General features: G+C 50.7%; 54 protein-coding genes (1 of these 54 running past the window's edge). 19 read left to right on the forward strand and 35 right to left on the reverse strand.

Annotation, left to right across the window (positions count from 1 at the left end; genetic code table 11):
- From Q7T66_RS15465 to Q7T66_RS15480, 4 genes are all read right to left on the reverse strand, one after another.
- The coding region (locus Q7T66_RS15465; RefSeq protein ID WP_304934000.1) for a retention module-containing protein at positions 1-922 on the reverse strand (922 nt) is incomplete at its 3' end.
- Between the two features lie 117 nt (positions 923-1,039).
- Positions 1,040-1,666: a response regulator transcription factor gene (locus Q7T66_RS15470; RefSeq protein WP_304934001.1), complete on the reverse strand. Its 627-nt coding sequence runs from the start codon at positions 1,664-1,666 to the stop codon at positions 1,040-1,042.
- A gap of 14 nt (positions 1,667-1,680) precedes the next feature.
- On the reverse strand, positions 1,681-3,120 hold the full coding sequence (locus Q7T66_RS15475; protein ID WP_304934002.1) for an HlyD family type I secretion periplasmic adaptor subunit: 1,440 nt from the start codon (positions 3,118-3,120) through the stop codon (positions 1,681-1,683).
- On the reverse strand, positions 3,117-5,258 hold the full coding sequence (locus Q7T66_RS15480) for a type I secretion system permease/ATPase (RefSeq protein ID WP_304934058.1): 2,142 nt from the start codon (positions 5,256-5,258) through the stop codon (positions 3,117-3,119). Before Q7T66_RS15480 ends, Q7T66_RS15475 begins: the two co-directional genes overlap by 4 nt.
- Before the next feature lie 406 nt (positions 5,259-5,664).
- Here Q7T66_RS15480 and glpD point away from each other — a divergent pair, with 406 nt between their 5' ends.
- Positions 5,665-7,248 (forward strand): glycerol-3-phosphate dehydrogenase, encoded by a 1,584-nt coding sequence (glpD, locus tag Q7T66_RS15485; RefSeq protein ID WP_304934003.1) that lies wholly within the window; start codon positions 5,665-5,667, stop codon positions 7,246-7,248.
- Positions 7,249-7,308: 60 nt separating this feature from the next.
- Here glpD and Q7T66_RS15490 read toward each other — a convergent pair whose 3' ends face one another.
- Positions 7,309-7,767, reverse strand: a complete 459-nt coding sequence (locus tag Q7T66_RS15490) for an Hsp20 family protein (RefSeq protein ID WP_304934004.1) — start codon at positions 7,765-7,767, stop codon at positions 7,309-7,311.
- A 336-nt stretch (positions 7,768-8,103) separates the two neighbouring features.
- Here Q7T66_RS15490 and Q7T66_RS15495 point away from each other — a divergent pair, with 336 nt between their 5' ends.
- The 5 genes from Q7T66_RS15495 (at position 8,104) to Q7T66_RS15515 (ending at position 12,699) form a co-directional block, all read left to right on the forward strand.
- Complete coding sequence (locus tag Q7T66_RS15495; protein ID WP_304934005.1) at positions 8,104-8,742, forward strand: PepSY-associated TM helix domain-containing protein; 639 nt, start codon at positions 8,104-8,106, stop codon at positions 8,740-8,742.
- A gap of 44 nt (positions 8,743-8,786) precedes the next feature.
- The gene (locus Q7T66_RS15500; RefSeq protein WP_304934006.1) at positions 8,787-9,299 is read left to right on the forward strand and encodes a DUF2271 domain-containing protein; all 513 of its coding nucleotides are present in this window, start codon (positions 8,787-8,789) and stop codon (positions 9,297-9,299) included.
- A 22-nt stretch (positions 9,300-9,321) separates the two neighbouring features.
- Positions 9,322-10,197, forward strand: coding sequence for a DUF4198 domain-containing protein (locus Q7T66_RS15505; RefSeq protein WP_304934007.1), 876 nt, complete (start codon positions 9,322-9,324; stop codon positions 10,195-10,197).
- Between the two features lie 97 nt (positions 10,198-10,294).
- Positions 10,295-11,326, forward strand: a complete 1,032-nt coding sequence (locus Q7T66_RS15510) for an FAD:protein FMN transferase (RefSeq protein WP_304934008.1) — start codon at positions 10,295-10,297, stop codon at positions 11,324-11,326.
- Positions 11,323-12,699 (forward strand): sulfite reductase subunit alpha, encoded by a 1,377-nt coding sequence (locus tag Q7T66_RS15515; protein WP_304934009.1) that lies wholly within the window; start codon positions 11,323-11,325, stop codon positions 12,697-12,699. Before Q7T66_RS15510 ends, Q7T66_RS15515 begins: the two co-directional genes overlap by 4 nt.
- Positions 12,700-12,719: 20 nt before the next feature.
- Here the strand turns inward: Q7T66_RS15515 and Q7T66_RS15520 are convergent, their stop codons facing one another.
- Together Q7T66_RS15520 and Q7T66_RS15525 are read right to left on the reverse strand one after the other, a co-directional pair.
- On the reverse strand, positions 12,720-13,400 hold the full coding sequence (locus Q7T66_RS15520; RefSeq protein WP_304934010.1) for a Fe2+-dependent dioxygenase: 681 nt from the start codon (positions 13,398-13,400) through the stop codon (positions 12,720-12,722).
- Between the two features lie 80 nt (positions 13,401-13,480).
- Complete coding sequence (locus Q7T66_RS15525) at positions 13,481-15,682, reverse strand: catecholate siderophore receptor Fiu (RefSeq protein WP_304934011.1); 2,202 nt, start codon at positions 15,680-15,682, stop codon at positions 13,481-13,483.
- Between the two features lie 409 nt (positions 15,683-16,091).
- On the opposite strand from Q7T66_RS15525, the gene Q7T66_RS15530 reads away from it, so the two are divergent.
- Positions 16,092-18,314, forward strand: coding sequence for a response regulator (locus Q7T66_RS15530; RefSeq protein WP_304934012.1), 2,223 nt, complete (start codon positions 16,092-16,094; stop codon positions 18,312-18,314).
- Positions 18,315-18,330: 16 nt separating this feature from the next.
- Here the strand turns inward: Q7T66_RS15530 and Q7T66_RS15535 are convergent, their stop codons facing one another.
- From Q7T66_RS15535 to Q7T66_RS15640, 22 genes are all read right to left on the reverse strand, one after another.
- Complete coding sequence (locus Q7T66_RS15535) at positions 18,331-19,446, reverse strand: PepSY domain-containing protein (protein ID WP_304934013.1); 1,116 nt, start codon at positions 19,444-19,446, stop codon at positions 18,331-18,333.
- A gap of 82 nt (positions 19,447-19,528) precedes the next feature.
- Positions 19,529-21,643 (reverse strand): TonB-dependent siderophore receptor, encoded by a 2,115-nt coding sequence (locus Q7T66_RS15540; RefSeq protein ID WP_304934014.1) that lies wholly within the window; start codon positions 21,641-21,643, stop codon positions 19,529-19,531.
- Between the two features lie 200 nt (positions 21,644-21,843).
- Positions 21,844-22,653 carry a PPK2 family polyphosphate kinase gene (locus tag Q7T66_RS15545; protein ID WP_304934015.1) on the reverse strand — a complete coding sequence of 270 codons (810 nt, stop codon included), beginning with the start codon at positions 22,651-22,653 and terminating at the stop codon, positions 21,844-21,846.
- Between the two features lie 2 nt (positions 22,654-22,655).
- Complete coding sequence (locus Q7T66_RS15550) at positions 22,656-23,108, reverse strand: CoA-binding protein (RefSeq protein WP_304934016.1); 453 nt, start codon at positions 23,106-23,108, stop codon at positions 22,656-22,658.
- Between the two features lie 66 nt (positions 23,109-23,174).
- A complete protein-coding gene (locus tag Q7T66_RS15555; protein ID WP_304934017.1) occupies positions 23,175-23,597 on the reverse strand; it encodes a F0F1 ATP synthase subunit epsilon in 423 nt (140 codons plus the stop codon).
- Positions 23,598-23,703: 106 nt separating this feature from the next.
- Positions 23,704-25,104, reverse strand: coding sequence for a F0F1 ATP synthase subunit beta (atpD, locus tag Q7T66_RS15560; protein WP_304934018.1), 1,401 nt, complete (start codon positions 25,102-25,104; stop codon positions 23,704-23,706).
- A gap of 70 nt (positions 25,105-25,174) precedes the next feature.
- Positions 25,175-26,044, reverse strand: a complete 870-nt coding sequence (gene atpG / locus Q7T66_RS15565) for a F0F1 ATP synthase subunit gamma (RefSeq protein WP_304934019.1) — start codon at positions 26,042-26,044, stop codon at positions 25,175-25,177.
- A gap of 27 nt (positions 26,045-26,071) precedes the next feature.
- A complete protein-coding gene (atpA, locus tag Q7T66_RS15570) occupies positions 26,072-27,607 on the reverse strand; it encodes a F0F1 ATP synthase subunit alpha (protein ID WP_304934020.1) in 1,536 nt (511 codons plus the stop codon).
- A 50-nt stretch (positions 27,608-27,657) separates the two neighbouring features.
- The gene (locus Q7T66_RS15575; RefSeq protein ID WP_304934021.1) at positions 27,658-28,191 is read right to left on the reverse strand and encodes a F0F1 ATP synthase subunit delta; all 534 of its coding nucleotides are present in this window, start codon (positions 28,189-28,191) and stop codon (positions 27,658-27,660) included.
- A gap of 2 nt (positions 28,192-28,193) precedes the next feature.
- A complete protein-coding gene (locus tag Q7T66_RS15580; protein ID WP_304934022.1) occupies positions 28,194-28,664 on the reverse strand; it encodes a F0F1 ATP synthase subunit B in 471 nt (156 codons plus the stop codon).
- 65 nt (positions 28,665-28,729) lie between these two features.
- Complete coding sequence (gene atpE, locus Q7T66_RS15585) at positions 28,730-28,975, reverse strand: F0F1 ATP synthase subunit C (protein ID WP_011872763.1); 246 nt, start codon at positions 28,973-28,975, stop codon at positions 28,730-28,732.
- A gap of 93 nt (positions 28,976-29,068) precedes the next feature.
- Positions 29,069-29,914 carry a F0F1 ATP synthase subunit A gene (gene atpB, locus Q7T66_RS15590; protein ID WP_304934023.1) on the reverse strand — a complete coding sequence of 282 codons (846 nt, stop codon included), beginning with the start codon at positions 29,912-29,914 and terminating at the stop codon, positions 29,069-29,071.
- Between the two features lies 1 nt (position 29,915).
- Entirely contained in the window at positions 29,916-30,254 is a 339-nt protein-coding gene (locus Q7T66_RS15595) for an ATP synthase subunit I (RefSeq protein WP_304934024.1), read from the reverse strand.
- A gap of 198 nt (positions 30,255-30,452) precedes the next feature.
- On the reverse strand, positions 30,453-31,055 hold the full coding sequence (locus tag Q7T66_RS15600; protein WP_304934025.1) for an alpha/beta hydrolase: 603 nt from the start codon (positions 31,053-31,055) through the stop codon (positions 30,453-30,455).
- A gap of 36 nt (positions 31,056-31,091) precedes the next feature.
- Positions 31,092-31,991, reverse strand: a complete 900-nt coding sequence (locus tag Q7T66_RS15605; protein WP_304934026.1) for a ParB/RepB/Spo0J family partition protein — start codon at positions 31,989-31,991, stop codon at positions 31,092-31,094.
- Between the two features lie 102 nt (positions 31,992-32,093).
- Positions 32,094-32,864 (reverse strand): ParA family protein, encoded by a 771-nt coding sequence (locus Q7T66_RS15610; RefSeq protein ID WP_304934027.1) that lies wholly within the window; start codon positions 32,862-32,864, stop codon positions 32,094-32,096.
- Between the two features lie 112 nt (positions 32,865-32,976).
- Entirely contained in the window at positions 32,977-33,525 is a 549-nt protein-coding gene (locus tag Q7T66_RS15615) for a lipocalin family protein (RefSeq protein WP_304934028.1), read from the reverse strand.
- Positions 33,522-34,184, reverse strand: a complete 663-nt coding sequence (gene rsmG, locus Q7T66_RS15620; RefSeq protein ID WP_304934029.1) for a 16S rRNA (guanine(527)-N(7))-methyltransferase RsmG — start codon at positions 34,182-34,184, stop codon at positions 33,522-33,524. Before rsmG ends, Q7T66_RS15615 begins: the two co-directional genes overlap by 4 nt.
- Positions 34,181-36,118 carry a tRNA uridine-5-carboxymethylaminomethyl(34) synthesis enzyme MnmG gene (gene mnmG, locus Q7T66_RS15625; protein WP_304934030.1) on the reverse strand — a complete coding sequence of 646 codons (1,938 nt, stop codon included), beginning with the start codon at positions 36,116-36,118 and terminating at the stop codon, positions 34,181-34,183. Before mnmG ends, rsmG begins: the two co-directional genes overlap by 4 nt.
- Before the next feature lie 131 nt (positions 36,119-36,249).
- Entirely contained in the window at positions 36,250-37,011 is a 762-nt protein-coding gene (locus tag Q7T66_RS15630) for a TSUP family transporter (RefSeq protein ID WP_304934031.1), read from the reverse strand.
- A gap of 92 nt (positions 37,012-37,103) precedes the next feature.
- Entirely contained in the window at positions 37,104-38,714 is a 1,611-nt protein-coding gene (locus Q7T66_RS15635; protein ID WP_304934032.1) for a GMC family oxidoreductase, read from the reverse strand.
- 111 nt (positions 38,715-38,825) lie between these two features.
- Positions 38,826-40,346, reverse strand: a complete 1,521-nt coding sequence (locus Q7T66_RS15640; protein WP_304934033.1) for a CoA-acylating methylmalonate-semialdehyde dehydrogenase — start codon at positions 40,344-40,346, stop codon at positions 38,826-38,828.
- A 418-nt stretch (positions 40,347-40,764) separates the two neighbouring features.
- Between Q7T66_RS15640 and Q7T66_RS15645 the strand changes: the two genes are divergently transcribed.
- Complete coding sequence (locus Q7T66_RS15645; protein WP_304934034.1) at positions 40,765-41,556, forward strand: 5'-methylthioadenosine/adenosylhomocysteine nucleosidase; 792 nt, start codon at positions 40,765-40,767, stop codon at positions 41,554-41,556.
- 286 nt (positions 41,557-41,842) lie between these two features.
- Here the strand turns inward: Q7T66_RS15645 and Q7T66_RS15650 are convergent, their stop codons facing one another.
- Entirely contained in the window at positions 41,843-43,870 is a 2,028-nt protein-coding gene (locus tag Q7T66_RS15650; protein WP_304934035.1) for an AsmA family protein, read from the reverse strand.
- 204 nt (positions 43,871-44,074) lie between these two features.
- Positions 44,075-45,037 (reverse strand): LysR family transcriptional regulator, encoded by a 963-nt coding sequence (locus Q7T66_RS15655; protein WP_304934036.1) that lies wholly within the window; start codon positions 45,035-45,037, stop codon positions 44,075-44,077.
- 151 nt (positions 45,038-45,188) lie between these two features.
- Here Q7T66_RS15655 and Q7T66_RS15660 point away from each other — a divergent pair, with 151 nt between their 5' ends.
- From Q7T66_RS15660 to Q7T66_RS15670, 3 genes are all read left to right on the forward strand, one after another.
- Positions 45,189-45,425 carry a hypothetical protein gene (locus Q7T66_RS15660; RefSeq protein WP_304934037.1) on the forward strand — a complete coding sequence of 79 codons (237 nt, stop codon included), beginning with the start codon at positions 45,189-45,191 and terminating at the stop codon, positions 45,423-45,425.
- Between the two features lie 55 nt (positions 45,426-45,480).
- Positions 45,481-45,678: a hypothetical protein gene (locus tag Q7T66_RS15665; protein ID WP_304934038.1), complete on the forward strand. Its 198-nt coding sequence runs from the start codon at positions 45,481-45,483 to the stop codon at positions 45,676-45,678.
- A gap of 286 nt (positions 45,679-45,964) precedes the next feature.
- Positions 45,965-46,147 carry a hypothetical protein gene (locus Q7T66_RS15670; protein WP_112990429.1) on the forward strand — a complete coding sequence of 61 codons (183 nt, stop codon included), beginning with the start codon at positions 45,965-45,967 and terminating at the stop codon, positions 46,145-46,147.
- Positions 46,148-46,331: 184 nt separating this feature from the next.
- Here the strand turns inward: Q7T66_RS15670 and Q7T66_RS15675 are convergent, their stop codons facing one another.
- Complete coding sequence (locus tag Q7T66_RS15675; RefSeq protein WP_304934039.1) at positions 46,332-46,541, reverse strand: hypothetical protein; 210 nt, start codon at positions 46,539-46,541, stop codon at positions 46,332-46,334.
- Between the two features lie 219 nt (positions 46,542-46,760).
- On the opposite strand from Q7T66_RS15675, the gene Q7T66_RS15680 reads away from it, so the two are divergent.
- Complete coding sequence (locus Q7T66_RS15680; protein ID WP_304934040.1) at positions 46,761-46,961, forward strand: hypothetical protein; 201 nt, start codon at positions 46,761-46,763, stop codon at positions 46,959-46,961.
- A gap of 155 nt (positions 46,962-47,116) precedes the next feature.
- On the opposite strand, the gene Q7T66_RS15685 is transcribed toward Q7T66_RS15680, so the two are convergent.
- Positions 47,117-48,319 (reverse strand): NAD-dependent formate dehydrogenase, encoded by a 1,203-nt coding sequence (locus Q7T66_RS15685; protein WP_304934041.1) that lies wholly within the window; start codon positions 48,317-48,319, stop codon positions 47,117-47,119.
- Positions 48,320-48,456: 137 nt separating this feature from the next.
- On the reverse strand, positions 48,457-49,395 hold the full coding sequence (locus Q7T66_RS15690; RefSeq protein WP_304934042.1) for a LysR family transcriptional regulator: 939 nt from the start codon (positions 49,393-49,395) through the stop codon (positions 48,457-48,459).
- A gap of 281 nt (positions 49,396-49,676) precedes the next feature.
- On the opposite strand from Q7T66_RS15690, the gene Q7T66_RS15695 reads away from it, so the two are divergent.
- The 4 genes from Q7T66_RS15695 to modC are packed head-to-tail and all read left to right on the forward strand — an operon-like array spanning position 49,677 to position 53,050.
- A complete protein-coding gene (locus tag Q7T66_RS15695) occupies positions 49,677-50,471 on the forward strand; it encodes a TOBE domain-containing protein (RefSeq protein ID WP_304934043.1) in 795 nt (264 codons plus the stop codon).
- Between the two features lie 51 nt (positions 50,472-50,522).
- On the forward strand, positions 50,523-51,278 hold the full coding sequence (gene modA / locus Q7T66_RS15700) for a molybdate ABC transporter substrate-binding protein (RefSeq protein WP_304934044.1): 756 nt from the start codon (positions 50,523-50,525) through the stop codon (positions 51,276-51,278).
- A gap of 12 nt (positions 51,279-51,290) precedes the next feature.
- Entirely contained in the window at positions 51,291-51,965 is a 675-nt protein-coding gene (gene modB / locus Q7T66_RS15705) for a molybdate ABC transporter permease subunit (RefSeq protein WP_304934045.1), read from the forward strand.
- Positions 51,962-53,050, forward strand: coding sequence for a molybdenum ABC transporter ATP-binding protein (modC, locus tag Q7T66_RS15710; RefSeq protein ID WP_304934046.1), 1,089 nt, complete (start codon positions 51,962-51,964; stop codon positions 53,048-53,050). The genes modB and modC overlap by 4 nt, the downstream gene beginning before the upstream one ends.
- Before the next feature lie 46 nt (positions 53,051-53,096).
- Here modC and Q7T66_RS15715 read toward each other — a convergent pair whose 3' ends face one another.
- Positions 53,097-54,218, reverse strand: coding sequence for a substrate-binding domain-containing protein (locus tag Q7T66_RS15715; RefSeq protein WP_304934047.1), 1,122 nt, complete (start codon positions 54,216-54,218; stop codon positions 53,097-53,099).
- Between the two features lie 241 nt (positions 54,219-54,459).
- Between Q7T66_RS15715 and Q7T66_RS15720 the strand changes: the two genes are divergently transcribed.
- The 3 genes in view from Q7T66_RS15720 to fdhF are tightly spaced (at most 31 nt apart) and all read left to right on the forward strand, a layout consistent with a single transcriptional unit that may run on beyond the window.
- A complete protein-coding gene (locus Q7T66_RS15720) occupies positions 54,460-54,939 on the forward strand; it encodes a formate dehydrogenase subunit gamma (protein ID WP_304934048.1) in 480 nt (159 codons plus the stop codon).
- Positions 54,936-56,516 (forward strand): NADH-quinone oxidoreductase subunit NuoF, encoded by a 1,581-nt coding sequence (locus tag Q7T66_RS15725; RefSeq protein WP_304934049.1) that lies wholly within the window; start codon positions 54,936-54,938, stop codon positions 56,514-56,516. Before Q7T66_RS15720 ends, Q7T66_RS15725 begins: the two co-directional genes overlap by 4 nt.
- A 31-nt stretch (positions 56,517-56,547) precedes the next feature.
- On the forward strand, positions 56,548-57,671 hold the 5' end (the start) of the coding sequence (fdhF, locus tag Q7T66_RS15730; protein WP_304934050.1) for a formate dehydrogenase subunit alpha. The gene runs 1,747 nt beyond the window's last position; the window shows 1,124 of its 2,871 coding nt (coding positions 1-1,124); its start codon is at positions 56,548-56,550; its stop codon lies off the right edge, out of view.

Consider the following 57,671-nt stretch of genomic DNA (forward strand, 5'->3'; position numbering starts at 1 on the left):
TGATCGCGATGCTTTGGCCTGCCTCTGTCGAGTTGATCACGTCATCTGCTGTGATGCTCGCGTCCAACGTAATCGTCGGTACTGGCGGCGCCGTGTCGATCGCAACACTGTCGCTGCCTGCCGTACCCGCATTGCCTGCTATATCTGTGTAACTACCCGTTATCACAGCTACATTACCGTTGCCGGTATACCCAGGTGTTGCGGTGAAAGTTGCGGTAAAGACCAACGGATCTGCCGTTGCAACCAGGCCAGTGACTACGCCGCCAGTGGCAGCAATATCGCCAATCGTGAAGCCGACCGGGATTTCGCTGAAAGTAAAACTGACTTGGGAAACGTTACTCGCGACATTCAAGCTGCTGCCGATGATGTCGACGATTACACTTGGTGCGGTGGTATCAGGCGTGCCGCCGCTAGCAGTATTGCTAGCCGCAAGCCCCGACCCGCTTTGTTCAGGAAACTCCGGCAAAACGCCGCGATCTGCGACGCCGAAATCGAATGTCAGCGGCGTTACGCTTTCGAACAAGCGCGACAGTTGGACAAAGGTATGTCCTCCGCCAGCCGAGCCGCCGCTTAAACCGGCTTCGGTTTCGTCGAGCAAGTCATCCAGGCTACCGCCAAGCGCAATCGCGTCGTTGATGCTGGTGTTTTCACTGACACGCGCCAGTAAAGCTGCGTTGTGTGCTTCGGCATCGACATCAAATATGGTGGTGTCCAAGGTGACGACCTCGGCTTGCCGGATGTTATAGACAGCGCCGTTGTTGGATTCCAGCTCGACGCTGGCGTTGGCGCCCGTGATGATGACGTCGCCTTCATGGACTTGATCGCCCAGCTTGAGCAGGGTTCGCGTGCCGTCTTCTCCGCGGATGAATACTTCGCCTTGAAGTGCTACGACTTTACCGATAACGCGTGCTGAGTCAGCCATGATGAACATCCAACATATAGATTGAGATGTTATTGACTGTAGAGGGGATGCTTCACTAGGTAAATAGTACCTAGGTACTAGAGAGCAACAATTGTGACGCGGAAATGTTAAAGACTGTTAAACAGCGCTCTGATTGCGTATCAATAATGCAAGCTGTAGGCGATCACGCACGCCCAGCTTTTCGAAAATCGCGCCTACGTGGGATTTGACCGTACGTTCGGCAATGCCGAGTTTGGCCGCGATCTCTTTGTTGCTGGCACCACTGACGACGATTTGCGCAACTTCCAACTCGCGATGGGTGAGCAAAGCGGCGAGGTCTTTTGCCGGCGTTGTCGGCGCAGGTGAAACTGCTTGCGCGCTCATCCCGACCATACGCTGCATCAAGGATGCGCCTATCCACAAACCGCCTTGCAAAACCACGCTAGCAATCTGCTGCAAAACCGCCGCCGAAGCATGGCTATTGCAATATCCGCGCGCGCCCAGCGCAAACACCGCCAGCGCTTCATCGTCATTCGGCAAATCGCTCATGACCACATACGGATGTTGCCCAACCTGCTCGCGCGCTGCCAGTAACTGTTCGCGAAAAGGTCGCTCTGCGCCCAAACGTAACCAGACGATATCCGGCGCTGGCAATACCATCACAGGATCAGCAAACCGCAATGCCTTGAGGTCTGCAAAAGCCTGCTGCCAGTGAGGTAAAACCTTGCCGGTATCCGACAAAAAAAGATGATGAGAAACTATCAAATAAATCTCATTGTTTAGCGCTCGGTCATGGCGGCTTGTTTGGCACGCAGAACCGGTTTCATGAGGTAAGACAAGATGCTTTTCTTGCCCGTGATAATGTCAACTTCGGCCACCATGCCGGGAATGATCGGTAAATTATTGCCCAACGTTGATTTGTTTGTGATCACCCTCACCATGTAATACGTATTGCCTTTATCGTCCGTGATCGAATCTGCGCCTATATGTTCCAACGTTGCTTCCATACCGCCATAAATAGAGAAATCGTAAGCCGTAAATTTGACCACAGCCTCCTGCCCCGGCTTCAGGAACGCAATGTCTTTAGGCATTACACGCGCTTCCAGCACCAGCTTGTCTTCGAACGGGACGACCTCCACCACGTCGCGGCCCGGTTGCACCACGCCGCCGACTGTATTCACCATCAAACGCTTAACCGTACCTTTGACCGGTGAACGGATCGCCGATTGCTTTACCTTGTCAGCTAAACCCGTGCTGCTTTGGGTCAAAGAATTTAGCTTAGCCATCGTCTCTGAATATTCCTTGCTGGCCACATTACGCGCGGCAAGTTCTACTTCCTGAATTTTGCGTGATGCTTCGGAAATGGCAGATTGTGCACGCGCAATCTGCGAACCAGCAACATCGCGCTCGGCACGGAAGCGCGCCACATCACGCTCAAGGCGCAGCAACTCAACTTCTGAAACCGCACCTGATGCCAATAATGGCTTGGTGACCTGCAGTTCTTTGGCACTGGATTCGTACGCCTGCGCTGCCTGTGCCTGCTTCACTCTGGCCTCTGACAATTCTTGCTGACGCTGAATCATTTGTTGCTGTGCGATCGAAATCTGCGCCTGCAATTCAGACGTCGCAGCTTCATACAAACGGCGTTCTTCTGCCGCCGTTTGCGGATCTTCCGTCACCACTTCTTCCGACGGAACATATGGCTGACCGGTACCAATTGCTTGCAAGCGTGCCGCCTTGGCTGACAGGGATAAATACTGCGAACGGCTTTCACGCACAGACGATTCAAAACGGGTTGGGTCGACTTGCAACAGCACTTGCCCAGCTTCTACCAATTGACCTTCGCGGACATTGATTTTTTCAACGATACCGCCATCCAGACTTTGTAAAACCTGTAGTTGGCGCGATGGAATAACCTTGCCGTCGCCCTTCGTAATTTCATCGACACGGGCCACCGCGGCCCACAATATGAATAGCAAAACCACCACCAGCAAAGCACGCATCAAGGCGCGTGCGCGCAAAGGCTCTTGCTGAATAATGAAGTGATCCGCGTCGCGCACGAAATCTTTGTCGTCCTGCTGAGGATCGTCTTTCCAGCGACTCAACCAGTTGACCGTCTTGGGCTCTACCCGAACACGTATCCATTCCAGCCACACATGCACACGGCTCGCGCCATTTTTGCCGCGATTGATCAAAGCAGGCAGCATCTTTTTTATCATGATGACCTCGCAATCCGGCCGGACTGCAGCGCTGCAATAATCGTATCGCGCGGACCATCAGCCACGATGCGGCCATCGTCCATCACGATAATGCGATCTGCCAAATCCATCAGGCTGGAACGATGTGTAACGATGATCATGGTCTTGTGTTGCGTGAACACGCGTATGCGTTCCTTAAGTTGCGTTTCAGACGTGTAATCCATTGCGCTGGTTGGCTCATCCAGCAACAGCACCGGCGGATCCATCAACACCGCACGCGCAATCGCAATCCCTTGCCGCTGACCGCCGGACAAGGATTCGCCGCGTTCGCTGATCGGCATATCAAAACCTTCCGGATGGTTGTTGATAAAACTCGTCAAGCCCGCCAATTCTGCCGCAGCCACAATCGCCAGATCGTCGGCATACGGCGCACGTATCGCGATGTTGTCGCGCAACGAGCCATAAAACAAAATCGAATCCTGCTCTACATAACCCACATTGCGTCGTAGATCGGCAGGATCAAGCTGACGCAGATCGACGCCATCCAGCAGCACAGCGCCTTCAGTCGGCGCATACAAACCCAATAACAACTTTTGCAAGGTAGATTTGCCGGAACCGATGCGACCGATGACAACCACACGCTCGCCCGGTGCGATGCGGAAGCTAAGGCCGCGCAAGACTTCTTCTTTGCGACCGGGATAAGAAAAATGCACGTTACGGAATTCGATCTCGCCGCGAATTTCAGGACGGTGAATAAACGCACCTTGGTCCGAGCGCTCGCTCGGTGTTTCCATGACTTTTTCCAAAGCAGCCAAGGCCGTTTTTGCGTTTTGAAATTGCAGCAACAGACCGACGACTTGGCCCAGCGGGCCCATCGCACGACCGCTCAACATCGTGGCAGCAATCAAGCCACCCATCGTCAGCATTTTTTCGTGGATCAAATACACACCCGCAATCACCACCATGATGTTGACGAATTGCTGCAAGGTTGCAACACCGTTAGTACTAGACGAGGACAACAAACGCAACTCACCGCTAACGCGCGCGAGGAAAGCCGTGGCTTTTTCCCACTTCTCTTGCATCTGGCTTTCGGCACCGTGGGCCTTGATGGTTTCCAGCGCGGTCAAGCTTTCCACCAGCGTCGCATTGCGCAAAGCGGATGCGCGGAAAGTCGTTTCCGACAGATCATGCATTTTGTGCTGAACGATATAGCTATAAATAATGACCAGCACGATGCCAATCAATGGCAGAAATACCAGCGGCCACGAGATCCACGCCAATACAAACAAAAACAGTAACGCAAACGGCAAATCGATCAGCGCCGTCACGGTGGCGGACGCGAAGAAGTCACGCACTGTTTCAAACGAACGCAGATTGGACGCGAACGCACCGACCGAAGCTGGCTTATGCGACAAACGCATACCGAGCACGCGTTCCATAATCAGCGAAGACAATTTGAGATCGATACGTGCACTCGCAAGATCGACGAAGTGACCGCGCATCAGGCGAATCGCATAATCAAGAATCAGCACCAGCGTCAAACCGGCAGCAAAAACCCACAAGGTTTCTTGCGCAAAGTTCGGCACCACGCGGTCATACACGTTCATCGTAAACAGCGGCATGCCCAACGCAAACAAGTTGATCAGCAGCGCCGCCGCCAACACATCCTTGAAGATTGATTTCTGATCCATCAGCGCACCCCAGAACCAGTGGCGCTGTGGCAGCGCTGCAAAAGTCGGGGTACGTTGGTCGAAGCGGAAATGCGGACGAGAAAAAATCGCCACACCAGCATAACGCCCAGCTAATTCTTCACGCGATAGCGAAACCGCGCCTTGACCAGAATCGGGAAACAACAAACGCGCAGTCTGATTATCCCCATCCCAGTTCAGCAGTAAGCATGCTTCATTACCAACCAGCAGCAAGACCACCGGCAGCAAAGCAGGATCGATTTTATCCAGAGGACGGCGCACTACCTTGCTGGAAAATCCCGCGCGCGCAGCAGCGCGTGAAAATAGAGATGGCGTGAGCCCGCCTTGCATCAAAGGCAACCCAGCCGAAAGAGCGGCGTGAGTACTAGGGCGACCGTGTATTCGCGTCAATTCAACCAAGCAGTCCAGCAATGGATCGTGGTGCAGAACATCTTCCCGCAAGCCATCGATAGAATGGTCGGCCTTGACAGATCCGGCGACGATATTCGCCTTGTCCTCAGAATTATCCAATTGCCTCAATGCCCTTCATTTTTTTGCTGCCGCCCATGCTGTTTATCCAATAAACATCCATATACGCTATGTATCAATAAACTTTTCTCAACACTATTTTGAGTATTATCAATTAACGGCAACAACAAAAAATTTGAAAAAAACTAAAAGAAAATTTTTAATTGCTATACGCCAATCTATATACCATGTAAGAGTATAAGCACGGCAACCGCAGACGCAACTTAACAAAATTTTGCACATTAAAGAGCTATTGAGTTGTCTATTTGTTTCTTCTCAGTGAAACATTTCCTTGTGGCATTATTTAATTCTTGGTCGTCATGGTTCCGCTAATTTAGGACTCTCATAGATGCGTCAACTAAACGATTGCGACATCCTCATTGTCGGTGGCGGCATCAATGGTGCGGGCATCGCGCGTGATGCGGCAGGTCGCGGCTTGTCTGTCGTTTTATGCGAAAAGGATGATCTCGCATCGCATACTTCTTCCGCTTCCACCAAGTTAATCCACGGTGGCCTGCGCTACCTTGAGCAATATGAATTCAGCCTGGTACGTAAAGCGCTGATAGAACGCGAAGTGCTGATGCGCTCCGCGCCACACATCATCCATCCCCTGCGTTTTGTCATGCCGCACGATCAAGGCCAACGACCGGCGTGGATGATACGTGCAGGCATGTTCTTGTACGACCATCTCGCCAAACGCGAACTGCTGCCCGGCTCGGAAGGTATTGATCTGCGCGTACATGCCGCTGGCGCACCGCTGAAAACCAATTTCATCAAAGGCTTCGCCTACTCGGACGGCTGGGTCGATGATGCACGTCTGGTCGTGTTGAACGCGATTGCTGCCGCAGAAAAAGGCGCAAGCATTTTGACGCGCACCACATGCGTCGCGGTCCAACGCGAAGCCGCCTATTGGAACGCCACTTTGCGAACAAGTCCAGTCGCCGACGACACTAGCAACACAGAGCAAACCACCGCCGTACGCGCAAAAATACTGATCAACGCCGCCGGCCCATGGGCCGCCAGCTTTTTACACGATACGGTGCACGGCCGCGCCGGCAAAAAGCTGCGCCTGATCAAAGGCAGCCACATCGTCGTCAAGAAATTATTCGATCATCCCTACGCCTACATCTTCCAGCATCCAGACGGCCGCATCGTCTTCGCGATTCCGTACGAACACGAGTACACGCTGATCGGCACCACCGACATCGACTATCACGGCGACACCGACAATGTCGCAATAGCCGCGGACGAAATCGATTACCTGTGTGCACTCAGCAATCGCTATTTCGTCAAACCGATCGCACCGGCTGATGTTATTTGGTCGTACTCCGGCGTGCGTCCGCTGGTGGAAGATGAAAAAGACGACGACAACGAAAGCGCATCCGAAGTCACGCGCGATTACAAACTCGCCTTCGACACCGACGCCGCACCTTTGCTCACGATATTTGGCGGCAAGATCACCACCTTCCGCAAATTGGCAGAAGAAGCCGTCGATCTCATCGCACCAACATTCGCCAATCAACACGGAGCATGGACCGCCGACGCCTGTCTGCCGGGCGGTGATTTGTTTGGCGCTGCGCCCAACAATCGTGCCGTCCTCGCGTTTGACGAATACGTCGACCAGTTGCAACGACAATACGCATGGTTGCCACTCACCTTGATCGCCCGCTACGCACGCGCGTATGGAACTCGCAGCAAATTATTGCTGGCCAATCGCAACACTCTCGCCGACATGGGCGAACAAATCGCGCCGGGATTCTTTACTGCGGAAGTGGATTATTTGATGCGGCACGAATGGGCACGCTGTGCCGACGATATTTTGTGGCGTCGCTCAAAACTTGGCTTGCATCAGAGCGATGACGAAAAAGCCAAACTGGCCAATTATATTTCTGCAGACTTGGGCAAGCGTCGAAGAGATTTTGTTCGAATCTAGTATGGGGAGATACAAAACAGCGCGAAAAAGAAGCTCTAATTCGCGCTGTCTGGTTAATAATTAAGCAGCCTTCTGCTCCAGCGCCTGCACATTATCATTCACGGCATCAATCACAATCTTCCGTGGCTTCAACGCTTCCGGAATTTCTCTCTGCAGTTCGATATTCAACAAACCGTTATCCAGCTTGGCACCCACCACACGTACATGATCGGCTAACTGAAAGCTGTGTTCAAAGTTGCGCGAGGCGATGCCGCGGTGCAGGAAGTTACGTTGTCCTTCTTCACGTAATTTGCGGCCTGTGATTTTTAGCGTGTCGCGTTCGGTTTCTATCTCGATCTCTGAGCGGTCAAAACCGGCGACGGCCATCGTGATGCGGTATTGGTCTTCACTCACCAGTTCAATGTTGTATGGCGGATAGCTTGGTTGCGATTCGGCGCGTTGTGCGTCGTCGAATAGATGGGCCAGGCGATCGAAGCCGATAGCGGAACGGTAGAGGGGGGAAAAGTCGTAAGTACGCATGATAAATATCCTTTTAAAAAGTAAGCGATAAGGTTGATGCGGACCTCAAGATCGAGCATCCGCAGGACAAATATAGTCATCTCAAAATGCTTTTTCAAGATCTTGAAAAATCAACTGACCGCCCATATAGCGAACAGATTTTTCTTTTATTTTTTATTCCCTTGACCATATCCAACTAGGAAAACTGCCTGTGATTCAGCACAATCCCACGCCATCTTTAAACTTCTTTACACGAAAATCCTTGCAATCGATTAATGAATCGACGAGAATCTAAATGAGAATTATTGTTATTTGTAGAATTTCCGCCTCGCCCAACAACATGAGAACAAACCCGTAATGAATGCACGTGCAAAAAGCCCTCAACGTGCTTACTGGTTGAAGACGCTGCATCAATGGCACTGGATCAGTTCTGCCCTGTGTCTGCTCGGCATGTTGCTGTTCAGCGTGACGGGCATCACGCTCAATCATTCTTCGCAGATCGAAGCCAAGCCGCAAATTTCCACGCAAGAAGCGCAGTTGCCGGCTGACTTGCAGGCGCAATTGGCTGAGCTGAATACTGCAGAAGCCACCAAGAACAAGGCGCAACTCTCGCCGGAACTGGCGCGCTGGATGAAGGACAAGATGTCGCTGGATGTGAGCGGGCGCGATGTGGACTGGTCGCCCGAAGAAGCTTATGTCGCGCTACCGCGCCCTGGCGGCGATGCCTGGGTCCGCATCGACAGAGCGAGCGGCGCAGTCGAGTCGGAATCTACCAATCGCGGCTGGATTTCTTATCTGAACGATTTGCATAAAGGCCGCAATACCGGTGAAGCATGGAGCTGGTTCATCGATATTTTTGCGGCGGCGTGTTTGATTTTTTCGATCACCGGTTTATTCATCTTGAAGATGCACGCAACGAATCGGCCGAGTACCTGGCCGATAGTCGGCCTTGGCGCCTTGATTCCATTCTTGCTGGCGATTTTATTTATTCACTGATTTATTTATCTACTGGTTCTACTGATTTATTAAAGGTCTTCCCTATGCAGATTCGTTATTCCTTCATGCTCGGCGCGGCGTTGACTGCACCGACCTTTGCAGCAGACTTGAATGTAAAAGTCGAAATCCCTCGCTTGACGGTAGCTGAATATCACAAACCTTACGTTGCGTTCTGGATCGAGGGCGCGGATCAAACTTTCGTGCGCAATCTTGCGGTCTGGTACGACCTGAAGATGAAGAACAACGAAGGCACTAAATGGCTGAAGGATATGCGCCAATGGTGGCGTAAAAGCGGCCGTGATTTGCAAATGCCTGTCGATGGTTTAAGCGGTGCAACGCGCGCACCGGGCGAACAGCAATTGAGTTTTAACGCGGCTAAATCCGGTCTCGATAAATTGCCGGCTGGTGAATATTCATTAGTAGTGGAAGCGGCACGTGAAGTCGGTGGTCGCGAGTTGATCCGCGTACCTTTCCAGTGGCCGCCAAAATCGGCACAAACCGCGCAAGCAAAAGGCGAGCATGAACTCGGCGCCGTCACTCTCGAATTAAAACCATAAATCCCAAGGACACTGAATGAACATGAAAAAGATTTCCATGTCGCGCGTTGCTGCGTTGGCTATTTCTCTCTCCGTTGCTTTGCCTATGGCTGCGCATGCGCACCGTTCGTGGATGCTACCCTCTGCCACTGTATTGTCCGGCAATGAACCGTGGGTGACGGTTGATGCCGCAGTGTCCAACGATCTGTTTTATTTTGAACATAATCCTTTGCGACTGGATAATTTGGCGGTGATCGCACCGGACGGCAAAACTGTTGATGCTGAAAACAAAAGCACAGGCAAATATCGCAGCACCTTTGACGTCAAGCTATCGCAAAAAGGCACTTACAAATTGATGATGGTGAATGATGCATTGAGCGCCAGCTACAAAGTCGGCACTGAAAACAAACGCTGGCGCGGCACGGCGGAAAACTTTGGCAAAGAAATTCCAGCGGATGCAAAAGACGTCAATGTCAGCCGCATGCAAAGCCGTATGGAAGTCTTCGTTAGCTCCGGCAAACCAAGCGACACCGTGCTGAAGCCAACCGGCTCCGGACTGGAACTGGTACCGATCACGCATCCTAACGATCTATTCGCTGGCGACAATAGCAGCTTCCGTTTTCTGCTCGATGGCAAGCCTGCTGCTGACATCGAAGTCACACTGATTCCGGGTGGTATTCGTTACCGCGATCAACTCGGCGAGATCAAAGTGAAGACCGACAAGGATGGCAAGTTCAACGTCAAATGGCCAACTGCCGGCATGTACTGGATGAGCGCAAGTAACGGTGGCGCTCGCATGGCACCTCCGGCTGCCGGCGATGCAAACGCGGCTGCTCGCGAACCGCAACCAGTCGGCACACTCGCAAAACCAATCCGCCGCGCCAGCTACACGGCAACCTTGGAAGTACTGCAACCTTAAGTTCAACCCAGCTAGTCGCCCGTTGACCGTTCGCGGCAACGGGCGTTTTTCATTTTGATTTCGAGTTTGAATTTCAAGTTTTATTCTTGATACGCACATGCGACGCACACTGGTTCCGCTGATAACGACTCCACCCTTGCCACCGACATTGGGTAGCGTCGTGCACAGCTTGCAGGGCGAAACCATGGGCACCACTTGGTCAGTCAAACTGGTAGCGGATGCTGCACGCCGTTTATCGCCTTTGCAGGATTTGATTCAAGCGCAACTCGATATCGTCGTTGCACAAATGAGTACGTGGGAACCAGACTCTGATCTGAGTCGTTTCAATAAAGCGGCTGCCGGCACATGGCATCTTTTGCCGGATGAATTTTTTACTGTGTTGTCGTACGCCTTGAATGTCGCGCAAGCAAGCGACGGCGCTTACGATCCAACTGCCGGCGCATTGGTAAATGCTTGGGGCTTCGGTCCGACACGCCGCTATAACGAAGCCGGCTTCGTTGCACCAACGCGCGCAGCATTGGATTTCGCACGTGCGCAATGCGGCTGGCAACGCATACAAATCGACCACATCACACGTCGTGTACTGCAACCCGGCAACGCCTATATCGATCTATCTGCGATTGCCAAAGGCTACGGCGTCGATCAAGTTGCGCGTGCGCTATTACAGCGAGGCTTCGATAGCTTCTTAGTGGAAGTGGGTGGCGAACTGCGCGGCGCGGGCGTCAAGCCGGATGGACAACCGTGGTGGGTCGCACTCGAAAATCCATTGCCGACATCATCAACTTCTGACGCTGCTGCTTCGAGTGTAGAAACCATCGTCGCTCTCTACAATTTATCAATCGCCACCTCTGGCGATTACCGTCGTTATTTTGAAGATGGTGCAACACGCTTCTCGCACACTATCGATCCACGCAGTGGTGAACCGATACGTCATGGCCTCGCTTCGGTGACGGTGTTGCATCCAGATTGCATGGCAGCCGATGCGTGGTCTACTGCACTCGGTGTGATGGGTGCTGCACAAGGTTTGAAATATGCGAACCAACATGATCTTGTCGCACTGTTCATCAATCGCCACGAAGATGGTTTTGACGAACATCTGAGCACATCACTGACGGCCTTGTTGCAATGAACTGGAGCGACCAAACCCGCAGCATCGTTGCAATCGCACTGGTCGCTGTCTATGCCTTGATGTGTGCAGGAATTTATTACGCACAATTACGCAAACGCCAGCAAGCGGTACGCAATGCGGCGGCACTAATTCCCGCTGCCGATGGCGCGCAAGCGTGGCTGATCGGCTATGCAAGTCAAACCGGTTTTGCCGAAGAACTCGCGTGGAATACGGCACGTCTGTTACACACGGCTGGCATTCCGACTCGCGTCGCCAGCTTGTCGGAAATCAGCGCTGACGATTTATCGCAAACTGAACGCGCGCTCTTCATCGTCAGCACATATGGCGAAGGTGATCCGCCGGATAACGCCTCACTCTTTGTCAGCAAACTGATGAACGCGAAACTTGATTTGCCGAATCTGCACTTTGGCGTATTGATGTTAGGCGATAGCGAGTACGTCAATTTTTGCGGCTTTGGTCGTAGCCTTACCGAATGGCTCAAAGCCTCTGGTGCGCAAGCATTGTTCAACAGCACCTTCGTCGACAAAGCGGCGACTAGTGCCTTGCAAACATGGCAACATCAACTAAGTCATATCGCCGGCACCAGCGACGCACCCGACTGGCAAGCGCCGTCGTATCAAGCGTGGCGACTGGCCGCACGTCACCATCTGAATCCAGGCAGCGCAGGAGCAGCGACTTTTCATCTGGAGCTCGAAGCACGCAATGAAGCAGCATCAACTACATGGGAAGCTGGCGATCTGGTGCAAGTCCTTGCGCCAGACGACGCGCAACGTCCGCGCGAATATTCGATCGCATCAGTTCCATCCGATGGTCGTGTGCATTTGCTGGTTCGGCAAGAGCGACGCGAAGACGGCAGCTTGGGTATTGCATCCGGTTGGTTGACTGAGCAAGCTGCGGTCGGCGAGACGATCATGATGCGCTTGCGCGCTCATAGCAATTTCCGCCTCGGTGAAAATATACATAGGCCGCTGATCTTGATAGGAAATGGCACCGGCCTGGCCGGTTTGCGCAGTCATTTAAAAGCACGCGAGGCAATAGGTGTATCGCGCAACTGGTTGATTTTCGGCGAACGCAATATGGCTCACGATTTTTACTATCATGATGAAATCGAAGCGTGGCAAAGTAAGGGAATATTGGAGCGCGCTGATATCGTGTTCTCGCGCGATCAAGCTGAGCGAGTGTATGTGCAAGACAAGCTGCGCGAACAATCCGAAGTTATACGCGCATGGATTGCAGCAGGTGCGGCCGTGTATGTATGCGGCAGCCTGGAAGGCATGGCGGAAGGTGTGGAAACCGCGCTAACCGATACTCTTGGCAAGAATATCGTCGAACAATTGATAGAACAAGGACGCTATCGTCGCGACGTGTATTAACTACTGCACGTGGCGTTCGATCAGAGTTGCGCCCATTGCCGCAACAGATTGTGATAGTGCCCAGTCAGCCCTACCAGTTCTGGTGTATCTCCGATCTGCAATCGCAGCGTCTGAATATTTTGATCAAGCTCATACAACATAGTTCGCTTACTGTCGTCAGCGACCATGCTTTGCACCCAAAAAAATGAGCAGATGCGCGCACCACGCGTGACTGGTTCGACTTTGTGCAAACTGCTGGATGGATAAAGAATCAAATCACCCGCTGGCAACTTGACCTCATGTTCGCCATAGGTATCTGAAACGATCAGTTCTCCCCCATCGTATTCATCCGGTTCCGTAAGAAATAGAGTGCAAGACAAGTCCGTGCGCAAACTCAAGCTCGTCCCGGGAATCGTGCGTATAGAACCATCGACATGGAAACCATAATGTTCTCCACCCTCGTAACGATTAAAAAGCGGAGGAACATATCGATATGGAATGGCTGCTGACAAAAATAAGGGATGTTTTACCAGCAATCTTAATATCCGGTTTCCCATTATCCGTCCTGCAGAAGAAAGCTCGGGCAGTTGCTGATTACGTTTAACTTTAGCTCCTTGCTCACCAACCGTCTCGCGGCCATCCGCCCATTCTGCAGACTGCAATTGTTGACGAATATCCGCCACCTCATCCTTCGTTAGTATTTCTGGAATATGTAGCATCATGATTTGGCCCTCCATAAAAAGAGCCTCTCGGCAAAGAGAGGCTCACACAGCATTAGTGCCGCTTTTTTATTACAAATTGTTTAGAACTTGAGGTTCGCCGCAAGGAATGCAGAGCGCGGCTGGCCCAGCACAAAACGGCCACCGCCACTATTCAGTGACTGCACATAAAATTTGTCGGCCAAGTTGTAAATATTGAGTTGTAGCGACAAGTTTTTGTTGATCTCGTAGGATGCCATTGCGTCATACACCGTGTAGGACGGAAGTTGAGCAACGTTGGTCGCTGCTTGAACAGCGTTTGCCGAGCGAACTTGTGAATCCACGTATCGCATGCCGCCGCCTATGGTCCAACCCAATGGCAGTTTGTATGTAGTCCATCCGGTAAAAGTCAGTTTAGGTGACCAATTCAAATTAGCGCCCGTTTGGTTCGCTGTTCCAACTACTGTTTCGGTATCCATACGAGCAAGGCCTGTACTAATTTGCCAGGCAGGAGTCACTTGTCCAACCATTCCCAATTCAACACCTTTGACGCGCTGGTTACCAAATGCGGTTGGCTGGTTAGTTATTGGGTCCGTTTGCACGGCCGCGTTCTTATTTTCTGTCTGGAAAATAGCGCCGGTCAAAGCGAGCCGATTATCTAATACATCCCATTTCGATCCGATTTCAATATTGGTCGCTTTTTGCGGCTCGATATTGGGATTGTTCACGTTGTTTCCCGTAGCGAGCGAGAAATTATCGCTACCAGGCGGTTTTTGCGAACTAGCATATGCGACATACACGCTGCCGTTTTCTGCCGGTTTATAAACAGCACCAAGCTTCCAGGTGACTAGGTCGTCACTTTTATCGAAGCGAGTTCCCACACCTGTAGTTGCAATACTTGTGTATTCCGTTTTGTAGTGTTCATACCGGATACCGCCATTAATCAGAAATTGCTCATTGAGCTTGATTGTGTCGAATGCATACACGGCTGCCGTCGTAGTAGTGCCATCGGTAGATGCTCCGCTGTAGATTAGCGGCAAAAACGCATCGCCGACATTCGGGTTGTACAGGTTCGCGACTGTTTGCGTACCCGCGGCCGCGGCCATGGTTTTATTCACCTGTTTTTCTCGAATAAATTCGACGCCTGTGCTGACGGAATGTTTGATCGCTCCTGTTTGCAAGTCGGCAGTGACATTCGTCTGATTCGTCAGAATTTCATTTTGCTGATCTTTACCTTGACGGGAGCGACTTACAGTCCAGGTACTTGGAGCCCCAGTTGTAGTGAGCGCATTAATCCCCGTGAGGTTGTAATTTTGCTCGGTCACACCGTAACGGGTCGTATTGCGCAGAGTTACATTGGGGGCCAAATCATGTTCTATGAAAGCGGTAAACATGTTTGCATCAACGTCATTGAAATCATTTGCTGAGCCGTAGTAGTTACTTCGATTGACGGCGACATTGTTTGCAGCAACTTGAGCGTTGACTGGCTGGTAACCGGGAATACCAATGGCTGGAATCCCACCGTCCGGACGATTACGCTGCTCTATATGCAGGAAGTTCAAGGTGACGCGAGTCGGCGTGTTGAGACCGAACGTCACCGATGGAGCAATCCCAAGTGACTTATTTTTCACCCAGTCACGATCTTCTACGGCCCCAGTGTCAGACAGAAAATTAAGTCGGAATGCAGCGTCCTCTGAAAACTGTTTATTCACATCTGCAGTTGCGCGAATCGCTCCTGAGCTGCGCACACCCACGATTGCGCTAGAGGCGTCGCCAGCCTTCGCCTTTTTGCTTTCCAAATTAATGTAGCCAGATGGAGCCCCACGACCATTATCAGAACCCGACGGCCCCTTCACGATTTCAATCTGTTCAAAGTTAAACACATCGCGAGTGATTGTCCCGAGGTCACGAATGCCGTCAACAAAAATACTGCCTTGGGTATCAAATCCACGCATGAAGATGGAGTCACCGGTTGTCGTGTTTCCATTTTCCCCCATGGTCATCGTGATACCCGGTGTATTGCGCAATGCCTCCGTCAGCGTAGTGGCGCCTTGGTCTTGAAGAAGTTCTTTTTTAATGACGGTGATTGTTTGAGGCGTATCCACCAAAGGCTGGGTGAACTTGGGGGATGAGGGCTTTTCAGCCTTGTAGGTTTCTGTTTGGCCTGTGACTTTTACTTCGGGCAAGGTGGTATCTGCCTGCTGCGCAAAAACTACTCCGGGTATAGCCATGAATGCCATTGCGACTGCCGCGGAACAATTTAAACGACGGGCAATAGGGTGCTTACGGCTTTTGATTTGAGCCATTCTGAGTTCTCCGAGTTGTGTTGTAGTAGGTCGGCTGGCTTGTCTGCGACCACTACGAACTCGTAATGTATGAATCAGATGGCTGGCAATCGACGGATGTCGACGGAACTGAATGATAATGATTCTTCTTTACAATGTAAAGAAAGATGCGATTATAGAAACAAAGCCGTTATTTAAATACAACACGCTTGTCTTCACGAAGAGCCTGCACACGGCCAGAAAGCATCCCTTATTTGATGACGGGCGTTGGATCAGGAAGAGAAAGATTTAAACGTATGTCTAGGTAATTTGTTTCTTTAGGAGAGGATTTCTTCTACGAAAACTTTATATTTCATAGTATCTTTGCATCAGTTGCTGTTGGTACAAATTATTCAATTTCGTACCTTCAATATCATAAATTTCTCTGCAAATGCCCATCCGTTCACGCCTGTTAATTCTGGTTCTTGCCGTTCTGATTCCCGCATTCATGACCGCCGGCATCGGGATGGTTTACATCTATTCCGAATCGCAGCAAACGCATCGCCAAAGCATGCGGGAAGTGGCGCACGCCTTGGCATTGGTGGTGGACAAAGAGATGGCTAAACGTGAGGCCATACTGCAAACGCTGGCGACCTCATCAGCGCTAGATGTAGGCGATCTAGATAATTTTTACACGCAGGCAAAACGAATCGCGCCCACGATTGAAACTTCCGTTGCGCTGCGCGACCTCGACGGCAACGTTCTGATAAACACACAGCTACCAAAAGGGACAACGCCGCAACCTTCACCCGCAGGCATTGCTGAATTGCGCGCGGAGTACGGGCCGGACGCGACGGTGGTTTCCAATATGTATTTCGCACCGATCGGCAAGCAATCCAGCATCTCGATTCAGATACCCGTTAAGCGCGAGGGCAGGCTTATTTATTATCTAGAGATGAGTATTTTTGTGGAGCAATTGCAAAGTGTCTTTAACGAACAGAAGCTACCTGAAAGCTGGATAGGTACCATCGTTGACCGTAATACAACGGTAATCGCTCGCAGCAAGGATGCTACAAATTTTGTTGGCAAGAAAACCAGCGGGGGTATCGGCCAAAAGATGCACGACAATAGCGAGGGATTTAACGATGGCGTCGCACTGAGTGGTGAGCCAGTCTATGCATTCTTCAGCCGCGCACCCAATTCTGAGTTGCGCTTTGTCGTCAGCGTACCTCATAAAGAATTGCAGCAAACCGCGACGCGGGCAGTTGCCTTCATTGCTTTTCTATCGTTCATCTTGCTTAGCATTGCTGTGCTTGCAGCATTGGCCGTCGGTCGCAACACAGCAAAATCGGTAGAACAATTACTGCGTTCCGCCAAGGCACTTGGTAAAGACGAATTACTTTCTCCCGAACGTTCTGGCATTGCAGAATTTGATGCGGTCAGTAACGCAATGGTACAAGCCAGCAATGAATTGAAAGCCAGTAGAGAAAATCTTGAGCGACGTGTGGCAGAAGCCGTCTCAGTCGCGGAACGCTCACAGCGTGCATTGCTGCAAGGACAAAAACTGGAAGCACTCGGACGACTCACTGGTGGAATCGCCCACGACTTTAACAATGTGTTGCAGACACTCACCAGCGGCTTGCAAGTATGTTTGATGTCAGCACAAACCGATAGAGAAAAATCCTTGCTGCAAGCTTGCATGCGCGCCGTTACGCGTGGCGTTGAATTAACGCGGCAGTTGATGGCCTTCGGTCGTGTGCAAGATGCACGACTGGAAACACTGGACGTCAGCAAGCATTTGCACATGGCAGTGCCGCTGCTGACCGGCGCATTGCCTAGCAATATTGAATTCAAACTCAACACGAATGATGATCTGTGGCGCATCACCGTTGATCCACTGCAGTTCGAACTTGCGCTACTTAATCTAACGATGAACGCGCGAGACGCAATGCCGGATGGCGGATTGATTACGCTGGAAGCGCGCAATGAAATTATCTCTGCCGGCACTGAATTGACCGCTGGTGATTATGTGCGCGTTAGCTTGACGGATACTGGTGCAGGCATGACTGAAGAAGTCTCCGCTCGCGCGCTGGATCCTTTCTTCACCACCAAGAATGTAGGCGAAGGTTCGGGCATGGGACTGCCGCAAGCGTACGGCTTTGCCAAACAAAGCGGTGGCACACTGACGCTGAACAGCAAGACCGGCGTTGGCACCAGCATCGTGTTCTTTCTGCCGCGAGCAAATCAGGAAATAACGCTAGCACCGCTGGAAGCCAACACCCTTCAACCTCAACATGCCAGCGGCAAAGTACTATTCGTTGAAGATGATCCACTGGTGCGCGAAACCGTAACCTTGGCTTTGAGCGCAGCAGGATTCGATCTACAAGTTGCACAAAATGGCAAGGATGCGCTGCAGTTGCTGGAGATGGGACACACTTTCAATCTGGTGTTTTCAGACATCGTCATGCCCGGCGGTATCAGCGGCATCGATCTGGCGAATATTATTCGCGAGCGTTTTCCTGATACGCGCATCGTGCTGGCAACCGGCTATTCGGAACGCCGCATTAACTTGCCAGGCGTACGCTTACTGTCCAAGCCGTATTCAATGACGGACGTAGTCGCGATGTTGAACAATGAGTTGATGCAAAACGCGAACAAACAAGACGATAGCTAAACTGAAATACGCGGACTCAAGTACGGCGACGCCACCACAACCAAATCCCAGTGATGCCGAGCATGCCTAACGCAAGGCCGCTGATGAAAGTCACGGCCTCAAGTATCACGCCACCCAACTCGCCGGTGTGCAAGGGATACACAATCGAAAATGCACGCGCACCGGGATCAAGTTCATTCCAGCGATTGACTGCAAGTACCTCGCCGGTTTTTGGATGCAGGTAGATCGATGTCAAACCATTAGGATGCGGGTCATCGGCAAGCTTCATTCGGACGCGCACCGCCTGATCTTTTTTCACCGGTAAAAATATATAGCCAATCTGGTCATCGGGAAATTGTGCCTGCGCATGCGCCGCTAATTCGTCCAAGGAAATCGCCGGACCTTTCGCAACACCATCTTTGGAAATCGTCGGCGGCTTGATCGCCTTGCTTCCGCTCAGTGTTGTAACGAACTGCCCCAGCGGACGCCACGCCATATACGCGCCTGTCGCAACCGACACCGCGATCAACAAGCCGAGTACTGCGCCGCCTATGCGATGCATATCGAACAGGCCGCGCAACACGCCTTTGCGCAATTCTATTTTCAAGGACGGCGGCCAACGCTTGGGCCACCACAAGACTATTCCGCTGATCAGCAAGATCAAATAAGCCAAAGAGATCCAAGCCAGAATTGCCTTGCCAGTATCTTGCAACAGCAAGGCACTATGCAGTTTGAATGTGACGTTGACGAAGCCATCATATTCACCGCGACGCCCCTGCTCTTTTCCCGTCACCGGATTGAGATACACGGTGCCACTCCACGGCTCACCGCGCACCAATACCCAGAACGTATCGCCAGCATCGCGCGGTGGACGCATGTTAAACGTCACCTTGTTGTCGAATGTTTCTGTCAATTGCTCACGTATTGTCTGCAGCGATACCGCAGGCAAAGACGCCATCGGTGAAATACTTGCCGTATCCGCCTTGAAGAATTCCGGATGCATCCATTTATCAAGCGGCTGGGCAACGATCAAAATCGCACCCATCAGACCAACCGCCGCCAGTATCCAGCCAACACTCAGCGCAACCCATCTATGTATCTTGAGCCATATGCGTCTAAGGTTGATACGGCGAGGAGTTGGAGTTGTGTGCACGACAGAATCGATCATATAAATGACAAGGCCGATCAGATTGACCGGCCTTTGTTAGAAGAACAATGGCAAACGCCAGATTACATCAGAATGCCAAACGACCTTGGACGTAGACGGTACGTGGCGCGCCGACCATACGACCGGAGTTGCCATCGACGTTACGGGTGTAATAGCGTTTATCGGTCAAATTGTTTAAGCCGGCAAGAATGTCAAAACCTTTTGAGTTAGGAACCTTCCAGCTAACTTGAGCATTCCAGAGGCGGAATCCAGGTACCCGACCTTGAACTACACCATCGATTGTTTGCTCAGCGCCGGTATTTGCATCATTCGAATACTGTCCGCTTTGATGCGTGCTCGACAAATTGAATCCCCAAGGGCCCACATCATATCGAGCACCTATGGTATCTGTATTGCGTGAGTAGAACGGCACATCATTACCGATGTAATCGCCGGCTTCCTGTAAAGCGCGCGTGTAGGTGTAGTTGGCAAATACATTGAGCCCGGCAAACGCGCCCGATTTGTCAAAGGTGTAATCCAGTGCTGTTTCTATACCATCGTGCTTCGTCTTGCCAAGGTTACGGAACACGGTCGGCGTTACCCCTGCGACCGATTGGATCTGATTGTCAAAGCGCATATTGAATACAGCCACTTCTGCAGTGACCTGATTGTTCTTCCAGCGAGCTCCGGCCTCAATGGTTTTTGCGAGTTCCGGTTGCAGTGGATTTCCAGCAGATTGCGCGTTCAACTGTGTATTTTGAACGACGCCAAACGATGTACCGTAGTTTGCAAACAGGGTCACATCTTGGGTCAATAGATAAGCAACGTTCAATGACGGCAAAGGCTTATTGTTCGTTACTTCAAACGTATTTCCAGTAGTCCGTTCATGACGCACTGAGTTGATATGCTCAAATCGTACACCCGGAGTAATACGCCATGCGCCGAATGCGATTTTGTCGTCGATATATACGGCATGTGCATCGGTGGAGTTATCTGTAGTCGTGCGTCCGGTGATTGCACCAGTTGCTACTGATTGATTAAAGACATTATCATCGCCGCGTTCACGTACATAACGATAACCAACCGTCAAATCATTAGTAACACTTCCACCAGCATTTAAACGTACTGTGTAACGGGGCTCGATACCGAGCACCTGATAATTACGCGGTTGATTTGCTAATTGAGTTCTCGCAGAGTTGATCAACACACTTCCACGCGAACTTTCATTGTAATAAGTGCGAATTTCGAATTCCTGATTAGGCGAAATATTGTTGAGATACCCAACGTCTATTCCTTTACGATCCCCACTCCAATAATCAGTTGGACGAGTATTCTGGAATGGATCTGCATTGTATTGAGCAGCAGTCAAACCGCCAGGAGTACGCGACGTAACGTCGTAGTATGAGATTTTTCCGTATAGCTCAGAAGTCGGCGTCAATTCGTAACGCATCTTCAACGCAAAGTCGTTGAGCTTTTCATCGCTGTTAGCACGCCAACTCGACCCACTCGTTCCAGAGTACAGCACTGCCAGTCCCAGGCCATTATCGAGTTGGCTACCCAAGAACATGCCGTATTGCGTATTCGAACCGCCCTCACCAAATTCGTTGTAACGCACGTTCGCATCGCCGGTCAGGCCAGGTGTCGTTGGTATCGAACGCGTCTTGAAATTAATGATGCCACCGACATTTTGGGGGCCATAACGCACCGCGCCACCGCCACGAACCACATCGATTGATTCGATATTATTCAAACTAACTGGTGCGAAAGAAAGTTGTGGCTGGCCGTATGGCGCAACGGCCATAGGAATACCATCCAGCAAAACCGTCGAACGTGGTGAATAACGTCCGGTCAAACCGCGAACACCGATATTCAAGGAAATTGCGCTGCCAGCTGTGCCGGAATTATCTGTCGATTGAACGCCAGGAATGCGGCGCATCACGTCGCCGATGCTGCTCGCGCCTGTACTCTCAATCGCTTCTTTTTTCACCACCGTGCGCGCACCTGCGTAGCGCTTCACGCTGTTTTCCAAACCTGTGCCGAGAAGATCGCCGCTGACTTGAATCGTTTCCAGCGTTACGCCTTCGCTTGATACGGCATCAGTTTGTTGCGCGTAGATAGGCATGGCCATGACGGCGAGCGCAACGGCTGCAGAACATTTCAAACGATGGATGACGATGGTAGGACGGCGTGATGTGCGAGCCATTTCTGGATTCTCCGGATGCTTAGGGGTCGATGTTTGCGCTGGCTAGCTCGCAGGGACATTGGTCGAAGCAGAGATACATGGCTGGCAAAACCCGAGGATTCTCGGGTTTATGATGATAGTAATTCTCGTTTATAGGGTCAATCGAAAGTGTCAGGTCCAGCAAAACTAGGCGAATAAATTCGCCTTTTGTGGCTTTTTCGTCAAACAACCTTGAGCTTGGCATAGGCCGGATTACCTGCAGGATATACAGGCTTCAACTTCTCCAGCGTTTCCAGCACGATGGATGCGATCGCTAGATTGCGATGCGTTTTTGAATCTGCTGGGATCACGTACCAAGGCGCATGGTCAGCATCGGTTTCGTTGATGGCTTTTGCATAAAGATCTTGATAGGCATCCCAGAATTTACGCTCTTCCAGATCGGCTGGATCAAACTTCCAATGTTTGTCTGGATCGGCGATGCGTTCTTCCAGACGCTTCTTTTGCTCAGCGGCGGAGATATGCAAAAAGAATTTCAGAACGATCGTGCCAGTTTCTGCCAGCATCTTTTCGAAATTGCGTATGTGCTCGTAACGTCGCGCGCATTCTTTCTCGTCTATCCAGTCGTGCACACGCGTGATCAACACATCTTCGTAATGACTGCGATTGAAGATGGTGAACTCGCCAGCACCCGGCACTTGTTGATGAACGCGCCACAAATAGTCATGATCTTTCTCAACGGCAGTCGGGCCCTTAAAGGCAACGCTGCGCACGCCCAAGGGATCGATCTTGCCGAACACGCCGCGCACTGTGCCGTCCTTGCCGGAGGTATCCATACCTTGCAAGACGATCAGGATCTTGTGCTTGCGCTGCGCATACAAAACGTCCTGCAACTCGGCGATTCGCTGCGCGAGCGCATCGACTTGCAATTTATCTTGGGCCTTGTCGCCACTGGAAAGCGACTTATCGCCGGCGTCCGCATCCACTACCTTTTGCTTTTTTGTTGCACGGAATTGTTGTTGGACGCTGGGCATAGTTATTTCCGCTCGCTTAGTTCTGCATGCCAAATGGCATGGTCGATTTTTGTACAACGATCGGCCACGACATCCAGACCGGCGGCGCGCGCCTTATTGGTTGCGGCTTCATTGATAACGCCGATTTGCAGCCATACACCACGCGCACGAATCGCAATGGCTTCGTCAACAATAGGTTCGACCAGTTCGGATTTGCGGAAGATGTCGACCAGGTCGATGCGCGTTTGCTGTTCAGCCAATGCAGCGGCAGCCAAAGTCAACGTGGCGTAACAATGCTCACCGAGAATGTGAGTACCTGCACACGCAGGATTGACTGGAATGACGCGGTAACCGTGGCGCTGCAGGTAAGCAGCGACGCCGTGGCTTGGACGATCAGTCTTTGGGGATAAACCGACCACGGCGATGACGCGTGATTCGGCCAGTAACTTGACGATGGTTTGCGGATTTTGATTCATGATTCCTTTTTCCAAAAACAAGAAGGGCAGCCTAAGCTGCCCTTCATTGTATGCGGGAATTCACGATTAGCGTTTTTGGCGCAACCGTTGAATCGCCGCCAACTGTGCAATCGCGGAGGCCAATTCAGCCTGTGCTTGTGCGTAGTCGATTTTCGATTCTTTATTGACCAGTGCTTCTTCGGCCAATTGTTTTGCTTCTGCTGCCTTGGCTTCGTCCAGATCACCACCACGGATTGCCGTGTCGGCCAGAACCGTCACGCCATCCGGTTGCACTTCCAGAATACCGCCTGCGACAAAGACGAATTCGTCTTCAGCCTGGCCAGCAATCTTGATGCGAACCGCACCTGGTCGGATGCGTGTGATCAGTGGCGTGTGGCCCGGCAAGATGCCGAGTTCGCCTGATTCGCCCGGCAGCGCGACAAACTCAGCTTCGCCGGAGAAGATTTCTTCTTCAGCGGAGACTACTTCTACGCGCATTGTGTGTGCCATGTTAGAACCTTATTTCTTCGTCCAAAGACCGATACTAAAGCGAATAACTTTCGTTTTGCTTGCGCGGTGTCAGGTTGAATCCTGCGCCGCGCAAGCTACTCAATGATTAGTTGAGTTTTTTCGCTTTTTCGATTGCTTCTTCGATTGTGCCAACCATGTAGAACGCTTGTTCTGGCAGGTGATCGAGTTCGCCGGATGCGATCATTTTGAAACCATTAATCGTATCTTTGAGCGAAACGTATTTACCTGGTGCGCCGGTAAATACTTCAGCAACGTGGAACGGTTGTGACAGGAAACGTTGCATCTTACGTGCACGTGCGACCAGCAATTTGTCTTCTGGTGCCAACTCGTCCATACCCAGAATCGCGATAATGTCGCGCAATTCTTTGTAGCGTTGCAAGGTACCTTGAACAGCGCGAGCTGTGTCGTAGTGATCTTGACCAACGACGAGTGGATCCAATTGACGTGATGTCGAATCGAGTGGATCAACCGCTGGGTAGATACCAAGCGATGCGATGTCACGCGACAGAACAACGGTGGAATCCAAATGGGCAAACGTGGTTGCTGGCGATGGATCGGTCAAATCATCCGCTGGAACATAGACGGCTTGGATCGATGTAATCGAACCAGTTTTTGTCGATGTAATACGTTCTTGCAGACGACCCATTTCTTCAGCCAGCGTAGGTTGATAACCCACAGCCGAAGGCATACGACCCAGCAACGCAGATACTTCAGTACCAGCCAGTGTGAAACGATAGATGTTATCGACGAAGAACAACACGTCTTTACCTTCGTCACGGAATGCTTCAGCCATCGTCAAACCGGTCAACGCAACGCGCAGACGGTTACCCGGTGGTTCATTCATTTGACCGTAGACCATCGCTACTTTGGAGTTGGCTGGATTTTCCAGATCAACAACTTTAGCGTCAGCCATCTCGTGGTAGAAGTCATTACCTTCACGAGTACGTTCACCAACACCAGCAAACACGGACAAGCCGCTGTGTGCTTTAGCGATGTTGTTAATCAGTTCCATCATGTTGACTGTCTTACCGACGCCAGCACCACCGAACAGACCGACTTTACCGCCTTTTGCGAACGGGCAAACCAAGTCAATAACCTTGATGCCTGTTTCCAGCAAATCTTGCGATGGCGACAATTCGTCGTACGCAGGCGCTTTGCGGTGAATCGATGCTGTGCGCTCGTGGCTCACAGGACCGCATTCGTCGATTGGGTTACCCAACACGTCCATGATGCGGCCAAGAGTAGCCGTACCAACTGGTACTGTGATTGGATTGCCGGTGTTTTGAATGATCATGCCGCGACGCAAACCGTCGGATGTACCGAGTGCAATGGTACGGACAATACCGTCACCCAACTGTTGCTGTACTTCCAGCGTCAGCTCAGAGCCTGCCATCTTCAAGGCATCGTAAATCTTAGGCATCGCATTGCGGGGGAATTCAACGTCCACCACGGCGCCGATACACTGAACGATTTTGCCATCAGCCATTTTCGTTCCTTCAATAAATAAAATTTAAAATCTGGTTGTTGAGGACAACTTGCGTTGTCCTGCAATCGAATTAAACCGCAGCCGCACCGGCGACGATCTCGGAAAGTTCTTTCGTAATCGCTGCCTGACGCGTCTTGTTATAGACCAGTTTCAGTTCGCCAATCACGCTACCTGCATTGTCGCTTGCCGATTTCATCGCTACCATGCGAGCCGATTGCTCGGACGCGAGGTTTTCTGCTACAGCTTGGAAAATCAGCGCTTCAACGTAACGCACCAGCAACTCGTCAATCACGGTTTGCGCATCCGGCTCGTAGATGTAATCCCATGCCAGCGAATCCGCATCAGCCTTCAACTTGTCAGCAGCCAATGGCAGCAATTGCTCCATCATCGGCTCTTGCTTCATCGTGTTGATGAACTTGGTGTACACGACATACACCGCGTCCAGTTTGCCTTCTTGATACGCATCGAGCATCACCTTGACCGGACCAATCAACTTGTCCAGGTGTGGGGTGTCACCGATTTGGACCGCATGCGACACAATTTTTGCGCCGATACGATTCAGAAAACCAAAACCTTTATTGCCGATAGCAACGGTTTCGACTTTCTTGCCTTGCGCTTCAAGTTCGCGCAGCTTGCTGGTCACGATACGCAAGGAGTTCGTGTTCATACCGCCACACAACCCCTTGTCAGTCGTCACGATGATGAAACCAACCGTTTTCGACACATCCGACTTCACCAGAAACGGATGCGTGTATTCCGGATTGGCTTGCGACAGGTTGGCAGCGATATTACGAATCTTGTCGCTGTACGGACGAGCCGCGCGCATCCGGTCTTGCGCTTTACGCATTTTGGATGCAGCGACCATTTCCATCGCCTTGGTGATCTTCTTCGTATTTTCTACGCTCTTGATCTTGCCACGTATCTCTTTGCCTGAAGCCATGAGTTATTACTCCTTATAGCCCCGGAATCAGAACGATTTTTTGAAATCAGCAATCGCAGCAGCCAAAGTAGCTTCGTCGTCTTTCTCGAGCTTTTTGGTGTCTTCGATTTTTTGCAGCAGTGCTGCGTGGCTGGACTTCATGAAACCGTGCAGACCTGCTTCAAATGCGAGTACACGTTTGACTTCGAGGTCATCGAAGTAACCTTTGTTGACCGCGAACAGCGAAACCGCCATCAACGAAATCGACAATGGTGCGTACTGAGCTTGTTTCAACAATTCGGTTACACGTGCGCCGCGATCGAGTTGCTTGCGAGTCGAAGCATCCAGATCCGAAGCGAACTGAGCAAACGCTGCCAATTCACGGTACTGCGCCAAATCGGTACGGATACCACCGGACAGGCCCTTGATGACTTTAGTTTGAGCAGCACCACCAACGCGCGATACCGAGATACCAGCGTTAATCGCAGGACGGACGCCCGAGTTGAACAACGATGTTTCCAGGAAGATCTGACCGTCGGTAATCGAAATTACGTTGGTTGGAACGAATGCAGAAACGTCGCCAGCTTGTGTTTCGATGATAGGCAGAGCTGTCAACGAACCGGTTTTGCCTTTAACTTCACCTTTGGTGAAAGCTTCGACGTAATCGACATTGACGCGTGCTGCGCGTTCGAGCAAACGGCTGTGGAGGTAGAACACGTCGCCAGGGTACGCTTCGCGGCCTGGTGGGCGGCGCAACAACAGCGACACTTGACGGTATGCAACCGCTTGTTTCGACAAATCGTCATACACGATCAGCGCATCTTCACCGCGATCGCGGAAGTATTCGCCCATGGTGCAACCGGAGTATGCCGAAACAAACTGCATAGCAGCCGATTCAGAAGCAGTAGCTGCAACCACGATCGTGTATTCCATCGCGCCGTGCGCTTCAAGCGAACGAACGATGTTTTTGACTGAGGATGCTTTTTGGCCGATAGCAACATAGATACACGTTACGTTTTGACCTTTTTGATTGATGATGGCATCGATCGCGACAGCTGTTTTACCAGTCTGACGATCGCCAATGATCAGTTCGCGTTGACCGCGGCCGATAGGTACCATCGCATCAATCGCCTTGATACCGGTTTGCATCGGTTGATCAACGGATTGACGAGCAATAACGCCTGGAGCGATTTTTTCGATAGGTGCTGTCAACTTGGTGTTGATAGGACCTTTGCCGTCGATCGGTTGACCGAGAGCATTAACGACGCGACCACGCAGTTCAGGACCGATAGGCACTTCCAGAATACGACCGGTACATTTAACCGTATCGCCTTCGGAGATGTGCTCGTATTCACCCAGAATAACGGCGCCGACGGAATCACGTTCCAGATTCAGCGCGAGGCCGAATGTATTGCCTGGGAATTCCAGCATCTCGCCTTGCATAACGTCGGACAGACCGTGAATGCGGCAGATACCGTCGGACACGGAAATGACCGTGCCTTGATTGCGAATCTCAGCAGTGTCGCCAAGACCTTGAATACGGCTCTTGATCAGCTCGCTGATTTCAGACGGGTTGAGTTGCATATAAACTCCTAAAATTTTTCTCTGTAGCTTGGGCTAGGCTCGTACGACGATTACGCTGTCAACGCAACTTGCATCTGTTGCAGTTTCGCGCGCACCGAGGTGTCGAGCACTTCATCACCAACAACGACACGCACGCCACCGATCAATGCGCTATCAACAGCGACGGTCGGGTTAAGCTTGCGGCCGAATTTCTTTTCCAGCGTTGCGACCAGCTCGGTCAACTGCGCTGACGACAGTTCAAACGCGCTGACGATTTCTGCATCAGCGGCGCCTTCTTGCGCATTTTTCAATGCGTGAAACTGTGTCGCGATTTCCGGCAACAGCGTCAGGCGGTCGTTTTGCACCAGCATGTTGATGAAGTTTTTCGCTTCAGCGCCAACCGGCGATTTGAGCGCCGAGATGAATGCACTGCTGATCACGTCATCCGAAATTTTCGGGTTGTGCGCCAATGCATATACATCGGGATTCGCGGCAACCTGGGACATTTCAGAAACCAGTTCAGACCAGCCATTCAAATCAGCGGCTTTCGCCACACGGAACAGAGCTTCGGCGTAAGGACGGGCAATCGTTGCGAGTTCGGCCATGATTACAGCTCGGCTTTCAGTTGGTTCAACAGATCAGCGTGGACTGCAGCATTGACTTCACGCTTCAGAATTTGCTCAGCGCCTTTAACTGCGAGGGTAGCAACTTGGTCACGCAATGCTTCACGGACTTGGGTTACTTGCTGATCAGCGTCTGCTTTGGCTGTCGCGATAATACGCGCAGCTTCTTCAGCAGCTGTTTTCTTGGCTTCATCAATAATGCTTTGGCCACGCTTCTCAGCATCGCCGATACGCTTTTGACCTGCTTCTTGCGCAGATGTCAGTTCTGCCTGGGCGCGCTTTTCAGCGGCTGCCAGATCAGACTTGCCACGTTCGGCAGCTGCCAAACCGTCCGCGATCTTCTTGGCGCGCTCATCGAGCGCATTCATCAGTGGTGGCCACACGAATTTCATCGTGAAAGCTGCCAGGATGAAGAAGACCACGAACTGCGCAATCAAAGTTGCATTTAAGTTCATGGTAATTCCTTCTCTAAGTAACGTATGCCGAAAATGTCTTCAGCGTGAAACGGTCAACGACCGAATTACTTAGCGATGAACGGGTTAGCGAATGCGAACAACATAGCGATACCAACACCGATCAGGAACGCAGCATCGATCAGACCAGCCAACAGGAACATTTTGGTTTGCAATGTGTTCATCAATTCTGGTTGACGAGCAGAAGCCTCAAGGTATTTGCCACCCATGATAGCGATACCGATACAAGCGCCGATTGCGCCCAGACCAATAATCAAACCACAAGCCAGCGCTACAAATGAGAGATCAGTCATGACAATTCCTTCAAAGTTAAGTTAATACAAAAATTAATACAAAAAGTTAAATCAAAATCCAAAAGCTTTATTACAGAATTAGTACTTACACCATCAATGCGATTCGTGAGCCTGACCGATATACACCAGTGTCAGCATCATGAAAATGAACGCTTGCAAGAAGACGATCAGGATGTGGAAGATTGCCCACACAGTGCCTGCAAGTACATGACCGAAGAAACCGAACGCGGTTGCGGTCGAACCCAGCAATGCAATCAACAAGAACAACAATTCGCCAGCAAACATGTTGCCGAACAACCGCATTGCGAGGGAAACGGTTTTCGCAGCGAATTCAATGATGTTCAACAGCAAGTTGAACGGTGCAAGCCAAATACCAAACGGTGCAGCGAACAGTTCGTGAACGAAACCGCCAGCACCCTTGATTTTGATGTTGTAGAAAATCATCAGCGCGAATACGCCGAGTGCGATACCCATGGTGCCATTCAAATCGGCAGTAGGAACAACGCGGTGATACGGGAAAATGTGGTCGATGCCGACTGCATGGAAGAATGCCGAGAACATATCAACTGGCAAGAAATCCAGCGAGTTCATCAGTGCAACCCAAACGAATACGGTCAATGCCAATGGCGCGATGAAAGAACGGTCGCCATGAACAATCGATTTAGCTTGGTTGTCGACCATTTCGACTACCATTTCAACTGCAGCCTGGAAACGACCTGGGACACCGGAGGTTGCCTTGCGAGCAGCCAGCCACATGAAAAAACTGCCGACAACGCCAGCAAAGATGGACCAGAAAATCGTGTCCATATTGATGATCGAAAAATCAACGATCTTATCCTGATGCTTGGTCGAAAAATGTCCCAGATGGTGGACAATATATTCGGAAGCGGTTGGTGCTGCGTGATGCGCCGCCCCTGCAGTAGCCATTTCAGTCGCCATGTCAGTGCCTAAATAATAAGATGATGTAACTTTTTAGCGCCACGATGAACGCGGCGACCAGCGCCAGCAAATTCAAATCGCGGTATAACCAGACCACCGCTCCTAATAGAGCAATCGTCAATGCAATCTTGATAAATTCACCGATGAAAAAAGTCATCGGATTAACAGACTCTGATTTTTGCGCAGCGGAAAATAAGCGTAGCGCAAACAGACCATTCGGCACCACGCAGCACAACCCACCTAACAACGCCGAATACAAAGCCGGCATTCCCGCGATCAAACCGGCAATAATGCTGGCGATTACCGTAGTCGCTAGTTGCATGAGGACGACGGGCAGCATACTGGGTCCAAATGGTGCAGTCCTTTAGCGATCTCGCGATCAAGCTATTCGGACTGGAGTGAATTAAGTCGTGCTTCCATGAAGCCACGGGATTATAAGGGCTTTCCTTATGCACCGTCAAACGTTTGCTTGGGGAAAAATCGCTGTCCTGATGACAGTTCAATGACAATCGCGGATCTTGCAACGCGAATATTTGCCTTATGCCAACGCCGCCAAATATTCACGACCTTGCGGCCAGTCGCCCAAATTGCTTTGCGCATTGATATGGCCGCTCGCGCCTATCGAAACGAATTCTGCATGCCAGTCCACAGCAAAAGATTTGGCTTTTGGCAACGAGCACCAAGGATCGTCGGATGATGCGACGATGATGGTTTTAAACGGCAACCGGAGGCGCGGCATAGGAGAAAAGTCGGTAGCAGCCTCTGGAAAATCGGCTTGCTCGACATCGGCTGGTGCCACGAGTAATGCGCCTGCGATCTTGTTCGCGTACGACGACGCATAACTATATTCCGCAACCCACCAAGCCACTAGCGCACAGCCCAGACTATGAGCAACTAGAATCACAGGGCCATCGATATTAAGAAGTGCTGCATTCAGTGCAGCTACCCAAACACTACGCTGAGGCGCATCCCATTCTTGCTGTTGCACGCGCACGACATTGGGCAGCGTCGCTTCCCAATGCGTTTGCCAATGACCTGCACCTGAATTGCCTAAGCCGGGCAAAATCAGGATCGTGTGGGACGGCGTTGAGGCTTTATTTGATGCGGTGCCGGACAACAGGCTTTTAGCGATATCTGACATTGCGCCCCTGCTCTGGCTGGTTCTCGTGATCTGCGATCAAGAATTTTCGCGCAATTTGGAAATGATGCCGTCCAGCGTATCAAGATCAGCAAAGTCGATGATCAACTGGCCTTTGTTTTTTGCACCCAGCTTGATGACAACCTGGGTTGCCAATGCATCGGATAACTCTTCCTCTAGACGCGTGATGTCGCGCGATTTTTCCTTGCCGCTGGCGCGTGGTTTGTTGCTGCCTGATTGTTCAAGCGTGGAACGTACGACCAACTTCTCTGCTTCACGCACAGACATGCGCTTGGCAACTACCTGATTAGCCAAATTGATTTGCGTAGCGCTATCCACTGCAAGCAAAGCACGCGCGTGGCCCATATCGATATCGCCTGCCATCAACATGGTTTGAACCGGCTTGGCCAGATTCAGCAAACGCAAAAGATTGGACACCGCGCTGCGCGAACGACCTACGGCAGTCGCGGCTTGCTCATGCGTGAAATTGAAATCAGCGATCAAACGATGTATGCCTTGTGCTTCTTCCAGTGGATTCAAATCCTCGCGCTGAATATTTTCAATCAGCGCCATCGCGGCGGTGGCTTCGTCGTCGACTTCTTTCACCAGCACCGGCACTTCGGTCAGACCAGCAATTTGCGCAGCGCGGAAGCGGCGTTCGCCGGCTATGATTTCATAACGCGGCTTGCCGTTGACCGGCGCGATCGGACGCACCAGAATCGCTTGCAACAGACCTTGTGCCTTGATCGATGCGGCCAACTCATTCAACGCACCTTCATCCATGCGGGTACGCGGCTGATACTTACCAGCCTGCATATCAGTAACGTTCAATATAGATGGCGCACCAGGAATCGCTGCGACGGCCTCATTGAAATCCGTAGCGCCGCCTAGCAATGCATCCAGACCGCGACCCAAACCTTTTTGTTTTTTCGTAACCATAATTCCTGACTCACATCGTTTGTTTGGAGTAGCGGCGCGCTGTTACGCATCCGGCTCTTCTCAGTGTTTAGCGCTATCGCGTTGTATAGCGCTTTGATTTATCTATATCGTTTTAATGCGTTCAACCATTTCCGCACCGAAGGTCAGGTACGCTTGCGCGCCCTTGGATGCTGGATCGAAGTTGATGCCCGGCATACCGTACGATGGCGCTTCAGCCAAACGTACATTGCGCGGAATGATGGTCTTGAATACTTTGTCACCAAAATGCTGTTCCAGTTGCGCAGAAACCTGCTGCGACAGAGTCATGCGCGGATCGAACATGACGCGCAACAAACCGATGATTTTCAAATCAGGATTTAACTTGGCGTGAACCTTCTTGATGGTGTTGACCAGATCGGACAAACCTTCGAGCGCATAGTATTCGCACTGCATAGGAATGATCACGCCATGCGCTGCGCACAGACCGTTCAGAGTCAACATCGACAATGCCGGCGGACAATCGATCAGCATGAAATCGTATTCAGCATCGACCGCATCCAGCGCATCTTTCAAACGCTTTTCGCGATTATCTAGCTCGACCATTTCAACTTCAGCACCAGCCAGTTCGCGATTCGCTGGCAGCACGTCAAACTTGCCTGCATCCGACGTTACACGTGCGGCATGCACGTCGGCCATGCCGAGCAGCACTTCATAGATCGATGACTTTAATTCGGCCTTGTTAATGCCGGCGCCCATCGTTGCATTGCCTTGCGGATCAAGATCCACCAGAAGTACGCGCTGATTCAGTTGTGCCAGAGCTGCTGCCAAATTGACTGCGGTAGTTGTTTTACCGACGCCGCCTTTTTGATTGGCGACGCAAAATATTTTTGCCATGTTCTCGTTTTAGTTAGTGGTCAATTTGATGCAACAGTCCATCACAAAACATCAGCGCTCATCACCGCAGCATTCGCCACTGCAGGGACCAACAACCGATGCAACGCTCCCCTTACTTTGCTGCTTTTTCCTGCACGGTTTTCACCAGCTTTGAAGTGTCAAAGCCTTGTGCGGTCACGCGATTAACCAGCGCTTCGTAATCTGCATCGGCAATACTCGGCGTACGCGACAAGACCCACAGATAATCACGTGATGGACCGCCTACTGCGACCAGTGAATAATCCTGCGCCAGATCGATAATCCAATAATCAGCCCAAATGAAAGGCACCCAATTCAACCAATCCGGCGCGAAACTGACTTTCAATTTAGCGTTGGTTTGCGGATTCTCGACGCGCGCGATGCCGCTAGCCTGATCAATTCTGCCATCGGCTTCTTTACAGCGATTGATGACATCGATATCGCCATCTGCGCGCTTGTTATATTGCGCGGTCACGTTGGCGGCACAATCCTTTTGAAAGCGATTTGGGAAGCGCGCAATTTCATACCAGGCGCCGACGTAACGTGTAAGGTCAACGCTCGCAACTGTACGCACCTCTTGCGACCATGCCAGATTGCTGAGGCCGGCCAATACCAATGCCGTTAAAACGAAAAGCTTTTTCATGACTTGGCCCTTTCAATGAAGATCAAATGACGCTCAGCCTGCAAAGTAGGTACTTGCAAGGCGCGCACCTCTTTTACCGTCCAACCGGCTGGCAAATGCGCCACTTCGGTATCGGGTGAAACACCCTTCAAGGCGATAAATTCGCCGCCATCGGCCAGCAAATGGCCCGACCAATTAACGAAGTCACCCAACTCTGCGAATGCACGCGAGGTGATCACGTCGAACTTCTTCGGCGCTTCAAATTGTTCAACGCGCGCGGTATAGACACTGACATTGCTCAAGCCCAGCTCTGCTTTGGCTTGCGTCAGGAACGCGGTTTTCTTGTGTACCGTGTCTATCATCGACACGCGCATCTCGGGCTGTGCTTCCGCCGCCCAGATCGCCAACACGATGCCAGGCAACCCACCACCGGCACCGACGTCCAATACATTCTTGGCGCCATCGAAAGCAGAAACCGCGGCCAGCGAATCCAGTAAATGTTGCGTCACCATCTGCACCGGATCGCGCACAGCGGTCAGGTTATAGACGGAGTTCCATTTGGACATCAACTCCAGATAATCAATCAGCTTGGTGATTTGCGAATCGCTTAAATTCAGCGACAAACCTTTTGCACCGTCCACCAATATCGCGGTCAGCGCCGCGCGATCAAAACTCTTCATGCAGCAGCTTCATTTGTGGTTGGAACTGTCGCGAATTCTTTGAAGCCGCCCTTTTTCAAATGCACCAGTAATAGCGAAATCGCGGCCGGCGTAACGCCGGAAATGCGCGACGCCTGACCCAATGTTTCCGGCCGTTGCTTAGTCAGCTTTTGTTTGACCTCAAAGGACAAACCTTTGACTTCCATGTAATCGAAGGTGTCAGGCAGCTTCAGATTTTCGTAGTGGTCATGGCGCTCGACTTCTTTCGCCTGTCTGTCGATGTAGCCAGCGTACTTCAACTGGATCTCGACCTGTTCGCGCACGGCCGGCTCAGCCACGCCTGGGCCACCCAAATCCTGTCCGTCCATGCCCTTCAGGCTCATCAAGGTGTCGTAGCTAACGTTCGGGCGGCGCAGCAGGTCTGCAAGTGCGTACTCTCGCTCTATCCCTTTCCCCAAAACACGTTCAGCTTCTGCTTCAGCCAAAATACGAGGACTGACCCAAGTCGAACGTAGGCGTTCCAGCTCACGTGCCACCGCTTCGCGCTTGGTTTCAAACATCGCCCATTGCGCCTCGCCAACACAACCAAGCTGCCGCCCGATCTCGGTCAGCCGCATATCCGCATTGTCTTCACGCAAGCTCAAACGGTATTCGGCGCGGCTAGTAAACATCCGGTATGGCTCGAGTACGCCTTTCGTAATCAGGTCGTCGACCAGTACGCCGAGATAAGCTTCATCGCGACGCGGCGTCCAGGCATCGCGTCCTTGCGTTTGCAAAGCTGCATTAATGCCAGCCAACATACCTTGCGCTGCTGCTTCTTCGTAGCCGGTCGTGCCGTTGATCTGACCGGCGAAAAACAGGCCCTGAATCACCTTGGTTTCCAGCGAAGCTTTCAAGCCGCGCGGATCAAAGTAGTCATATTCGATTGCATAACCAGGACGCAAGATGTGCGCATGCTCAAGGCCGCGCATCGATTGCACCAAGGCCAACTGCACGTCGAAGGGCAAGCTGGTCGAGATCCCGTTTGGATAGTATTCGTTGGTGGTCAAGCCTTCTGGCTCGAGGAAAATCTGATGCGATTCCTTGCCGGCAAAACGATGAATCTTGTCTTCGATGGATGGGCAATAACGCGGACCGACACCTTCGATCACGCCGGTGTACATCGGGCTGCGATCTAGTCCACCACGAATCAGATCGTGAGTTTTTTCATTGGTATGGGTAATCCAGCACGGCATCTGCTTGGGATGCATCGCTACCGAACCCATTACCGAAAATACTGGTATCGGATCCAGATCGCCCGGCTGTTCCTGCATCACCGAAAAGTCGATAGAACGACCATCGAGCCGTGGCGGCGTGCCAGTTTTCAGACGGCCTTGCGGCAGCTTCAATTCTTTCAGGCGTGCTGACAAGGAAATCGCCGGTGGATCTCCTGCCCTGCCAGCCGAATAATTATTCATGCCGATATGGATCTTGCCGTCGAGGAAAGTCCCGGCAGTCAGCACTACTGCGCGTGCACGAAACTGGATGCCGGCTTGAGTAACCGCACCAACCACGCGATCGCCCTCAACCAGCAAGTCATCGACTGCCTGTTGGAACAACCACAGATTCGGCTGATTTTCGAGGCGAGAACGGATCGCTTGCTTGTACAAAATGCGGTCGGCTTGCGCGCGGGTTGCGCGTACGGCAGGGCCTTTAGATGAATTCAGAATGCGGAATTGAATGCCTGCTTCGTCAGTCGCAATCGCCATCGCGCCACCCATCGCATCGACTTCTTTGACCAGATGGCCTTTGCCGATACCGCCTATGGACGGGTTGCAGGACATTTGTCCCAGCGTTTCTATATTGTGCGAAAGCAGAAGTGTCGATTGGCCCATGCGCGCAGAAGCGAGCGCAGCCTCAGTCCCGGCGTGACCGCCGCCGACAACAATGACATCAAATTTAGTAGGAAAGATCATAATGCGCCTCGATGAGACGGTAAGCAGAGGCGAGATTATAAAGTCTTTTTAAGATAATTTCGCCTGAACCCTGTATTCACTATGAATTAGATGGAATTTTGTTTCACGTGAAACAATCATGACCACCTGCTTCAGCCGATGAAAGCATCGTAGCCTGTCTTCAGAATCAGGCCACTAACAACCAACAGGAATAGCTTACGAACAAAGCCTGTTCCATGTTTGAGCGCCAGACGAATACCAATCAGCGAACCCAGCACATTACATACGGCCATCACCGCACCGAGTTGCCAAAGCAAATGGCCGCTATAACCAAACCACATCAACGCCGAAAGATTACAGGCGACATTGACTACTTTGGCGACGGCTGAAGCGCCGAGGAAATCAAAGCCAAAGAAGCGTACGAATAGGAAAACTAGAAAGCTACCCGTACCAGGACCAAAGAAACCATCGTAGAAACCAATGCCACCACCGACCAAAATGGCGAGGACCTTTTCCCTATTCCCAACATGCATGGGCGCGTGAATGCTACCGAAGTCTTTCTTTTTAAAAGTATAGGCAGCGACGGCCAGCAAGATGAAAGGTAAAAGTTTGCGTATAAAGTCAGGATGAATATAAGTGACGGTATACGCGCCGACGAAAGACAAGGCAAATGCAGCGCTAGCTGCTGGTACCGCAGTACTCCACTGCAGCCTCACTCGCTTGGCGAATCCGACTGCCGCAGCGCCCGTACCCCAGATACCAGCAAACTTACTGGTACCCAAAAGCGTGGCAGGTGCGGTATTGGGTAAAGCCGAGAACAAAGCGGGGATCTGGATCAAGCCACCGCCACCCACGACGGCATCGATCATTCCCGCCAAAAAAGCAGCTGCCGCCAAAATTACATAGTCCGTCATACTTCTTTTGCTAACTCCACTTTATACCCAGCCTACTAACATTCATCAGTTCTAGAGCTCATCCCTGAGTGGAATATATCCAGAGTCCGCGATTATCTGCTCGTACGTATCAGGATGGCGGCTTTTTCTGCCAGCATAATAGTGCTGGCGCTTGTATCGCCAGCTGGAATAATCGGCATTACAGAGGCATCGGCAACCCGCAAGCCAGCAATCCCACGCACTCTAAACTCGCTATCTACGACCGCCGCTGCATCATCGCCCCTACCCATTTTGCAGGTACCGACCGGGTTGGTTCCTGCAAAAGCAATGGTTCCAGCCAAACGCAATAGATCGTCATCGACCTGGATTTCCTGCAAAGCATACGGCTGCAATGCCTGGGCAGCGACGATTTTACGCGTCAGTTCAATGGCTGCTTTCGCCTTTTCTTGGTCTTCAGGCGTACTTAAATAATTGTTTGTAATCACTGGCGGTATCGTCGCATCACTGGAAGTAATACGAACACTGCCGCGAGAAGTAGCCTTCAAGTTGGCTACACTCACCGTAAAAGCAGGGAAATCATGCGTTGGTGTGCCGACTGAATCTTGAGACCACGGTTGAATTTGAAAAAAAAGATCTGGACTAGACTGCGATGAATCCGATCGCACCATCGCACCCAAAGGAGCAGGTATGGTTGCCAAAGGTCCTTTTTTCTTCATTAAATATTGCAAACCTAGCGACGCTTTGCCGATCCAACCCTTGGTTAGGGTATTCAAGGATTTCGCACCGCTTATTTTGAAAACCATTTTCAGTTGCAAGTGATCCTGCAGGTTCTCGCCTACTCCCGGCAAATCCTGTATGACGGCAATTCCGTGCTGCCGCAATAAGGCGCTTGGACCTATACCTGAACGTTGCAATATTTGCGGCGAGCCAAATGTACCTGCAGCCAGGATTGTTTCACGTGAAACATCAGCAATCCATTCGCGGCCTCCACCGACAAACTCAACCGCAGTACAAACATTGCCCTGCTCTGTTTGTTGAATAATCAAACGCGTCACTTGTGAGCCGGTCATGATGTCCAGATTACCGCGCCGCATAATTGTTTTCAAGAAAGCCTTCGCTGTATTCCAGCGCAAAGCGTTTTTCTGGTTGACGTCGAAATAGCCGCAAGCTTCTGCACTAGTTCCACGATTGAAATCGTCTGTCTTCGGAATACCTTTTTGTGCAACCGCGTCACGGAAGGCATCGAGAATATCCCAGCCCGAAGTCTGTTTCTCAACGCGCCAATCACCACCGGCGCCGTGAAATTCATTCGCGCCTCCGGCATAATCTTCCGACTTTTTAAACAGTGGCAATACCTGATCCCAACGCCAACTAGCATCACCAGTCAAATCAGCCCAGCGATCGTAATCTTGCGCCTGGCCTCGCTGATAAACCATTCCACCAATAGAAGATGAACCGCCCAAGACTTTGCCGCTTGGGTACAACAAGCTGCGGCCATTCAATCCTGGATTTGGCTCTGTACGATATTGCCAATCGGTACGTGGATTATCGTTGGTTCGAAGAAAGCCTATAGGCAGATGCACCCAGCCATAGTCATCCTTGGCTCCGGCCTCTAGCAACAGAACTGAGATATTTGGATCTTGCGTCAAGCGGTTGGCTAATACACAACCGGCGGTCCCTGCCCCTACTATGATGTAGTCGTACTTTCCTGCGGATTCGGCCATTGTCTCTATCGTTATTAATTGTTATGTGGCGGGCGATGATCTTGCATCGTGCAAACCTCATCATGGTGCAGGCTACTTACAGTCGACTGACAGATTGCACTCGCAACCAAATTACTTGCTGGTTGGCATCGTGAATTCAGCTCCCTTGGATATTGATTCCGGCCATCGCTGCATGATGGATTTATATCGCGTATAAAACTTGATGCCTTCTTCGCCATAGGCATGGGTATCGCCAAACATCGATCTTTTCCAGCCACCGAATGAATGCCAAGCCATCGGTACCGGAATCGGTACGTTGATGCCTATCATCCCAACTTCAACCCGGCGTGAAAATTCTCGAGCCGTATTCCCATCGGAAGTGAACAAAGCCACGCCATTACCAAACTCATGGGCATTGATCAATTCAAGCGCAGCGGCAAAGTCGGGCACGCGCACTATGCATAAAACTGGTCCAAAAATCTCTTCTTGATAAATAGTCATTTCCGGAGTTACTTCATCAAACAGACAACCTCCGAGAAAAAACCCCTTACTGTACCCTTCTACAATTAAACCCCGTCCATCTACCAGCAACTTCGCTCCAGACTGTACGCCAGCTTCAATGTAGGCTTCAATTTTAGCTTTATGCACCGCGCTGACTACCGGTCCCATTTCTGCGTCGGCTTCCATCCCGTTTGTGACCTTGAGTGCTTTGACGCGCGGGATCAAAGCCTCGACTAATTTGTCAGCCACGTTACCGACGGCGACCGCTACCGAGATTGCCATGCAACGTTCGCCAGCCGAACCGTAGGCAGCTCCGATCAAGGCATCAACCGCCTGCTCCAGATTTGCATCCGGCATCACGACCAAATGGTTTTTCGCACCGCCCAGTGCCTGGATGCGTAATGGATACGCGCCTTTGCGAGCAGCGCCTGTTGTGTAGATATATTCAGCGATCGGAGTTGAACCGACAAAGGACACGGCCTTCACATCAGGATGCTGCAGCAAGCCATCCACTGCCCGCTTATCCCCTTGCAATACATTGAAAACGCCATCTGGCAGCCCGGCCTGCTTCAACAGGTCTGCAACTATCAGCGAAGGTGATGGATCGCGCTCAGACGGCTTCAAAATGAACGTGTTGCCAGTAGCGAGTGCAACCGGTGCCATCCACATCGGCACCATGAAGGGAAAATTGAAAGGCGTAATACCGACCGTCACGCCTAAAGGTTGACGCAAATTCCAGTTATCGATGCCGCCACCGATATTGTCGGTAAATTGGGTTTTCAATAACTGTGGGATACCGCAAGCAAACTCGATAATTTCCAGCCCTCGGGTTACTTCGCCCTTGGCATCGGAAAACACTTTGCCATGTTCGCGCGTAATTGCTGCAGCCAAGTCGTCATGATGCTTTTCGATCAGGTCCTTGAACTTGAACAAGATACGAGCACGCTTCAAAGGTGCCATTTCGCCCCAAGCCGGCGCAACGGCTTTTGCAGCGGCGACGACTGTCTGTACATCGGCGTCGCTGGCCAATATGACCTGCGCGCTCACCTCGCCTGTGGCTGGATTGAATACCGCTTGCTGACTACCTCCAGCGGTTTCCGTTAACTGGCCATTGATATAATGCTGAATCCTCTGAGTCGAAGAATTGGTCATCTCTATTCTTTCAAAAATAGGACTTTTCAGTCCACATCAACAGTCTGAATAAGTGGCAAGACTACCATGCAAAATAGCCAAAAGTGCTGTGGATAAAGCTCTGATAAACAGGTGGATAGCTTGTGGATAATCTTGTGAAAAGCTGCTGAAGTTTTTTTATGCAGAATCTATTCATGCCCGATACAGCGTTTATGCAGGGTTTATCCACTTCCCAAGTTCTTGATTTCAAACTCACTTAACCGGTTATCCACAGAAAAGCACCTGTGTTAACTATTACTACTAAACATATATATAAACAATTAATATAAAACCAGAAACACAGTCGCAACCTCGAAATGCAAAAATCAAAGTCAAAAGCCTCTGCAAAACTCTGAACCCTCTTGATCACTTTCTTAAGCACTCATTTAATCAATAAGCCATGAAGAATCGAACAATAAAGATTGGTGTCATCAGTGCACTACGCGAAGAACAAGCTGGATTGATAGAGCAGATGCAAGACGCGATCACTGTGCAACGCGGCATGCGTGATTACGTCAGCGGTCGCTTATGGGGTATTGAAAGTGTTTGCGTTCTATCGCGTATCGGCAAAGTCGCTGTAGCAGCCACTACAGCGACTTTGATTGAAAGCTTCGGGGTAACCCATATCATCTTCACAGGCGTGGCAGGAGCAGCTGCTACAGACGTTCGTATTGGTGACATCGTGGTGGCAAGCCAACTGGTTCAGCACGATATGGACGCTTCGCCTCTGTTTCCACGCTTTGAAGTACCCCTAACTGGTTTATCGCATTTCTTTTCAGACAAGCAGTTATCCAGTCTGATGACGCAGGCTGCAAGTCAATTTATTAATCAGGATTTTTTAGAAACCGTATCTGAAGCTAACCGACAGGAGTTTTTGATTGATAGACCGCTAGTTCATGAAGGCTTGATAGCCAGTGGCGATCAATTCATTTCGACTAGTCTGGAGTTGAATCAGATTAATGACAACTTGCCAGATGTGCTGGCAGTTGAGATGGAAGGCGCTGCAGTTGCGCAGGTTTGCTTTGAATTTGGAATTCCGTTTGCGATAGTGCGTACGATCTCTGATAACGCAAACGAAGATTCACCTGTGGACTTTGTGCAGTTTCTGGAAAAAATCGCTGCGCGTTACGCCTTCGGTATAGTCAGACAATTTTTCAGTCTGGTACAAGAAAACAAAGTACACCTTAGTTAATTCTTAATTTTGTAGAGGCTTTTCGTTTTGATCTTCGATTTTTTGAAGATGCAAAGAGGTTTCTGGTTTTATATTAATTGTTTATATATATGTTTAGTAGTAATAGTTAACACAGGTGCTTTTCTGTGGATAACTGGTTAAGTGATTTTGAAATCAAGAACTTGGGAAGTGGATAAACCCTGCATAAAAGATTATCCACAAGCTATCCACCTTATCAGAGCTTTATCCACAGATTTTTAGCAGCCTGATTCAAAAAAAACAAACTTCAAAATACTCATAAGCCCGCTTATTTTTTCTTGGCAGCAGATTCTTTATAGGTTTTCCCAGGTGGTGGTGCGACCGGTTTTTCCTGCGCTTCTTTCAGCAGTACTGCACACTTATTCTCGACTTCATTCTGTGATCCGACATTGATCAAGGGCAGCAAGGCAGTCACTGGGGCTAATAAACCCAAGGCAACTACGCCACCGCTTTTCAATGCGACCACACCTTTATCAATACTGACCTTCGGTGTTTTGAAATCGCCTTTCACATACAAAGGCGCACGCAATGAAATAATCCGTAAGCCTTTGGTTTTAGGATTAATCGTCAGATCCAATTTTTCTTGCGCGAGATCGATATTCCCTGTGACGTACAGAACAGCGTCTTCCGTATCAAGAATCAAGTTTCGTGTTTGAATCAAACCATTCGTGACGGACAAATCACTAGCCATACAATTCAACTTGACTTGCTTGTCGCCAAACAGCTGCGACAAAACGACGTTACCAACATTTAAACCGATTTGTTCCAGTAATAATTTACTGATCGTGCCTTCGTTAATCAATGCCTTGATTTCGCCATTCGATGAAGCAAGCATGCTGGCGATTGAATTACCGGTTGCGGATAAAGAGGTATCACCATTTACTTCACCAAAGCTGGCCTGCATTGCTTCAAAAGTAGGGAATAACTGTTTGAGCTTGAGATGACGTGCTGAAAGTTTTATCTCAGCCTTGATCAGATCGTTGCGACCATCCATCTTGATATTCGCAATCATATTGCCGCCGGCAACACCAAAGTTCAAAGGCATCAGCGTGACAACCTTGTCTTGCAGCTTCAAATGCGTATCCAGATTTTCAATAGGCAAGGATTCATCTTTAACTATCTTGCGGCCAGTAATTTTGACATCTGCATCGATGCTGCCCCAGCGCTCAGTCGTAAATTTTTCAACCGGTAATATCTTATTCGATGGTTGATTGGCAGCGACACCACGTTCTTTTTTGCTCTCGTTCGAATCTGCGCCGATGATAGGGCCAAGGTCACTTAAACGCAGCAAGTTGGAAACCACAGTACCTGACAACAATGGTCTTGGTTCTTTTGATTCATAGGTCAAGGTACCGGCGATATCGCTTTCACCAACCTTGCCTTTGAATTTATCGTAAGTCCATTTGCCACCTTGCGCATTCATCACGCCATTCAGCTGACCCTCAGTAGAAAATTCTGGTGTCTTAGGCAAAGTGATACCGGTGATCGGATATAGATCGGCCATGCTGGCGCCAGACAAATGCAGATGCATATTGATCGCGGCGAGTTCTTGCGGCTTGGTTACCGTGCCATTTACGCGTATCGAGGTTTTGCCTACATTCAAATTCGCAGCGAGCGGAAAAGGCTTGTCTACATTTTTCAAGGCCAGCAAAGCACCAGCTTTACCATCACCACTAATTTTTGCGCCATTGAAAGTACCGGATAATTTCCAGCCGACGACGTAATCATTTTTTGCAGTGGGTTCAAGGGAGTCGATCGTTGCTTTTCCATCGATATGTTTGATCTCGTCTTTTAAAGTGATTTCGCCTTTATAAAAAAGCAGGCGCTGCAAATCAACTGTCCACGCAGACGGTTCGGTTTTCTTGAAGGTCCAATTATTTTGTCCATCGCGTTTGCGCTCCAGCCTGACAATAGGATCATCCAGTTGCAAGGTCGGGATCACGATAGTCTTGGCCAGCAAAGGCAAGGGATTTACTGAAAAAGTAATGTGTCCGACTTCCACCATACTGGTATCAGTTTTCGATTCGGGAGGATTACTCAGTGTCACATCGTGTGCACTTAAACGCGGTGCCGGAATCCAGTCGCGCCATGTGTCGGTTGCAGGTTGCGGCTTTTGCCAATTTAAAGCCAAATCGCCATTGATGGCGAAGGTGCGCCCGGTCGCCTCACTTACCTTTTGATTAATCCACGGTCTGGCTGCATTCCAGTCAAATACAAGCAGGAACAATACAAAGGCAAGCAGGACGGTAAATAAACCAATCGTGCTCCACATCATTATTTTTTTTGTGCGTGGCATAGCAAGTACCTAAATCAGATGAATCAAAAAAATAGGACTGGTTTGCATCTTGCGAGTTCAATAAGATTTCTAAAATGCATTTTTTACACGGAGATTCTTTTTATGGTGATTTTTACAAACAGCGCTTACGGCTGATAGACGTAAAAAAACCCGCGTTAGCGGGTTTTATAAACGCAAAAAATATCAACTCAAAAACGCATCAGATCAAATACGTTTTTTGAAATTGCGACCAATTCCATCATCTGTACTGGCGCTCAATTGTTCGCGTAACCATTTATGTGCCGGATTACGCGCATCACGTTCATGCCACAACATGTCAACGTGAACATCTGGCAAAACAAATGGCAACTCCTTGGCGACCAAGGCTTCGGCCATACCGGTAGACGCGATTAAATGGCGCGGCAATACGGTAATTAGATCAGAACTCGCAACGACTTTACCCGCTGTAAAAAACTGATTCACCGTCAACAGAATGCGGCGCTCACGACCGAGTTCGGATAAAGCATCATCCATCAAACCTTTCGCGCGGCCGGAAAAACTCACCAGCAAATGATGTGCTTCGCAATAGGAATCCAGCGTTAGTTCTTCCTTCGCCAACGGATGATTCTTACGCATCACGCAGACGTATTCACCGGTGTACAAACGCTCATGGCGAATTTGCGAAACAGCGGTATTTTGACCGCTCGCTAATTGCGCCGCGACACCAGGGAAAAAGCCGATCGCCAAATCGATATCACCGCGTAACAACATAGGTCGCGGCTCACGTGTAGTCAGCGGCACCATGCGCACATTCAAGCCTGGAGCTTCCTTCTCGATGGCGCGCACCAGAAAAGGCAGCCACAAGGCTGCGGTCGCATCTGCCATCGCCATCCGGAATGTCGTCGTAGCGCGCGATACATCAAAAGTGTCTGGCGTAACAGCCGCTTCCAGATCCGATAAAGCGCGCCGCACGATAGGCCACAACTCGGTGGCGCGCGAAGTCGGTTTAACACCGTGCGCGGTGCGGATTACCAGTTCATCACCTAGCGTATCGCGCAACCGTCGCAGCGCGTTCGATACGGCTGGTTGCGTCATCGCCAACAGGTTGGCGGCACGCGTCAAATTTTGTTCTGTCATGACTGCGTCAAACACACGCAGCAGGTTTAAATCAAGGGTTAAGAAGCTCATTTTCGTATTTCCATAAGGAAATTAAGTGGTTTTACATTATTCACAAAAAGTATAACTCATATCCTAAATTGAAATTAGATTTATATCTCTATGCTACCTATACTTCTATTCATCAACAAAGTTTATTAAATTTAGAGAGAAAGAAAACATCATGTCTACATCATTCGCGCTGTATCGCAAAGCAAATCAAATCGCTCAATCGAACCCAGAATTGGCCGCTGAACTGCGTTTGCGCGCATTCGAACAGAAATCAGTTATTGCTGCGGTTGTAGTGACACAAGCTGCGCCTGTTATTTCGCGCGCTGCTTTGTTCAGCAAAGCAAACAGCATTGCTCAAGCAAAACCGCAAGTCGCTTCGCAAATGCGCTTTCAAGCGGCTTACGCTTAACGCAACAGCAACACAATTCGTTGAACGCGAATTAACATTTATTGGATTAATTTTAATGCGACCTTTAGTACGCAACCTCCATGCCAGTTACATCGCATATATGTTGCAGTGGTCGCCGCGTTTGCAAGAGTTATCCGCCGCGATGCTGATGAACGGCAGCGGTGGTTTGACCAGCATAGTGCTTGCAAAAGTATTGCGACCTGGTGTCGCGCGCATCACCGCTCGGATAGCGAAACGTTGTTCAGCGTCTTAAGTGACTGCTTAGCAAAGTTGAACTGTAATCAGAGCTGCAATAGCGAACAAAGTTTTTACCGCGTCTCCTCTTCCCCTCTCAAGGAAGGTTTTAAGCCCCGCAGCCGAAGTCTAGCGGGGCTTTTTTTCGTCTAGTGCTTGGGCTTTGTGTTGCGCGAGTCCGCTATTTTTTCATCGGTCGTGATAAAGACCTTAATTTGGTGCAAAATACACTAACGTGTTCGTTTAAATGCTTACCGGTTTTTCGGTAGCAGTGATGTTGATACTTAACTACGGAGTCAAGCAACTTGGGCCGTCTCATTAAAAACAACTACACCAATATCGCATTGTTGAAAGACCTGATGACAACGCCGCCAATGACGGCGAAACAACATGCGGAGATCATGCGCAAACGCATCGCACATCGCAGGATGGTGGAAGAAGCGAAAGAATTGAAAACGGCCAGCGAAGATGTTTTCGAAGGCCTGTAAATAAGAAGCGCGGAATTCCGCGCTTCTTTCATTTCTAGTATCCACTTTTTGGCATTCTTCTCGGGACGTTTCTTAACCCGAAATATCCATGCACCAAACGTATTTCGATAAGTGCGTTTATTGTCCTGTTCTATCTCGAAGATGCACGCGGAGCCGTCTTGCTAACGATGAGCTTAGGCCTGTCCTAGTGTGTTGACGCAGTTGCGACTGACACCGATCCAAATTTATTAGCCACCACATCCAAAGTCATCAATGCCTGGATCTCAGGGCTTTTTGAGTAATCTGCGGATTGCTTACCATACGTTGCCTTGTACGCATCTTCTGCAGTAGCACGATTGAACCCGTTGTGTACCAAGGCGGCTACCCAGCGATTACGCCAATAATTTGCACTCATGCTTTCCACTTCCGTTTCAAAAATAAGAAATTAAAAACAAGCCTCTATTCATCGGGCAGAAAATAACAAAACAAGATTCAACATCATCAACGATTCAACGAAAAATCTTGGCCCTACAAACAAAATTATCTTTGTATGCTTCAAGCGCTAGCAATGCTTCCTTTCCTGCTTCTGCCGTGTGACACTATCGATATTGACGAATAAATGAGAGAGCAAGACATGGCGAAGAAAGAAGAAGAACTGGATCCAGAAACACTTGCGCTAATTAACTGGTGCATAGAAGTCGAAGGATTTCTGGTTGCTGCAGGCGCGACTATGGAAGAAGCGCAAGATCATATTGAAGAACAGATCGAATGGTTCACAGATCAATTCTATGATGGCCTGACACCAGAAGAAGCTGCGAAAGAAGCCTTGGCCTGAAGAGCGGTAAATCATCTCCACTGAATTGATTGCCACACCTCAGTTCATTCAAAAATGCAGACCTCGCATTTGCATCAACACAAGATCAAAGTGCAAGATTAAATATCAGCCCGTCGAATTATTGAATTCGACGGGTTATTTTTTGAACGCTTCTATTACGCGACTTTGAACTTGGCAGCTTCTTCCGAGCCTTTGGTTGCGTTGCCGTCACTATATGAGTGCGCGCCGACGCCAGCCAATTTCCCGCCTTGAACAATCAGGTATTCGTCACGGATAGGACGGCCTTCGAAGTAGCATTCCAGGATTTCGCGAGTGCCTGCTGCATAGCGTGTTTGTGCTGTCAGGCTGGTGCCGGAAATATGCGGTGTCATGCCGTGGTGGAGCATGGTGCGCCATGGATGATCTGCCGGCGCTGGTTGTGGGAACCAGACGTCGCCAGCGTAACCAGCCAGTTGACCGCTCTTTAACGCTGCAACGATGGCATCGCGATCGCACAATTTGCCGCGAGCAGTATTGATGATGTACGCGCCGCGCTTGAAGTTCTTCAGCGATTTCTCGTTGATCATGTGTTCTGTTTCTGGATGCAATGGACAATTCAAAGTCACAACGTCGCAGACCTTGGTCAGGCTTTCCAATGTGCTGTGGTAAGTCAGGTTCAACTCTTGTTCCACCGCAGTAGGCAGACGATGTCTATCCATGTAGTGGAGCTTGACGTCGAATGGATGCAACAGACGCAAGACGCGCAAGCCGATACGGCCAGCTGCAACGGTACCGACGCTCATTGCTTCTAGGTCGTATGAGCGCTCGACGCAATCAGCGATGTTCCAGCCGCCGTCGATGACTTGTTTGTACGAAGGGATGTAGTTGCGCACTTGCGCCAGGATCATCATCACAACGTGTTCTGCAACGCTGTGGCTGTTGCAGTAAGTGACTTCGGCAACGGTGATGTTGTGCTTGTTGGCTGCTTGTAAATCTGTGTGATCGGAACCGATACCAGCCGTCACAATCATCTTCAATTTTTTAGCTTTGGCGATACGTTCAGCCGTCATGTATGCAGGCCAGAATGGCTGCGAGATGATGATTTCTGCATCGTGCAATTCTTTGTCGAGGACGCTGTCTGCGCCGTCTTTACTGGAAGTTACAACCAGAGTGTGGCCGTTGGCTTCCAAATATTTACGCAAGCCGAGTTCACCCGATACGCTACCGAGCAACGTACCTGGTTTAAAGTCGATACCTTTTGGTGTCGGCAATGTTTGACCGTCAGGATAAATCGATGGTTGCGCTACGTCGTCGCGCGCATAAGTTGTTGGATAGCCGTTGACTGGGTCGTCATATAAAACGCATAGAACTTTTGCCATGATGCTTCTTCTCCGTAAGATTGCGTGATTGCCGCATAGAATTGAAAACCGCGGGGGGCGCTAAATTTTCTTTCTCTGCAAGCGGACATTGAAATGAATGCCAGCGAAACGATCTTAGGGAGTAAGCGAAATGCGGTCTAATCGTTTGATGTGATGGGCTGATAGCTGCCAGTTATGTACGCATCAAATCGCGACTGCAAATCAATCTGTGCAGCAATAGACCGAGCTGCGGTAACAATAGGTGAGCAAGGATTATGTGACGGAGAAATCATGCCTATCGTACGACTCAACTCAGGCACGATAGGAATAGCGACCATGTCATCACGCAATTCAAACAGACACAATAAACTATGTGGCACCACGCTGAACAAATCCGCGTGGCGAACATGGGAATACAGCGCAAAGGTTGAATCGGTTTCAACCACGACATTTGCTTGTGCATCCGCACGACGAAATGCGGCATCGACGATACGGCGATTTTGCATATGCGATGTCAGCAGACACATCGGTAACTCGGATGCATCTTTCCAGCTGATTTCAGTCTTGTCGCCAATGGCGGATTGATCGCGCGCCAGCAACATATAACGTTCTCTATATAAAGGCTGCACGTGAAAACCATCGAGGCGTTGATCTTCCAGATACGTCAATCCGACATCAAGTTCGAAATCATCCAGCTTGCGCATGATTTCTTCTGTGCTTAAAGATAAAACGAGTTGGCGCAGATCTGCATGCTGCGCGAGGCATGCGCCAGTCAACAGAGAAACAATCGGCATAGTGGTTGGTATCGCCCCTACGCGCAAAGTACCGCTGAGTTTGGCGAGCGACATTGATGCTTCCTGCTTCAGGCCTTCCAGTGCCGCGAGAGTTTGCCGTGCCCAATCGAGGATGCGTTCACCTTCCGGTGTGAAACCTTGAAAGCGCTGGCCACGCTGCACGATGGCGACGCCGAGTTCGGTTTCCAGATTGCGCACAGCGGCCGAGAGTGCTGGCTGCGAGACGCAGCATATTTCTGCGGCGCGCGCGAAGTGTTTTTCTTGTGCGAGCGTGACGAGATAATCGAGTTGGCGTACGAACATAGGCTAGAGTATTTTCAAAGCGGAAGAGACAAAGATGAACTGAAAGTATTCATCCGGCGAACAACAATAATGAAATAGCGGGAAGTTAAAACATCGCCAAAAACTGGTAGCGGCGGATTTACTGTATCCGATTTCATTCGTAATTTTGTCTATGCCCTAAATGCAAAAAGGGTACTCGACAGAAGGGTTATTCTTGCTGGAATTCGTTATGTCGTTAAAAGTAATAACGTGTATGATAGCGACTTTCGCAGCAACCAATTTCTTTTCCAAGTCGAGTATCAATGAGCAAGCCCGAATCCCCCATCAAGCTGGAAGGCTTGTCCAAGTCTCGCGGTAAACGCTGGGATCATTTGGAATTGCTGGAGCGCATAGATGCGTCCGGCTCCATTTCTTCGGCTGCGACCGCGATGGGCATGAGTTACAAGGCGGCATGGCAGGCTGTCGAAGCAATCAACAATCTGTCCCATGAGCCGGTTCTCATTCGTCAGCCCGGTGGGAGCACTGGCGGCGGTACTTGCCTGACCGAATATGGCCGGCGCATGGTCGCAGCCTATCGCCGTCTCGAACAAGAATGGGCAGCAGTGCCGGCAGCACTAGGCCGCACGATGGATGACTTTGATCAGTACTACACTATGAGCCGGAGATTCGATATGCAAACCAGCGCGCGTAACCAGTTTCTGGGCACTGTCACCGCGGTAAAAATGGGTGCGGTTAACGCTGAAGTCATCCTCGACATTGGTCGCGGTGAAGAGCTGGCCGCGATCATCACGAATGACAGCGCCGAGCATTTGGCACTGGAAGTCGGTAGCGAAGCCTATGCCTTGGTGAAAGCACAGTGGATCATTCTCACGGTCGATGAAAACATGAAAACCAGCGCGCGCAATCGCCTGACCGGCACAGTAGTGCGCTGTCAGGAAGGCGCGGTGAATGCAGAAGTCGTGATCGAACTGCCGGGCGGAAAAACCGTTGCGTCTATCATCACCAATGAGAGCGTAAAAGTTCTTGGTCTGAAAGAAGGCGTGCGCGCCTCTGCTTTGATCAAGGCATCGCACATCATTCTGGCCGTTGCATCCTGAAAGTTTTTGTTCCCTTCTTCAACTCGTTTTTAACTTTTCTTCATAGCCATCATGAAAAATATTTCTCGCACATTGATTGCCGGTTTGTTGTCTCTGGGAGTTTCGTTCGCTGTACAAGCTGAAGAAGTGCAAGTCGCTGTTGCGGCTAACTTCACAGCACCGATGAAAGTGATTGCAGCTGATTTCGAAAAAACAACTGGCCATAAAGTCGTGGCGACCTTTGGCGCCACCGGCAAGTTCTACGCACAGATTCAAAACGGCGCACCGTTTGACGTGTTCCTCGCTGCGGATGATGAGACACCGGCAAAACTGGAAAAAGAAAACGGCAGCGTTGCCGGTTCACGCTTCACATACGCAACCGGCAAGCTGGTGTTGTGGTCGGCCAAGCCTGACTACGTCGATGCCAAAGGCGAGATCCTGAAAAAGAACACCTTCGCGCATATCGCATTGGCGACGCCTAAACTGGCACCGTATGGTTTGGCAGCTGAAGAGGCTATGAAAAAATTCGGCGTGTACGATTCCTTGCAACCCAAGTTTGTACAAGGTGAAAGCATCGGTCAAACCTATACATTCGTTGCTACCGGCAACGCAGAACTCGGCTTCGTCGCATTGTCGCAAGTGTATGAAGGCGGCAAAATCAAATCTGGTTCAGGCTGGATCGTTCCTGCGAATTTGCACAATCCAATTCGCCAGGATGCTGTGATTCTGAGCAAAGGTAAAGATAACAAGGCCGCTGCAGAATTCACCAAATATCTGCAATCGGAACCAGTCAAAGCTGTCATCCGCAGCTTCGGCTACGATCTGTAAGCGAGGTCTGTTTTGTTCACCGATGAAAACATCGGCGCGATTGTTCTTACCCTCAAGTTAGCCAGTCTCACCACACTTATCCTCTTGTTGATCGGTACGCCGATCGCGTGGTGGTTGGCACGCACGCGCTCCTGGCTTAAAGGGCCAGTAGGCGCGATGATCGCACTCCCTATCGTTCTTCCCCCTACCGTTATTGGTTTTTATCTGCTGGTGACGATGGGGCCTAATGGTCCGATCGGGCAACTGACGCAGGCACTTGGTATCGGCACTCTGCCCTTCAGTTTTGCTGGCCTTGTAGTCGGCTCGGTTTTTTATTCGATGCCGTTTGTCGTGCAACCGATTCAAAATGCTTTTGAAGCGATAGGCGACAGGCCGCTGGAAGTTGCCGCAACCTTGCGTGCCTCGCCGCTGGATACTTTCTTTAGCGTTACGCTGCCGTTGGCAAAGCCCGGTTATCTAACCGCGATAGTAATGGGCTTTGCGCATACTGTTGGCGAGTTCGGTGTGGTGCTGATGATAGGCGGGAATATCCCGAATCAGACACGTATGATTTCTGTCCAGATTTACGACCACGTGGAAGCACTTGAATATACGCAGGCGCATGGGCTGGCTGCTGGCATGGTGATCTTCTCTATGCTGGTATTGGTCGCCATGTACACATTGAATCCGACGGGAAAGCGCAAATGAGTCTGGTCGTCGATCAAATCAATGCGCGTTTCAAGGTCGGCTACGGCGCATTTTCGCTGGACGTCGATTTGACCTTGCCGGGCCGTGGCGTCAGCGCCCTGTTCGGCACATCGGGCTCAGGCAAGACAACTTGTTTGCGCGTGATTGCAGGGTTGGAGCGCGCAAGCGAAGCCTATCTGGAAGTCAATGGAGAGGTTTGGCAAGACGATGAGCGCGGCATATTTTTGCCTACGTATAAACGCTCGCTGGGTTGCGTTTTTCAAGAGTCCAGTTTATTTGCGCATCTCGATGTAAAACGTAATCTGGAATTTGGCATGCGGCGCATCTCAACGGCATCGCGTCAGGTTTCGCTCGATCAAGCAGTTGCTTTGCTGGATATCGGTCGCTTGATGCAACGCAAGCCGGATAAGTTGTCTGGCGGCGAACGTCATCGTGTCGCCATCGCGCGCGCATTGGCAACCAGTCCACGTATTTTGTTAATGGATGAGCCGCTCGCTGCACTCGATGCAAAACGTAAAAGTGAAATCATGCCGTATCTGGAACGCTTGCATGATGAACTGGATATCCCAATTCTGTACGTCAGTCATTCGCCGGATGAAGTTGCGCGTCTCGCCGATCATCTTGTGCTGCTCGAAAATGGCAAGGTCATCGCGAGCGGTGCCACCAATGATTTGCTGACTCGCCTGGATCTTGATGTGGCGCATGGCGATGCCGCCAGCGCGTTGGTTACTGCGACCATCAGCGCACATGATCCACAATTCCATTTGAGTTCTGCGACGTTCTCAGGCGGCCAGCTTTTGTTGCCGCAACAAAGCGCAACCATTGGTCAGCAAGTGCGGATACGAGTGCAAGCGCGCGATGTGAGTTTGAGTCTGACGCCGCAGCGCGATAGCAGCATTTTGAATATTGTTGCGGCTACGGTGACGGAAATATCAGCTGATGCGGCGGGACAGGTGATGGTCGGGCTGGATGCTAACGGTACACGCTTGTTGGCGCGGATTACCAGCAAGTCATGCGTTGCGATGGATCTGGTGCCGGGCAAAGCGCTGTATGCGCAGATCAAGGGCATCGCTATTCTTAAATAGCTGCTCCAAACCAAGCAGCGGAAATTTCATCCGCTGCTTGGCCAGATTACTTTGCCACGATAGGCTGAGTTTGTGCCGGGGCGGCCGCTGTTCTAACTTGGCCGAATGCTTCCGACAACAACAGAATTTTCCCTGTATCGGTGGAATCGTAGCCCGCCAAACCATTGATCACCTTGCGGAAATAACCCGACTGCACCACGTCGATCACCAGTTGTATCAATGGATCGTCCATGATCGCCAGCGGTAAAGCCAGGAAATAACGTTCGCGTATCAGCGGGATGAAGTCCAGGCTGAAACGATGCGCGGCTGTTTGCACGCCGACACCCACATCTGCCATGCCACTTGCAATAAAAGCCGCGACCGCAGAATGCGTGAATTCGTTGCTTTGATAACCTTCAATATCGAACGGCGAGATATTCGCGCCGGCCAGCATCAACTCCAGCAGCATGCGCGTGCCCGAACCAGCTTGCCGATTGACGAAGCGCACGCCGGGGCGCGTTAGATCGTGCAGTTCTTTGATTTTTTTGGGATTGCCCGGCGCCACAAACATGCCTTGGGTACGTACCGCCAAATGCAGCAGGCAATGCTCGCGTGGGTTCAGCCATTGCGTATAACGCTCAACGGCTTTTTTCTCGAATTCGCCCAGTGGCACATGGAAACCGGCTAGATCACATTCATTGCGTGACAAGGCGGCAACGGCGTCGGTGCTGTTGCGATAGCGCAAATCGACCGGCAGATTGGCTTCTGTTAACTGATGCAACAAGGCATCGACTGCAAAACCGTGGCTGGCGTCAAGACGTAACGGTTTGGTTTTGCCGACGATGGTTTTGCCAATTTCGCTTTCCAGCTCGGACGCAAGACTTTCCAGCGTTGGCGACAAGCGCGCGCGTATGCGTCTATCGGCCCAGATCAGCTTTTCAGCCAAAGGCGTCAAGGTCGTGCCGCGGCCGCGATCGGTATTTAACAAGGACGTGCCGAACATTTTTTCGGCATCGCGCAACAAACCCCAGGAGTAGCGATATGACAAGTCGACCAAGCGCGCGGCTTTGGAAATCGAGCCGGTTTTCTGGATAGACATCAGCAAGCCCAGTAGAACCGCGGTATCAAGCGGCGCGTCTGCCGAACTGTGTGTGATTTCCCAATGGGGATTGATAACGACCTTGAACATATGTAATTAAAAACCTATTAGCGTTGGTGTCGCTTTTTGCGGTTATGCAAAAGATAGCCTATTGAACCGAGACTTTTCGGGTGCTACCTTTCACATGTTGCAAAGGTTCGCCTGCAAACTATATGCTATTAAAAACATATATACAAGATAATTTTTAACAAGGAAGCAGTATGTTTTCGTTCGATTTCACGACCTCGCGGCATGCAGCATTGCCATCGATGTCGTTCACAGGAGCCTCTTTATGAGCACTGAACACACATTCGATGTGGCAGCGATTGAATCCATCATCGCCCAACGTAAAGCGATGCCTGGTGCATTGCTGCCGATTCTGCATGATATCCAGAATGCGATTGGCTATATTCCGCCAACGATGGTCCCGGCGATTGCTGATGGTCTGAATTTGTCGCGTGCAGAAGTGCATGGCGTGATCACATATTATCATTTCTTCCGTCAGCATCCAGCTGGCAAACACGTCGTGCAAATCTGCCGCGCCGAGGCGTGCCAGGCACGTGGTTGCGAGTCGCTGGTTGACCATGCCAAGGAACTGCTCGGTTGCGATTTTCATGAAATCACGGACGACGGCAAGTTTTCGCTGGAAGTTGTTTATTGCCTCGGCCAATGCGCCAGCGGTCCGGCAATTCAGATTGATGACGACTTGTACGCGCGTGTATCGAACGAAAAATTCAACAAGCTGATTCAGGCGAAGCGAGGTGTGCAATGAGCGCAGCGAACACAATCACCATATTTGTCCCGCGTGATTCGACCGCGCTTGCACTTGGTGCCAATGAGACGGCGGCGGCTATCGCCAAAGAAGCGCAAGCACGCGGCATCGACATCAAGCTGGTACGCAATGGTTCGCGCGGCATGTTCTGGCTCGAGCCTATGGTTGAAGTGGCAACCGAGGCTGGTCGTATCGCGTTTGGTCCTATCGAAGATCACGAAGTTGCGGGCTTGTTCGATGCAAATTTCGCCAGTGGAAAAGCAGATGGCCATACCCATGCCAAGTCACTTGGCCTGACCGAAGAACTTCCTTACCTGAAAAAACAAGAACGTCTGCAATTCGCACGCGTTGGCATTACCGATCCGGTTTCGCTGGACGATTACCTGGCGCATGAAGGCTATGTTGGCTTGAAAAAAGCCATCGCCATGGAACCAGCAGCGATTGTTCAGGAAGTCACCGATTCCGGCCTGCGTGGTCGCGGCGGCGCAGCTTTCCCAACCGGCATCAAGTGGAAAACCGTACTCGGCGCTGAAGCCGACCAAAAGTATATTGCGTGCAATGCTGATGAAGGTGATTCGGGCACGTTCTCCGATCGCATGGTGATGGAAGATGATCCATTCATGCTGATCGAAGGCATGACCATCGCTGGTCTTGCCGTCAAAGCAACCGAAGGCTATATCTATGTGCGCTCCGAGTATCCACACTCGATCGCTAATCTGAACGAAGCCATCGTTGCAGCGAATGCAGCCGGTTACCTCGGTGAAAACATTCTGGGTTCGGGCCGCACGTTCAACTTGCAAGTACGTAAAGCTGCTGGTGCATACGTCTGCGGCGAAGAAACTGCGATGCTGGAAAGTATTGAAGGCAAGCGTGGTCTGGTTCGCGCCAAACCGCCACTGCCAGCGCTGCAGGGTCTGTTCGGCAAGCCAACCGTCATCAATAACGTGATCTCACTGTCGGCCGTGCCATTGATTCTGTCACGAGGCGCAACCTTCTACAAAGACTTTGGCATGGGCCGTTCGCGCGGCACCTTGCCTATGCAGTTGGCTGGCAATCTGAAATACGGCGGCCTGGTAGAAAAAGCATTCGGCGTTACCCTGCGCGAATTGTTGTATGACTTTGGCGGTGGTTCAGAATCGGGTCGTCCGATTCGTGCAGTGCAAGTTGGCGGCCCGCTCGGCGCCTACATGCCGGAATCGCTGTTTGATACACCGTTTGACTATGAAGCTTTTGCAGCAGTCGCATCGACCGTCGGTCACGGCGGTCTCGTTGCTTTCGACGATACCGTCGACATGGCCAAACAAGCACGTTATGCAATGCACTTCTGTGCAGCGGAATCGTGCGGCAAATGCACACCGTGCCGGATCGGTTCGACACGTGGTGTTGAAGTAATGGACAAAATCATCGCTAATCAGAATCGGCCTCAGCAAATTCATCTGCTGCGCGACTTGTGCGACGTGATGGTTACGGGATCGCTATGTGCGATGGGCAATATGACACCGTTCCCGGTGTTGTCTGCCCTGAATCACTTCCCAGAAGATTTTGGCGATCAAAAAGCATTAGCCAACGCAGCTTAAGCCTGCACAAGTTAAGAGACTGGAGCGAAACATGAATCAATTAAATGGTATCGATTACGGCACGCCGAAAAGCAAATCCGAAAATCTGGTAACACTGGAAATCGACGGCGTAGAAGTCACCGTGCCGCAAGGCACATCCGTCATGCGTGCAGCGGCAGAAGTCGGCATCAACGTGCCGAAACTGTGTGCTACCGACAGCCTGGAAGCATTCGGCTCATGCCGTCTGTGTCTGGTTGAGATCGAAGGTCGCCGTGGCTACCCTGCATCGTGCACCACACCGGCTGAGGCTGGCATGAAGATCAAAACACAAACGCCTAAACTGGCTGACATTCGCCGTGGCGTGATGGAGTTGTACATCTCCGATCACCCATTGGATTGCCTGACCTGCCCAACCAACGGCAATTGCGAACTGCAAGACATGGCTGGTGTGGTCGGTCTTCGCGACGTACGCTACGGCTACGATGGCGAAAACCATCTGAAGTTGGAAAAAGACGAATCCAATCCTTACTTCACTTACGACGCATCGAAATGTATCGTTTGTAATCGTTGCGTTCGCGCTTGCGAAGAAACACAAGGTACCTTCGCTCTGACTATCGACGGTCGCGGTTTTGCATCGCGCGTGTCGGCAAGTCAGAATGAAGACTTCATCGAATCAGAATGCGTATCTTGCGGTGCTTGCGTTGACGCATGCCCAACAGCGACCTTGACTGAAAAAACCGTCATCATGATGGGCCAAGGCGAACACAGCAAAGTCACCACTTGCGCATATTGCGGTGTTGGTTGCTCGTTCAAAGCCGAAATGAAGGGCAACGAAGTTGTCCGCATGGTGCCAAATCCAGACGGCAAAGCCAACCAAGGTCACGCTTGCGTGAAAGGTCGTTTCGCATGGGGTTATGCAACGCATAAAGACCGCATGTTGAAACCGATGATCCGTAGCAAAATCACCGACCCATGGAAAGAAGTTTCATGGGAAGAAGCGATCAACTACACCGCGTCAGAATTCAAACGCATCCAGGCTAAATACGGCAAGGATTCGATCGGCGGTCTGGTATCTTCACGTTGCACCAACGAAGAAGGCTACCTGGTTCAGAAGTTGGTTCGCGCTGCTTTCGGTAACAACAACGTTGATACCTGCGCACGTGTTTGCCACTCGCC

The organism is Herminiimonas sp. (assembly GCF_030655415.1).

Bases quoted from the DNA above. Each gene is read 5' to 3' on its own strand.
- Q7T66_RS15545 (WP_304934015.1), bottom strand. From the start codon at position 22,653: ATGCCCAGCGTCCAACAACAATTCCGTGCAACAAAAAAGCAAAAGGTA.
- Q7T66_RS15635 (WP_304934032.1), bottom strand. From the start codon at position 38,714: ATGGCCGAATCCGCAGGAAAGTACGACTACATCATAGTAGGGGCAGGG.
- atpD (WP_304934018.1), bottom strand. From the start codon at position 25,104: ATGGCTGATGGCAAAATCGTTCAGTGTATCGGCGCCGTGGTGGACGTT.
- Q7T66_RS15500 (WP_304934006.1), top strand. From the start codon at position 8,787: ATGCAGATTCGTTATTCCTTCATGCTCGGCGCGGCGTTGACTGCACCG.
- Q7T66_RS15575 (WP_304934021.1), bottom strand. From the start codon at position 28,191: ATGGCCGAACTCGCAACGATTGCCCGTCCTTACGCCGAAGCTCTGTTC.
- atpE (WP_011872763.1), bottom strand. From the start codon at position 28,975: ATGACTGATCTCTCATTTGTAGCGCTGGCTTGTGGTTTGATTATTGGT.
- atpB (WP_304934023.1), bottom strand. From the start codon at position 29,914: ATGGCGACTGAAATGGCTACTGCAGGGGCGGCGCATCACGCAGCACCA.
- atpA (WP_304934020.1), bottom strand. From the start codon at position 27,607: ATGCAACTCAACCCGTCTGAAATCAGCGAGCTGATCAAGAGCCGTATT.
- Q7T66_RS15640 (WP_304934033.1), bottom strand. From the start codon at position 40,346: ATGACCAATTCTTCGACTCAGAGGATTCAGCATTATATCAATGGCCAG.
- Q7T66_RS15595 (WP_304934024.1), bottom strand. From the start codon at position 30,254: ATGCTGCCCGTCGTCCTCATGCAACTAGCGACTACGGTAATCGCCAGC.
- Q7T66_RS15680 (WP_304934040.1), top strand. From the start codon at position 46,761: ATGGCGAAGAAAGAAGAAGAACTGGATCCAGAAACACTTGCGCTAATT.
- Q7T66_RS15475 (WP_304934002.1), bottom strand. From the start codon at position 3,120: ATGATAAAAAAGATGCTGCCTGCTTTGATCAATCGCGGCAAAAATGGC.
- Q7T66_RS15725 (WP_304934049.1), top strand. From the start codon at position 54,936: ATGAGCGCAGCGAACACAATCACCATATTTGTCCCGCGTGATTCGACC.
- Q7T66_RS15520 (WP_304934010.1), bottom strand. From the start codon at position 13,400: ATGATGCTACATATTCCAGAAATACTAACGAAGGATGAGGTGGCGGAT.
- Q7T66_RS15645 (WP_304934034.1), top strand. From the start codon at position 40,765: ATGAAGAATCGAACAATAAAGATTGGTGTCATCAGTGCACTACGCGAA.
- modA (WP_304934044.1), top strand. From the start codon at position 50,523: ATGAAAAATATTTCTCGCACATTGATTGCCGGTTTGTTGTCTCTGGGA.
- modC (WP_304934046.1), top strand. From the start codon at position 51,962: ATGAGTCTGGTCGTCGATCAAATCAATGCGCGTTTCAAGGTCGGCTAC.
- Q7T66_RS15555 (WP_304934017.1), bottom strand. From the start codon at position 23,597: ATGGCACACACAATGCGCGTAGAAGTAGTCTCCGCTGAAGAAGAAATC.
- Q7T66_RS15675 (WP_304934039.1), bottom strand. From the start codon at position 46,541: ATGAGTGCAAATTATTGGCGTAATCGCTGGGTAGCCGCCTTGGTACAC.
- Q7T66_RS15540 (WP_304934014.1), bottom strand. From the start codon at position 21,643: ATGGCTCGCACATCACGCCGTCCTACCATCGTCATCCATCGTTTGAAA.
- Q7T66_RS15600 (WP_304934025.1), bottom strand. From the start codon at position 31,055: ATGTCAGATATCGCTAAAAGCCTGTTGTCCGGCACCGCATCAAATAAA.
- Q7T66_RS15650 (WP_304934035.1), bottom strand. From the start codon at position 43,870: ATGCCACGCACAAAAAAAATAATGATGTGGAGCACGATTGGTTTATTT.
- Q7T66_RS15665 (WP_304934038.1), top strand. From the start codon at position 45,481: ATGCGACCTTTAGTACGCAACCTCCATGCCAGTTACATCGCATATATG.
- mnmG (WP_304934030.1), bottom strand. From the start codon at position 36,118: ATGATCTTTCCTACTAAATTTGATGTCATTGTTGTCGGCGGCGGTCAC.
- Q7T66_RS15510 (WP_304934008.1), top strand. From the start codon at position 10,295: ATGCGACGCACACTGGTTCCGCTGATAACGACTCCACCCTTGCCACCG.
- Q7T66_RS15610 (WP_304934027.1), bottom strand. From the start codon at position 32,864: ATGGCAAAAATATTTTGCGTCGCCAATCAAAAAGGCGGCGTCGGTAAA.
- Q7T66_RS15515 (WP_304934009.1), top strand. From the start codon at position 11,323: ATGAACTGGAGCGACCAAACCCGCAGCATCGTTGCAATCGCACTGGTC.
- atpG (WP_304934019.1), bottom strand. From the start codon at position 26,044: ATGGCTTCAGGCAAAGAGATACGTGGCAAGATCAAGAGCGTAGAAAAT.
- Q7T66_RS15495 (WP_304934005.1), top strand. From the start codon at position 8,104: ATGAATGCACGTGCAAAAAGCCCTCAACGTGCTTACTGGTTGAAGACG.
- Q7T66_RS15530 (WP_304934012.1), top strand. From the start codon at position 16,092: ATGCCCATCCGTTCACGCCTGTTAATTCTGGTTCTTGCCGTTCTGATT.
- Q7T66_RS15615 (WP_304934028.1), bottom strand. From the start codon at position 33,525: ATGAAAAAGCTTTTCGTTTTAACGGCATTGGTATTGGCCGGCCTCAGC.
- Q7T66_RS15655 (WP_304934036.1), bottom strand. From the start codon at position 45,037: ATGAGCTTCTTAACCCTTGATTTAAACCTGCTGCGTGTGTTTGACGCA.
- Q7T66_RS15605 (WP_304934026.1), bottom strand. From the start codon at position 31,991: ATGGTTACGAAAAAACAAAAAGGTTTGGGTCGCGGTCTGGATGCATTG.
- Q7T66_RS15720 (WP_304934048.1), top strand. From the start codon at position 54,460: ATGAGCACTGAACACACATTCGATGTGGCAGCGATTGAATCCATCATC.
- glpD (WP_304934003.1), top strand. From the start codon at position 5,665: ATGCGTCAACTAAACGATTGCGACATCCTCATTGTCGGTGGCGGCATC.
- Q7T66_RS15715 (WP_304934047.1), bottom strand. From the start codon at position 54,218: ATGTTCAAGGTCGTTATCAATCCCCATTGGGAAATCACACACAGTTCG.
- Q7T66_RS15660 (WP_304934037.1), top strand. From the start codon at position 45,189: ATGTCTACATCATTCGCGCTGTATCGCAAAGCAAATCAAATCGCTCAA.
- Q7T66_RS15505 (WP_304934007.1), top strand. From the start codon at position 9,322: ATGAAAAAGATTTCCATGTCGCGCGTTGCTGCGTTGGCTATTTCTCTC.
- Q7T66_RS15695 (WP_304934043.1), top strand. From the start codon at position 49,677: ATGAGCAAGCCCGAATCCCCCATCAAGCTGGAAGGCTTGTCCAAGTCT.
- Q7T66_RS15490 (WP_304934004.1), bottom strand. From the start codon at position 7,767: ATGCGTACTTACGACTTTTCCCCCCTCTACCGTTCCGCTATCGGCTTC.
- Q7T66_RS15550 (WP_304934016.1), bottom strand. From the start codon at position 23,108: ATGAATCAAAATCCGCAAACCATCGTCAAGTTACTGGCCGAATCACGC.
- rsmG (WP_304934029.1), bottom strand. From the start codon at position 34,184: ATGAAGAGTTTTGATCGCGCGGCGCTGACCGCGATATTGGTGGACGGT.
- Q7T66_RS15685 (WP_304934041.1), bottom strand. From the start codon at position 48,319: ATGGCAAAAGTTCTATGCGTTTTATATGACGACCCAGTCAACGGCTAT.
- Q7T66_RS15580 (WP_304934022.1), bottom strand. From the start codon at position 28,664: ATGAACTTAAATGCAACTTTGATTGCGCAGTTCGTGGTCTTCTTCATC.
- Q7T66_RS15690 (WP_304934042.1), bottom strand. From the start codon at position 49,395: ATGTTCGTACGCCAACTCGATTATCTCGTCACGCTCGCACAAGAAAAA.
- Q7T66_RS15630 (WP_304934031.1), bottom strand. From the start codon at position 37,011: ATGACGGACTATGTAATTTTGGCGGCAGCTGCTTTTTTGGCGGGAATG.
- Q7T66_RS15525 (WP_304934011.1), bottom strand. From the start codon at position 15,682: ATGGCTCAAATCAAAAGCCGTAAGCACCCTATTGCCCGTCGTTTAAAT.